Consider the following 57,671-nt stretch of genomic DNA (forward strand, 5'->3'; position numbering starts at 1 on the left):
CTGGTGTTGACAGTTCACTCGATGACCCGGGTTACCAGATGGATGACGCGTGGTATGTGTACGTGCCGGTCGGCGCGGACATCAAGGCCGTGGAGGACATGGGGTATTTCGACGCCGACGCCATGAGCCAGGCCGCCTCGCAGGGCGAGCCGGACTCCGGCACGCCGTATCTGATCGCGCGCGACCCGGGCCTGTACACCGACCAGCAGCGCCGACAGTACAAGCACGACGTGTTCCCGGACCTGGCGTCGGTGGACATGACGACCAGCGTCAATCCGAGCATCGCGTTCCTGGGGAACCATGCCCGCTACGCCGTCAAGCCCGCCCCGTCCGGCCAGAGCGCCTACTATCTTGTCGAGAATCCGCTTGCTCCACAACGGCTCGGTGTTTTTGCGGAAGCGAATATCGACGGTATGGCATCGTCGGATTCCGAATCGTCTCCGGAGCCTTCCGAATCGCCGAGCTCCGCCTCCGGCGATTCGCCGTCACCGCAGGAATCTACTGCGACCCCACAGAAGCGATATACCTCGGAAGAAGCCGTGGCGTCCATCCAACAGGGTGATTTCACGCCCGTCGCCGGCACGTATTGCAGCTATGACAGTCCACAATTCCCGAATCGTTGCGTGACGATTACAGAGACGGGCATGATATCCGGCACGGGTAATGCCATGGAGGAGCAGCGGGGAAGCCAGCAGCTCGGAACGGATGCACAGGGAGCGGAAGGCACCGTTCTTCTGGAAGCTCCGATGTCCTATTGGAAATGCATCGGCGATGATGGCGTTGCCCATCCGGCGGCGTTCGAGGACTGTGATCTCGCGCACGCGGTGCCGTCCTATACAGTGACGATCTATCTCGACCCGGGCAAGGAGGATTGGGTGAACGAAGGATATCCGTCGAATCCGCGGGACGTTCCTTTCCTCACCGAACTGCAAGATGAACCGACTATGCAAAGCGTGCATACATTTGAAGACTGCATGTACAAAATGGAGTGATGCGACGGGCTGACGCGGTAATCGGTGCAGTGTGCCGGATGCGAAGGCACGCCGGATATGCGAAAGACATGTTCCCAGCGTGTCTTCGTCGTATGGTGGGAGTGTCGGGGTTGTTGCCGCACATGGCCGCATCGTCGGCGCGAGAGAGCCAGACATAAGAGAGCCTGAAACGGGGGAGAGATGAACTGTCCGTCATGTGGGGCGCCGGTCGATCCGGGCCAGAAATTCTGCACGAATTGCGGCACGCCAGTGGCTGCCGCAGCCCAGCCGATGGTGCCTGGTGCGCCCTCGGCTGCACCGACCGGCATGCCGACGCCCGTCGCCGGCGCCCAGGCTGCGTCGGCGCCACAGGTGCCAGCGTCACAGATGCCAATATCACAAGCTCCGGCGGCACAGTTCCAGATGACCCAGCCTGCCCAGATGGCTCAGCCGGCACAGACCATGCCAACGGCTCCGATGAACCCGGCGGAGTCCGGCACTACAATGGGCGCTGCCGCGACGGCCGCCGCCTCGGCAGTCGGTGCAGGCGGTCATAAAACGCGGCGCATTGTGGCGGCCATTCTCGTGGTTGTTCTTGTGCTTGTGGCGGGCACGGCAACGTTCCTGGGGATGCGTGGCATGCTGCCGTGGCAGAGCGTTCCCGTGCCGTCTCTCGACCAGCTGGCCGGCAAACAGGGCGCGACCGTCGACTCCCTGACCGCCGACCAGGTGGAACAGGAGCTCAGGTCCGAGGGCTTCCAGACCACGCGCAGCCAGCAGTACTCCGGCAAGAGCGCGGGAGCGTTCCTCGCGTTCTCGAACGTGTCCGAGGGCCAGCAGCTCAGGCACGGCGGCCTCATCGACATCGTGGAGTCCCTCGGCCCCGGCGTGCCCTCCGGCACCGTCGGCACCCAGGCCGCGGACAGCAAGCAGACGCTGGCCGGCATGAACGTGCCCGTCACCTACAGGGCCGTCGTCACCAGCGTGCCCGGCTCGTCCTTCAGCTCCGCCGGCACGGACTCCGGTTCCACCGGCACGGACGCAGGTTCCACGGACCCGTCCGCCGCGACCCCGGGCACCGTCGTCGCCACGTACCCGGCCGACGGGCAGCCCGTCACCGACACCGACAAGGGCATCACGGTGGCGGTCGCCACGCAGAGCGACACCGGCATCCCCGTCGACTACTACGGCCAGGACCCGGACGCGGTTGAGGCCGACCTCGAGTCCCGCGGGTACACGGTGACCCGCAAGGCGAAGTTCGGCACCAAGGCGAACGTGGGCAAGGTCGTCGCCAGCGACCCCGCCCTCGGCACCGCCGCGGCAGCCGGGACCAGCGTCACCCTCTACTACGGCGTCGACTCGCAGACCGTGGCGACGGACCGCGATAAGGCACTCGCGTCGTCGGATCCTGCCCGTGCCATTTACGCGAATACGATGAAGGCGGCGGGACTGTATTGCAAGACGGACGGATCCGGCTGCATCACCCTCACGCAGGCGTGCCCTGACAGCGACTATTGCTTCTTGACGTCGAGCCAGCTCGATCCTGATTCCAACTACGGCTATCCCATCGGGCTCGACCCCTGCTACATTGCCCAAGGCACGTGCATGGGCGACCTGAAGGCCACCGGCGCCGGAACGGACAAAGCGGCGTCTTGGGATGACAGCCCGCTCCTGTTCGGCGACACCGGCACCTTCGAACTGGTCTCCTCGCGGCAGATCGCCTATGGCTATTGCGGGACCGACGGCGACTGGAAGTACTGGAAGCGCGAGACCATGTCCGGCGGAGACAGCTGGCAGGTGTGCGTGAACGGCCAAGTCCAGGACTACCATTCGTTGGCCGACGGCCAGAACGCCGACACGGTCGATGACCCGGGTTACCAGATGGATGACGCGTGGTACGTGTACGTGCCGGTCGGCGCGGACATCAAGGCCGTGGAGGACATGGGGTATTTCGACACCGACGCCATGAGCCAGGCCGCCTCGCAGGGCGAGCCGGACTCCGACACGCCGTATCTGATCGCGCGCGACCCGTCGCTGTACACCGACCAGCAGCGCCGACAGTACAAGCACGACGTATTCCCGGACCTGGCGTCGGTGGACATGACGACCAACGTGAATCCGAGCATCGCGTTCCTGGGGAACCATGCCCGCTACGCCGTCAAGCCCGCACCCTCCGCCCAGAGCGCCTACTACCTCGTCGAAAACCCGACGGACCCGAACAACCTCGCCTCCTTCCCGCAGATCCCCGACGACCAGATCGGCGACCCCAGCGTCCCGGACTCCAAGAGCTCCGACCAGCAACAAGCCGACCAGGCAGCCGCCGAACGCCAGACCGCATTCGAGGCCATCGCGGGTACATACAACTACCAGTTCCCGTACTTCACCTTCACAAGTGAAATCCCCAGTGGCGTTGGCGGCGCGGATTGCGGAACCACAACGCTGACCCTCAATTCCGACGGGTCGTATTCCGAAAGCTTCACCGTCTACAGCCAGCCATGCGACCCGGGAGCGAATTACACGGGCACTATCACGGATATCCAGAAAGTGGATGACCAAACGTACGATGTGACGTTCAGCGGCCCGTCGGATGCATCGGTGAAATCCGCGATCTCGCAGGGGCAGAAGGGGCAGGTCTGGCTGACCGGGCGGAAGGTGACCGAAGCCCCCGTCTGCACCGCCGACCAATGGAACCAGATGGAGGCGGGGCAAGGCAATCTCACGTGCAACCAGGTATCCGACATCACGGATGATTCGGGTCTTCTCGAGAAAACCGTGTTGGTGCCGGATGTCTCGGATCTGAACAAGGATCTGACCGGTCCCAACTATTTCTATGTGTACCTCAGGCAATGAGACCCCCGTGCACGGCCAGCCGTGCCACGCACCAACCGCCACGCAACCCACGGGGCGGGCGAGTTCAGCCAGAATTCGCCCGCCCCATTTGCATTCGGGGCCCGAGGTACTTATTGTGTCTACGTAACTTCAGTCCCGGCCCGCACCTTGTACCGCGGGTCCCGATAGCAAAGGACACACACCAATGGAACAGACCTCCATGATCTCGATCACTGTCGATGGCGAACGCAAGGAGGTGGAATCCACTGTCACGGGCACCGAGCTCTTCTCCGAGAACAAAGACATCATCGCCGTGCGTCTCAACGGCGAGCTGCGCGATCTGTATACCCCGCTCAAGGACGGCGACGTTGTCGAAGGCATCGCGCTGAGCTCCGACGACGGCCTGGCGATCATGCGCCACTCCGCCACCCACGTCATGGCCCAGGCCGTGCAGGAAGTGCGCCCCGACGTCAAGTTCGGCGTCGGCCCCGTGATCGAGAATGGATTCTATTACGATTTCGATGTCAAGGATCCGTTCACGCCGGACGATATCAAAGAGATCGAAAAGCGCATGCAGCGCATCATCAAGTCCGGCCAGAGCTTCCGCCGCCGCATCGTGACCGAATCCGAGGCGCGCGCCGAGGAGGCCGACCAGCCGTACAAGCTCGAGCTCATCGATGCCGCCGAGAAGACGATTGACGACAAGGACGCCACGAAGGTGGCCGAGAACGAGCTGACGTTCTATGACAACGTGGACCGTGACGGCAACGTGGTCTGGAAGGACCTGTGCCGCGGCCCGCACGTGCCGAACACGCGCTTCATCAAGGCCTTCAAGCTGCAGCGCTCCGCCTCCGCCTACTGGCGCGGCGACGAGAAGAACCCCATGCTGCAGCGCATCTACGGCACGGCCTGGGCGTCGAAGGACGACCTCAAGGCCTACACCACCCGCATGGAGGAGGCCGCCAAGCGCGACCACCGCAAGCTCGGCCAGGAAATGGACCTGTTCTCCTTCCCGGATGAGATCGGCCCGGGCCTGGCGGTGTTCCACCCCAAGGGCGCCGCCGTCATCAACGCCATGAAGGAATACTCCCGCAAGCGCCATCTGCGCGGCGGCTACTCCTTCGTGCAGACGCCGCATATCACGAAGGGCCACCTGTACGAGGTGTCCGGCCATCTGTCCTGGTACAAGGACGGCATGTACCCGCCGATGCGCGTGGATGAGGAGCGCGACGCCGAGGGCAATGTGACGAAGGAAGGCTTCGACTACTACCTCAAGCCGATGAACTGCCCGATGCACAACCTCATCTTCGCGTCCCGCCAGCGCTCCTATCGCGAGCTGCCGCTGCGCCTCTTCGAGTTCGGCACCGTGTACCGCTACGAGAAGTCCGGCGTCGTGCACGGCCTGACGCGTGTGCGCGGCCTGACGCAGGACGATTCCCATATCTACTGCACCCGCGAGCAGATGCGCGGCGAGATCCGCAACGTGCTGAACTTCGTGCTCAGCGTGCTCAAGGACTTCGGCCTGAACGACTTCTACCTCGAGCTGTCCACCAAGGACGAGCATAAGTTCGTGGGCTCCGACGAGATCTGGGAGGAGGCCACGCAGACCCTTGCCGACGTGGCGAAGGAATCCGGCCTCGAGCTCGTGGACGATCCGGGCGGCGCCGCGTTCTACGGCCCGAAGATCTCCGTGCAGGCCAGGGACGCCATCGGCCGCACGTGGCAGGTGTCGACCATCCAGCTCGACTTCAACCTGCCGGAGCGCTTCCAGCTCGAATACGTGGCGGCGGACGGCTCGCGCCAGCGCCCCGTCATGATTCACCGCGCGCTGTTCGGCTCGATCGAGCGCTTCTTCGCCATCCTGCTCGAGAACTATGCGGGCGCCTTCCCGGCATGGCTCGCCCCGGTGCAGGTGCTGGGCGTGCCGGTCACCGATAACGCGGCCGAGCACCTCAAGGGCGTTATCGACAAGCTCACGTACAACTTCGTGCGCTGCGAGCTCGACGATTCCGATGATCGCTTCGGCAAGAAAATCCGCAATGCCTCCAAGTCCAAGGCTCCGTTCATCCTCATCGCCGGCGAGGAAGACACCGCGAACAACGCGGTGAGCTTCCGCTTCCGCGACGGCAGCCAGAAGAACGGCGTGCCGGTGGACGAGGCCGTCGAGCAGATCAAGGCCGCCATCGCCTCGCATATGCAGGTGAACACGGCCGATGATTTCGAGGCCGCCATCAAGGCCCCGGCCTACGAGTGAGCCGCCGAGCATGAGCCAGAACCACGATTGCGGCGGGGACGTGCGGGTCGACGACCCCGAGCAGTTCCCGCCCCGTGAGGACGGCTACCAGCGTCTGTGGACCCCGCAGCGCATGTCGTATGTGCTGCGCGGGTCCGCCGATGACGGCGCCGCCAAGAAGCCGAAAAACACGGAATGTCCGTTCTGCGCGGGCCCGAGGAAATCCGACGAGGACGGGCTCATCGCCTGGCGTGGCACGCATGTTTTCGCCATCATGAACCTGTACCCCTACAATTGCGGGCATCTCATGATCTGCCCCTACCGCCATGTGAGCTTCCTGACCGATCTTACCGACGACGAGCTGTTCGAGTTCGAGAAGGCGAGTGCGCTGGCGATGGATGTCATGAAGACGGTGTCGCATCCCGACGGCTGGAACCTGGGCATCAACCAGGGCGAGGTCGCGGGCGCCGGCGTCGCCACCCACCTGCACCAGCACATCGTTCCCCGCTGGAACGGCGATTCGAACTTCATGCCGATCGTCGCCCAGACGCGCACGATGCCGATTCTGCTTCACGAGCAGCGCGAGGCCTACGCCGCCGCTTTCGAGAAGCTCGCGCCGTCCCATGGCCTGCCCCTTGAGGGCGCGCCGACGCAAGACCACGAGGAAGACGAGGACTGACCCCATGTTTGAGAAACTGCGAAAGCCCTGGAAGCACCTCATCGCGCCCATCGCCCGGGGGCTGCACGCCCTCGGCATCACCGCCAACGCCGTGACGATCATCGGCGCCGCGGGAACGGTGCTCGCCGCGATCGTGACCGGTGTGACGGGCAACCTGCTCGTCGGCTCCATCGTCATCGCGGTGCTCGTCATGTTCGACTCCCTCGACGGCTCGGTGGCGCAGCTCGAGGGCGGCGGCACCAAGTTCGGCGCGTTCCTCGACTCGACGCTCGACCGCGTCGCCGACTGGGCGGTTCTCGTCGCGATCATCGTGTACCTGACGCAACGCGACGATTTCATGACCCTGTGGCCGCAGATCACGTTCTACTGCACACTCGTGGGCATCATGACGTCGTTCGTCACGTCCTACGCCAGGGCACGCGGCGAGGCCGTGGGCTACGAGGCCAAGAACGGCATCGCCACGCGCTCGGACCGCCTCGTCATCATCCTCGTGGGCATGTTCCTCGCGGGATGCGGCTTGCCCATCCAGGTGCTCGCCTGCTTCATGGCCGTCCTCGCCCTGCTGGGCGTCGTGACGGTCTGGCAGCGCATGCACACCATCCACAAGCTGGCCATGGCCGATCCCAGCAACCGGATCCCCGCATGACCGACGGCGGGGCGGCGCCTCATACGAAGGCGGCCGCCCCGTCACGTTCCCCACGCCTTCCGATGGCCTTGCCGTCGGGAGGCGTTTTCTCACGATGCCGCCCCATCCGCAGAAAGGTCCAAAGGTCCCATATGGTCGACAAACTCCTTGTCTTCGTCGCGCGACACGCCTCGTCCCTTCCCGAAGGCCTTGTGCGCGCGCTGTTCCTTCTCGCGGCTAACGTCATGTGGCTGTTCGGCATAGGAGGGGAGAGGCAACTCGAGCGCAACATCGCGCATGTGCTCGCGGCCCGCGATGGGCGCCGCCCCGCCAGGCGCGAGGTCAGGCGCGTGGCGAGGCGCGGCATGCGCTCGTATTTCACGTATTTCTCCGAGGCCATGACGCTCGAGGCGCGCGACGACGCCACACTTGCCGCGAGGGTGCGCGGCACGGGGCACTTCCTCGATGCCATCCGCGAGGACGCCGCGAAGGGCTCCGTGCCCGCGGCCCTGGGGCACCAAGGCAACTGGGACTACGCGGGCTTCTGGTCTCGCGACCACCTCATGCCTGTCACCACCGTGGCGGAAAAGCTGTCCAACGAGGACCTGCTGCGCGCCTTCATCGAAATCCGCGAGCGCGCGGGCATCTCGATTCTCACCACGCATACGCCGGGCCTGACCGACAAGCTCAAGGACGTTCTGCGCGGCCAGGAGCATCGTCTGGTGCCGCTTCTGGCGGACAGGGACCTGAGCCATCACGGCGAGTTCGTGCACGCCTTCGATTCGGTGATTCGCGTGGCGCGCGGGCCGGCCACCCTGTGCTTTGACCTCAAGATGCCGCTGTATACGGTGAACGTGTACCGCGAGCGCCTGCACGGCGAGAGGCGCCGGAAGGCGCATACGCGCTGGGGGTATGTGATCGACATCTCCGGACGTGTGGACCCGGCCGATTTCGAGGGCATGGAGCGCGAGGAGGCGCTGCGTGCCATCAGCCAGGCGTGGGTGGACCAGTGGGCGCCGCTGGTCGAGGAGCATCCCGAGGACTGGCATATGCTCCAGCCCGTGTTCCTCGAAGACATGGACCGCTCGAGGCTGGGCGCCGTGCCCGATGACATCCGGCGTCTGTTCGACAATGCCCCGGTCGGGGCGTAATATCCATACGCGTGCATGCGCGCCCCGCCGTCCGGCTCACCGCACCCGGGGCGCGCGCCCGGTCCGGGCCGTAGCGGTTTCCGCAGGAACGGCGGCGGGGAGCGGGAAGGATTAAAGGAGAATCGACGCATGACCCTGCTGGACAATGCTGACGCGCAGTACCCCGACCTCGACTCGCTGTCGAGCGAGGAGCTGATGCGCATCGACCCGTTGGACGGGCGCAAGCTTCGCATAGGCATCGTGTGCCCCTATTCCATGGAATACCCCGGCGGCGTGCAGTTCCACATCCTCGATTTCGCCGAGGAACTCATGGAGCGCGGCCATTACGTGCAGGTGCTGGCGCCGGGGCGACGCACCAAGGACATGCCGCTGTGGGTGCAGACGACGGGCACGAGCTTCTCGATCCGTTATAACGGTTCGGTGGCGCGCCTGAGCTTCTTCGGCACGGTGGGCCTGCGCACACGCCGCTGGATCCGCCAGGGCCAGTTCGACATCGTGCATCTTCACGAGCCGGAGGTGCCGAGCCTTCCGCATACCGCGCTGCGCCCGGGCTTCGAGCACCCGCCCTACGTGGCGACGTTCCACACGTCGTTCGACCATTACCCGAAGTCCCTGGAGTTCTTCAGCAATTACCTGCACAACCGCACGGGCATGATCGACCAGGCCATCTGCGTGTCGAAGTCGTCGTATGAGGTCATGGAGCATTACATCGACCCGGCCGTGCCGGTGCATATCATCCCCAACGGCGTGCAGACCAAGCTGTTCGAATCGGCGCAGCCCAACCCCGAGTGGAAGGGCACCACGTCGGCGCCGACCATCGGCTTCCTGGGCCGCATGGGGGAGGAGCGCAAGGGCTTCCGCGTGTTCGCCGAGGCCATGCGCCATATCCTCAAGTTCTACCCGCACGCGCGCTTCCTGTGCGCGGGCGACGGAGAGGACGCCGCGCGAAAGATTCTCGACGACATCAGCCCCGACCTCGTCAAGCATGTGGAGTTCCTCGGGCGCATCTCCGACGAGGACAAGGCGCGTTTCTACAAGTCGCTGACGCTGTATATCGCGCCGCAGACGGGCGGCGAGAGCTTCGGCATCGTGCTTGTGGAGGCCATGGCGGCCGGCTGTCCCGTGGTGGCGAGCGACCTTGAGGCGTTCCGCGCCGTGTCGGAGAACGGCAAGGGCGCGAATCTGTTCCTGGCGGGGCAGAGCAAGTCGCTGGCGCAGAACGTCATCGGGCTGCTGGCGAACGAGCCGGTGCTCGACGACCTGCGCGAGGCGGGCAAACGATGCGCCCGCAAATACGAGTGGGACCGCGTCGACGTGGAGCTGCTGCGCGTGTACGCCGACGCCCTGAAGGGCCGGGGCGACGACGCGGAGGGCTCCGACAAGCCGAAGCGGCGCAGGCGCGGCCGATTCAGCTCTCGGCTGGAGTAGGCCGGCTGGCGGGCGCCGGATGTGGCGTTTGTCGCTTGAATTACCTATAATCGCACCGTTTGTATGTATTCGTCCGTTCTAGTCAGGAGCAATATGTCCGGACATTCCAAGTGGGCCACTACGAAGAACAAGAAGGCGGCCATCGACGCCAAGCGCGGCAAGCTGTTTGCCAAGCTCATCAAGAACATCGAGATCGCTGCTCGCACCGGCGGCGGCGACCCCAACGGAAACCCGACCCTGTACGATGCCATCGTCAAGGCCAAGAAGAGCTCCGTCCCGGCCGACAACATCACGCGCGCCGTCAAGCGCGGCTCCGGTGAGGAAGCCGGCGGCGCCGACTACGAGGAGATCGTGTACGAGGGCTACGCTCCCGGCGGCGTGGGCCTCATCATCCAGTGCCTGACCGACAACCGCAACCGTGCGGCCGCCGACGTGCGCTCCACCCTCACGAAGAAGGGCGGCTCCCTGGCCGCCAACGGCTCCGTGAGCTTCAACTTCGACCGCAAGGGCCAGATCGTGGTGCCGTCCGAGGGCGTGGACTACGACAAGCTCTTCGAGATCGCCGCGGACGCCGGCGCGGAGGATGTCTCCGACGACGGCGACACCTACACGGTGACCACCGCCCCGTCCGACCTGGTGACGGTGCGCAAGGCCGTGCAGGACGCGGGCATCGACTACGATTCCGCCGAAGTGGAGCTCGTGCCGCAGAACGAGGTGGAGCTCGACCTCGAGGCCGCGCAGAAGGTGAGCAACCTCATCGACGCGCTCGACGACCTCGACGATGTGCAGAACATCTACTCGAACTGGACGGCCTCCGACGAGGTCATGAAGCAGCTCGAGGACGCCGAGTGAGCGGAGTCCCCGCGTGTTGATTCTTGGAGTCGACCCCGGCCTGACACGGTGCGGGGTCGGCGTCATCGAAGCCGGCGCATCGCGCCGGCTTTCTTTCGTTCATGTGGATGTGATCCGCTCAAGCCCCGACACGCCTCAGGACCTGCGCCTCCTGAAGATCTACAACGGCCTTGTGGAGAAAATCGAGCGCTTCGTGCCCGACGTCGTCTCCATCGAGCGCGTCTTCGCGCAGGAGAACCGCAGTACGGTGCTCGGCACCGCCCAGGTGGCCGGGCTCGCCATGCTCGCCGCCGCACAGCGCGGCATCCCGACGGCGCTGCACACGCCGTCGGAGGTCAAGCTCGCCATCACCGGCAGCGGCACCGCGCCGAAAAAGCAGGTGGAGTACATGGTTATGCGCATCCTCAACCTCAATGAGCCGCCGAAACCGGCGGACGCGGCAGATGCTCTCGGCCAGGCCATCTGCCACGCCCTGCGCCCGGCTGGAGCCATCCAGGGCGGCGAACGCGAGGAGCACCTGACCCCGGCTCAACGCCAGTGGGCCCAGGCCGTGCAGGCCAGCAAACACGGGCGCGGGCCGCAGAAGCGCGATATGTAGCATCGATGTGCTGCCGAGGTGCTGCTTGTGTGAGACGCCACGACACGCACTGTCGAACGCGCGTTCGAGTGTGGTATGCTGGGTGGCGATAGGCGCCTCGGCGCTCTGCGACGGTGTGATGGTGTGACGGCACCGTCGTCCATGCACGACGCACCTTCAAGGCATAAAACCATCGAGGAGCAATCATCATCGAGGCACAAAACCATCGAAGAACGGAGGAGACATGATAGCGAGTCTGACGGGAACCGTGGAGTCGGTCGATGCCGACTCCACCATCATCGACGTACACGGCATCGGATTCCTCGTGCGCATGCCCTCGAGCGACCTCGCGAAGATCCACGCGGGGCAGGAGGCGCATGTGCTCACGTCCATGACCGTATCGCAGGATGCCATCAGCCTGTACGGCTTCCTGTCCCGATCCTCCCTCGACCTGTTCCACCAGCTTCTCAAGGTCAGCGGCATCGGGCCCAAGGTGGCGCTCGGCGTGCTGTCGGCGTTCACCCCGACCGATTTCGCGCGCATCGTGCGCGACCATGACACCACGGCCCTGACCAAGGCGCAGGGCCTGGGCAAGAAGGGCGCGCAGAAGATCATCCTCGAACTGGCCAACAAACTCGTTCTCGACGAGGACGACGCCTCCGCGACCTCCGCATCCGCCGCCGAGCAGAACGCCGACCCGGTGGTCGCCCAGCTCGTCGACGCCATGGTCGGCATGGGCAAGGACGCATCCCAGGCCCGCGCCGCCATCGAGAAGGCAATCGAGACCCTGGGCCTGAGCACACCGCTGCCGGCGGACCGCGACACCGAATCCGCGGTCCTGACACTCGCCTTCCGTTCCACCGACAGGAGGGGATAGCATGGCCGACGATATCCGCATCAACGACCACGCCAGCGAAGACTCCCTGCGCATGGTCTCCGCCCAGACGCAGCAGAACGAGTCCCTGTCGGACGAGGAGCTGCGACCTGCATCGCTGGACGATTTCATCGGCCAGCCGCGTCTCAAGGAACAGATGCGTCTGTTCCTCACGGCCGCGCAGAAACGCGGCGTGCCGCCGGACCATATCCTTCTGGCCGGCCCTCCGGGACTGGGCAAGACGACGCTTGCCATGATCGTGGCCAATGAGCTTGGCGTGCCCGTGCGCATCACCTCGGGCCCCGCCATCCAGCACGCCGGTGACCTCGCGTCCATCCTCAGCTCCCTTGACGAAGGGGAGGTGCTTTTCATCGACGAGATCCATCGTCTTCCCCGCGCCGCGGAGGAGATGATGTACATCGCCATGGAGGATTTCCGCGTCGACGTCATGGTGGGCAAGGGGCCGGGCGCATCGTCGATCCCGCTGACGCTGCCACGCTTCACGGTGATCGGCGCCACGACGCGCGAGGGCATGCTGCCTTCGCCGCTGCGCGCCCGCTTCGGCTTCACCGCTCATCTCGACTTCTACCCGGCCGAGGAGTTGCAGAAGCTCATCCACCGTTCGGCGCGCGTACTCGACGTGACGATCACCGACGAGGCCACCGAACAGCTCGCCCTGCGCTCCCGCGGCACGCCGCGTATCGCCAACCGCCTGCTGCGCCGCGTGCGCGACTGGGGCGTGGTGCACGACCTCGACGTCATCGACATCGATGCCGTGCGCTCGGCGCTCGAACTGTACCAGATCGACACCGAGGGCCTCGACAGGCTCGACATCGCCGTGCTCAATGCCGTGTGCCGCCAGTTCAACGGCGGCCCCGTGGGCCTGAGCAACCTCGCCGCCATGGTGGGCGAGGAGGCGGAGACCGTCGAGACCGTGTGCGAACCGTATCTGGTGCGCGAGGGCTTCCTCGTGCGCACGCCGCGCGGTCGCGTCGCCACGCGCAAGGCCTGGGAGCATCTGGGCCTCGTGCCGCCGGCCGAGGGCAACGCCTTGTTCTGACGGCGGGCCCGTCCCGGATGGGGCTGCGCGGGACACATGAAGCCGACGGCCCCGGTGCCGTGAAGAAATCGCACGGTACGGCGCCTCGTGACGGAATTCCCGGTTCCATCCGCTACCATGTGGTGCGGTGCATGAGGCGAGCCTGCTTTCCGGGCGGGTTCGCCTCGCCGTGGAAGATATCGCCCAGAAGCAACATCCCCCAACAACACAACTCGAAATAACAACACTCCCAAGCAAATCACCCCAAGGAGGTTCCATGGATAACAACGCCGTGACCTACATCTTCATGATCGTCCTTCTTGTCCTCATGGTCGTTTTCATGGGCCGTGCGTCCAAGAAGCAGACGGCCCAGTACAAGGAGCGCGAGGATTGGCGCAAGCAGCTCAAGCCCGGCGACAAGGTCGCCACCCAGTCCGGCCTGCTCGGCGAGGTCGTGGAGGTGCTTCCGGACTATGACGAGATCATCATCAAATCCGAGGACTCCCTGAGCCGCTGGCGTCTCGCCGCCGTCATCCAGCCGCCGGTGCGCCCCGCCTACGTGCCCGACGAGGATGAGGATTCCGAAGAGTCCGACGATTCCGCCGACGACACCTCCGCTCCGGCCTCCATCGAGGGCGCGCCGTCCGACGCCGCGCAGGAGAACGCCGCCGACGATTCCGACACTGAGGACGCGCAGGCGAAGGCCTGAGTCCGGAAGACCGCAGCCGCGGCACGACGCCCGCGGCATCGTATGCCGTCTCGCGGCGCCCTATATACGCCGCCATACCCGCACCGCCACGCCATGGGGTGCGGGTTTTGCATTCCGCCGCCATCCGGACGCTGCAGCGCGAACGTGCGTCATCGCGAAGGCCGTACACCATTGCAACCGCCGTGCTATTGCGAACGCCGCGGCGCGGCTGTGGCGGGCGCGGCGTACAGTGTCAGTGTCATACGCCGCAGTCCGCCCTTGCCGAGACGGAACCGAAAGAGAGGAAACATGGCAAGCGATATCGTCCCCGAGAAACTCACGGTGATGGGCAAGGAGAACACCGACTACCTGCTGTCGCTGTTCCGCACGATCCCCGGATTCCCCAAGGCGGGCATCAAGTTCCGCGACTACATGCCGCTGCTTGCCGACGCCAAGGGCCTGGGCATCCTCCTCGAGGCGCTCAACAGGGCGCTTCCCGTGCCGGCCGACCAGATCGACGCCATCGCCGGCCTCGAAGCGCGCGGCTTCCTCATCGGCGTTCCGCTCGCCGCCCGCCTGGGCAAGGGCTTCGTGGCCGTGCGCAAGGCCGGCAAGCTCCCGCCGCCTGTCGAGCACGCCGACTACTCGCTTGAATACGGCACGGCCTCGCTCGAGATCGAGGAGGGCATCATCCGCCCCGGCGCGCGCGTGCTCATCGTGGACGACCTCATCGCCACCGGCGGCACCGCGCACGCCGCGAAAACGCTGATTGAATCCGTGGGCGCCACCGTATGCGGCTACAGCTTCATCATGCGCCTCGACGGGCTCGACGGCTGCGACCAGCTGGGCGACGCCCCTATCTCGTCGCTGGTGTCGATGCCCGCCTGATATGGCGCGGCGCATCACCGACCAAGGCGACGACCGGGCGCATTGCGTGCATAAGCGGCACTCAGGCATTACTCTGGTAGACGGCGTTCCCCGAACCGAGGTGCGGCATGCCCCGCGCCCGACGATACGCCGCAACAGACAACCGCAAAGGGGTTGAAATGGATTTGTACGAGTACCAGGGACGGCAGCTCTTCGAGGAGAAGGGCATTCCGGTTCCCGAGGGCATCTACGCCGAGACGGCCGAGGACGCCCGCAAGGCTGCGGACGAGATCGGCTATCCGTGCGTGATCAAGGGACAGGCGAAGATCGGCCACCGTGGCCAGGCCGGCGCCGTAAAAATCGCAAGGGACGCCGACGAGGCCTACGAGCTCGCCCAGCGCATCCTGCCGATGAGCGTGCGCGGCCACAAGGTGCACGGCGTGCTGGTGTGCGCCGCGGCCAACATCCTGCATGAGTACTATGTGTCGATTTCCGTGGACCGCACCTCGCGCGACTACGACGTCCTCGCCACCGCCGCGGGCGGCACCGAGGTCGAGGAGATCGCACGCCAGCATCCTGAGAACGTGCGCCGCCTGCATATCGACCCGTACGCGGATTTCACGATCGACGATGCACGCGTGATGGCCGAGAAGATCGGCTTCTACCACGCCGACAACGAGCAAGCCGCCCAGATCCTGCTGCGCATGTGGGAGGTGTTCAAGGAGAACGACGCCACGCTTGTCGAGATCAACCCGCTCGCCAAGATCGGCTCGCCCGACGATGAGTCCAGCAAGAGCCTGTGCGCCCTCGACTCCAAGGTGTCTCTCGACGGCAACGCGGCGTACCGCCATGACGGCTGGAAGCGCTTCGCCGACGACACGGGCGTCGATCCGCTCGAGAAGCGCGCCCAGGCCCACGGCCTGCACTACGTGCACCTGAACGGCCAGGTCGGCGTCATCGGCAACGGCGCGGGACTCGTCATGAGCTCCCTCGACGCGGTGGCCGGCGCGGCCGAGGACCAGGGCACCGACATCAAGCCCGCGAACTTCCTGGACATCGGCGGCGGCGCCTCGGCCGAGGTCATGGCCGAATGTCTCTCCATCGTGCTGGCCGACCCGGCCGTGCGCGACGTGTTCGTGAACGTCTACGGCGGCATCACCTCCTGCCAGCTGGTGGCCGAAGGTATCCTCGAGGCGCTCGACACGCTTGGCACCACGGTGCCGATCATCGTGCGCTTCGACGGCAATGCCGCGGCCGAGGGCCTCGAGACGCTCAGGTCTTCCGGACGGGGCAACATCATCGTCGAATCGACGATGGAGAAGGCCGCGGCAGAGGCCGCGCGCATCGCCGCCGACGCCGAGAGGCAGGACGCCGCTAAGCGCGGCGTCGCACAGGCCGACGCAAGCAAGGAAGGGGAGAACCGATGAGTCTTTTCGTCAGGGACGGCGCGCCCGTCATCGTGCAGGGCATGACCGGCCACCAGGGCATGACGCATACCGCGCGCATGCTCAAGGCCGGAACGAATATCCTCGGCGGCGTCAACGCACGCAAGGCCGGGCAGGTGGTGGAGCTTCCCGACGCCACGGGCGTCGTGCGCTCGCTTCCCGTGTACGCCAATTGCGCCGAGGCCCGCGAGGCCACGGGTGCGGAGGCATCCGTCGTCTTCGTGCCGCCGCGCTTCGCCAAGGATGCCATGATCGAGGCCATCGAGGCCGGCATCCCGCTGATTGTGGTCATCACCGAGGGCATCCCGGTGGCCGACACCGCGTACTGTGTGTCGCTTGCGCGCCGCAAGGGCGTGCGCATCGTAGGCCCGAACTGCCCCGGTCTCGCCACGTTCGGCGAGACAGACGGCGCCACCGGCACGAACCTCGGCATCATCCCGGACGGCATCGTCAAGCGCGGCCCGCTGGGCCTCGTGTCGAAATCCGGCACGCTGACCTACCAGCTCATGGGCGAGCTCTCCGATATCGGCTTCACTGCGGCGCTCGGTGCTGGCGGCGACCCGATCGTCGGCACCACGCTTCTTGAGGCCGTGCAGGCGTATGCTCAGGATGCGAACACCAAGGCCGTCGTCATGATCGGCGAGATCGGCGGCGACGCCGAGCAGCAGGTGGCGGACTGGGCCAAAACCCATATGACGAAGCCGCTTGTGGCCTACATCGCGGGCTTCACCGCCCCCGAAGGCAAGCAGATGGGACACGCCGGCGCCATCGTGTCCGGAGGCAAGGGCAGCGCGGCCGACAAGAAGGTCGCGCTCGAGGCAGCCGGCATCCCCGTCGGCCGCACGCCCGGCCAGACCGCCCAGATCATGCGTGAGATCCTGACGACCCGCGGAATCATATGACGAAACGACCCTCCGCCGGGCATGGCTCCGACACCACCGACACCGAGGACAGGGACGGCGTCGCGTCGTCATCCATAGGCGCCGCGACATCCGCCGGACCGGCCACATCAACCGGCGTCACGACATCCTTGGACGACGTGACGCTTCCAGACGCCGACGGCACGCGCCCCTCCGCGGTCTCACGCTTCCTGCGCGGGGCCCTGTGGGGCCTTTTCGGCTGGTTCCTGCCCACGTTCCTGCTGTGGCTCGTCGTGGCCACCTGCATGTTCATGTTCTCGATGGAGAACACCACGTCCCTGACCGCCGCCATCATGCCCGTCAGCGCCGCGACGGTGCTCACGGCGCAGGGCGTGGGCGTGCGCTACCAGTTCCTCGACGTGTCGGTTATCCCGCTTCTGGCCACCATCATCTACCTGGTCTCCGGCTATGCGTTCGCCCGTCGTCTCAAGGACGGGGCGGCTCCGCTCGTCGGCTTCGCGGCCGTCTGGGTGGCGCTCGACATGTTCGTGTACGGGCGCAGTCCGCTCACCGCCTCCGACGCGTGGCCCGTGGCGCTGGGCAAGTTCCTCGTGGTTGCGCTCGTCGTGCTTGTACTGGCGCACGGAGCGCGGGCGTACCGCGCCGCCATCGGGGCCATCAAGACACGTGTGTCCGCGCCGCTGGCGCGCACCGTGGATCTCTCGTTCCGCATTGTGCGCGTCTTCGCCCTCGTCATGGCCACGGTCGGCATCGTCACCTTCGTGGTGTGGCTTGTGGTGGGTTTCGACGCCATGCGCACCGTGGCGTCGTTCATAGGCATGGGCAACGCCTCGTTCTGGGCCGCGTTCGTACTCTCTCTTCTGTGGATGCCCGACATGTGCCTGTGGGCGCTGTCATGGAGCGCCGGGGCGGGCTTCCGTATCGGTTCCTTCGCCACCTTCACCATGTGGCAGGGCGACGCGCGAGAGCTTCCCGCCATCCCCATCTTCGGCATCCTGCCGCAGCCGGTCCCCAATGCCACGGCGACGCTGGCACTGGAATCGATCCCCGCCGTCGCGGCCTTCCTCATCGCCGTGGCGTTCATGCTGTCGAAGAAGCGCATCGACATCTTCCACCGCCGTCTGAAGAAGCGCCCGCGCCTGGCATCGCCCCGCTCCATCGTCGACATCCTTCTGTCTTTCGTCACGATGTGCCTGTCGTGCATCTGGATCGTGGTCGGCTGCTTCATCGCCTTCTCGTTGTCCTGCGGCTCGCTGGGAACGGAGCGTCTGGCACAGCTGGGTGTCACCGACGTGGCGGAGTCCACGCGTGCCCTGGCGCGCCCCGCCGCCATCGGATTCTTCTGCGCCTTCCTGCTCATGGTTATCGTCAGCTGCATCATCGAGCTCGTCACCGTGCTGCGCGCCCGCCGAGAGGCCGCGCAGCGCTTGGAGACGGACACCGATCTCGACGCGATAGCCCGCACCGTGCGCACGTCGCGCAGCGCGGAGCGCGATGCCGAACGACACGCCTCGGATAGCCGGCGTGTCGCGCGCTCGGCGCGCGGCATGCACGATGGCGCCGACAGGAGCGGGGCCTCCTATGGCGCGGACGCGGCCCTCGGCTCCGAGGAGGGCGGCGCGCCTCGTTCCGACGATGACGCCGCTGCGTCCGATGTGGCCGGCGGCTTTACCGAAGGCTACGACGATGCGATGCGCCGCGCAGGGCGCACCGTGCGCAGTATGGGACGCGGCGTCTCGGCTTCCGGCGCATCGCACACCCTCGCGGAGCCCCGTTCCGTGCGCGAGGCGCTCGATTCCGCCGATTTCCCCTCCGAGTCCTCGCTCCACCTGCCCGAGGCTGGCGAAACCGACGGAGCGCATCGGAATGACGGAGCCGGCACCCCGTCCCAGGGCTGAGCGCCGCCCGAAGCGCCCACCCCGCGTGGTTTTTACGCACGTCCTTTTACAATGAAATGGCACTCACTGCCACGCCGCGCCTTCCCGCGAGGCGAGAAAAAGTAAGGAGAACAAGGAATGACCGATTCCACAAGCCGTCCGATCAAGCGCGCGCTGGTTTCCGTCTATCACAAGGATGGCATCGAGGTCCTCGCCGAGGCCTTCAAGAAGGCGGGCACGGCCGTCGTGTCCACCGGTTCCACGGCGAAGAAGCTCCAGGAGCTCGGCGTGGACGTCACCCCCGTGGAGAAGGTCACCGGATTCCCCGAAAGCCTCGATGGCCGCGTCAAGACGCTCGACCCGCATGTTCACGCCGGCATCCTCGCCGACATGACGAACCCGGAGCATGTGGCCCAGCTCAAGGAGCTCGGCATCGAGCCCTTCGACATGGTGGTGGTGAACCTGTACCCGTTCGCCGACACCGTGCGTTCCGGCGCCAACGAGGCCGACACCATCGAGAAGATCGACATCGGCGGCCCCTCCATGGTGCGTGGCGCGGCGAAGAACTCCGCCACCGTCGCCGTCATCACCGATAAGAACGACTACGCCCTCGCCGCCGAGCGCGTGGAAAACGGCGAAGGCTTCACCCTCGCCGAACGCCGTTACCTCGCCGCCAAGGCCTTCGCCCACACCGCCTCCTACGACGCCACCATCATCGAATGGGCCAGGACGGCCTGGCCGAAGCCCGACACTCTCAAGGACCTCCAGACCGAGGAATCCGCCGCCGCCGAGAAGGATGCCGAGCTCTTCCCGCAGACCTACACGCGCACGTGGGACAAGTCCACGGTGCTGCGCTACGGCGAGAACTCGCACCAGGAGGCCGCACTGTACCTCGACCCGCTGTCGTCGGGCGACTTCGCGCATGCCGAGCTCCTGCACGGCAAGCCGATGAGCTACAACAACTACGTGGACGCTGACTCCGCGTGGCGCTCCTGCTGGGACTTCGCGCCGCGCATCGCCGTCGCCGTCGTTAAGCACTCCAACCCGTGCGGCCTGGCCATCGGCGACACCGTGGCCGAGGCGCACCGCAAGGCCCATGCCTGCGATCCGATGAGCGCCTACGGTGGCGTTATCGCCGCCAACGCGACCGTCTCCCTGGAGATGGCGCAGGCCGTCAAGCATATCTTCACCGAGGTCATCGTGGCGCCGGACTACGAGCCCGAGGCCCTCGAGTTGCTCAAGACCAAGAAGAACCTGCGCATCCTGCGCGTGCCGACCAAGCCGGTGCTCGACCAGTCCATCCGCCAGATCGACGGCGGCCTGCTCGTGCAGACCACCGACCGCATCGACGCGCCGGGCGACGACCCGGCCAACTGGCAGCTCGTCTCCGGCGAGGCCGCCGATGCCGCCACGCTCAAGGACCTCGAATTCGCGTGGAAGGCCATCCGCTCCGTCAAGTCCAACGCCATCCTCATCGCACACGACGAGGCGACGGTGGGCGTCGGCATGGGGCAGGTCAACCGCGTCGACTCCGCCAAGCTCGCCGTGGAGCGCGCCAACACGCTCGCCGACGGCGCGAACCGTACGAAGGGCTCCGTCGCCGCATCCGACGCGTTCTTCCCGTTCGCAGACGGCTTCCAGATCCTGGCCGACGCGGGCGTGACCGCCGTGGTGCAACCCGGCGGCTCCATCCGCGACGAAGAAGTTATCGAGGCCGCGAAGAAGGCCGGCGTGACGATGTACCTGACCGGCACGCGTCACTTCTTCCACTGAGTTCCATTCCGCAGGGGCGGCGGGGTTTCCCGCCGCCCCTTTATGCGTTTCGACCGTGCGTTTCGGCACGTCGAACGAGCGATGTCAGGAGGACCATGGCATACGATGATGCGGCGCAGACCGAGAACGGGGCCGCTGGAACCACTGGAACCACCGGGACTGACGGGGCCGCCGATGGCGATGAGGTGCGCGAAGGATTCCACGTCGAGCACGTCGCCGTGTCCGAGGCCTCGGAAGGACAGCCGTGGTTCGAATGGATCATCGCCGGCTGTATCGTGCTCGCCGTCATCGCCGCGCTGACACGGCATATCACGGTGGGTGTCGGCATCCTTGTGCTGACGTCCTGGCTTTCGGCGCTTGTGCGCCTGTTCTTCGGCGACGACAGCCCCTGGAAGGTACGGTCGCGCGCCTTTGACGTCGCGATTGGCCTATGCCTGGGGCTTGGCATCGCCATCGTGTATTACAGCATCATGACGATGTACTGACGGCGCGCGGAATGTCAAGGGTGGCGGCGACGCGGACCACACGCTGAAAACACGAGGGGCTCTGACCGAATCGGCCAGAGCCCCTCGTTATCGTCGGTTCAGATCATCGTGCGTTTCAGATCACTGTGCGTCCGTGGCAGGCGCGGTGTCATCCATCGCGGCCTTCTCGCTCGGCTGCGCGTCCGTTCCGGATTCGTCCTGTCCGTCCTCGTGCCGCACCGCTTCATCCTGCTTGACCTTGAGGGACAGCATGGCGTCGGCGATGACCTGGTCCTCGCTGCGCGGCGCGGAGCCGGGCTCGGATGTCTGCGCCGCGGCGTCATCGCGCAGCACCGTGGCCAGCAGCGCGATGCACAGCACGATGATCACCGAGTAGATCACGATGAACCCCGTCGTGCGCATCAGCAGGTCCGTCGCCGTCAGCACCAGCAGCACCGCCGCGATCGCGACGATGACGAGCACCGCCCAGCGCATCGTGCGCTTCTCGCGCGAGCCAAGCGCACGGTTCTTCTCCAAAGCCATTGTTCCTCCCATTCAGTCGACATCGGCCGATTCACTCCCGCCCAACTCTAGTCGCATCCGTGCATTTCGGCGAACGGGGCGGGATGAGGCGACATGGAGGAGCGGTATGGGGGAGTGGGGCCTACGACGGCAGACAGGTCACGGGGCATGTTCTCGCTGGCATGCCGGCTGTCAGGCATGCAAAAGGCCCGACGCCTCCGGGCGCCGGGCCTTGGTGCATCATCCGCTATCGGATGCATCCGCAACTGATTTACTTCGCGGAATCCTTCGCATCATCGATTTTGGAATCAGCGGAATCCGCGGAATCATCGTCGTCGGTCTCGTCGTCGACGCTGTAGCTCACGCCGGCCTCGGAGAGGGTCTCCGCATGCGCGGCGCCGTCGGTGGCGTCGTCGGACGCGGCGATCGTGGAGGAATTGAGCGGGGCCTGCGCGGCGGCCTTCGTGGAGACCTTCGCGGTGGCCGCCTTCTGGGACTCGTCATCGGCGCGCAGCATCCTGGCCACGAGCATGACAAGCGCCACCACGGCGGCGGCGAGCAGCGGAGCCACCCAGAACACCCACAGCTGCGTCAGCGGCAGCGGGATGGTGACCTGCGAGGCGCTCGACGACGTGGAGCTGGCGGTGGTGGGCAGGGTGTCGTTATAGGCCTGCACGGCGCTTTGGCCTGCGACGGCCATGCCCGTGGCACGCGCCGGGTTGAGGGCGGCGCCGGTGAAGGGGAAGGCCACGGCAGTGCCCGCGGCGTAGGCGATGCCGGTGGCGAGCCAGGCGCTCCTGCGCGGCACGCCATTGTCGTTCTGCGCGCGCAGCGCCACCGCCACGACGACGATGGTCATGGCCACCTCGACGAGGGCGCCGATCTTGATACCGAAGTTGAGACCCGCCGCTCCGATCTGGTTGAGCGAATACGTGGCCGGCGAGGCGGCGTCCGCGCCGTTGATGGCGTTGTGGATCCACTGGAACAGCGTGATCTGGTAGCTGGAGGAGGCGTCGGAGACCGGCAGGAGGTGCGTCAGCAGCTCCGCCGCGCCGATGGCGCCGGCGCACTGCATGATGACGTAGACGAAGAAATCGCCGATGCCGATGCGGCCCAGCAGGGCGGAGGCGAGGGAGACCGCCGGGTTCAGATGCGCGCCCGACACCTTGCCGAAGACGTAGGTGAGAGCGGCGTACAGCAGACCGATCGCCGCACCGAAGGTAAGGATGTTGGCACCGATCATGGTGGAGTTAAAGAAGGTGCCCACCGAGCAGATGGCATAGATGCCGAGGAACAGGATGAACGATCCGATGAGCTCCGTCGCGGCGCGCGCGACGTGCGATTTCGACAGTGTCGCCTCGTCCTCGAGGGCGCGGCAGGAGGTAGCTTGTGTTGTTGCAGCCATGTATTGTCCTTTTGTTGGTCTCTTCTTCCGTTTCTGACCACCGCTCATGATACCAGCGTGTTCCGGCATCCTGCTGAGGTGCTCCACGTAAGAGTGCGGCGGCGACGGGGAAGCGACGGTGGCGGGCGGAAAGCGCGCGACACGACGCGCGGGTGGCGTTCGGCGCGGATTCCGGTATAATCGTTGCGTTCATATATAATTCCGGGATTCCCCATCGCCGACAGATCGCCCTCAGTGCGAAGGCACTGACGAAAGGCACTGATTACCATACGATTCGTATTCGGCAGGGGACCCGCAGGCCACGTTGGGAGAACGATGCCACATCCATACAGCCATGCCAAGAAGGCCCATTCCGATTCCACCGAAGGCATTCGCCTTCAGAAAGTCCTCGCACAGGCCGGGTATGGCTCCCGCCGCAAATGCGAGGAGATGATCACGTCCGGACAGGTCGAGGTCGACGGCGAGCTCGTCACCGAACTCGGCACGCGCGTCGATCCGGCGCACCAGGACATCCGCGTGGACGGTTCCCGCGTCCACATCCAGGACAAATACGTCACCCTCGCGCTGAACAAGCCGCGCCGCGTGCTGTCGACGATGAGCGACCCGAAGGGCCGCTACACTCTCGCCGACATCATCGGCGACGGATATCCGCGCATCTTCCACATGGGACGCCTCGACTACGATTCCGAGGGCCTCATCCTCATGACGAACGACGGCGAGCTCGCCCAGCACGTCATGCACCCCAAGTACGAGGTCGCCAAGACCTACATCGCCACGCTCGAGGGCCATATCGGCGGCAACGTCTGCCGGCGTCTCGTGCGCCAGGGCGTGCTTCTCGACGATGGCTGGATCTCCTTCGACCATTGCGCCATCATGGACCAGAACCGCGACCGCTCCGTGGTCAAGGTCGTCATCCATTCGGGCAGGAACCGCATCGTGCGCCGTGTGTTCGATGCCGTCGGCTACCCGGTCAAGCGCCTGACAAGGGTGCAGATCGGCCCCATCAAGCTCGGTGAGATCAAGCCCGGCTCCTACCGCGTGCTGTCCGAAACCGAAGTCAAGTCGCTCGAGAAGGAGGTCGGACTGTGATCCGCGTCGCCATCGACGGGCCCGCGGGCGTCGGCAAGTCCAGTACGTCCAAGGCCTTGGCCAAGCATTTCGGCTACGCCTACCTCGACACCGGCGCCATGTACCGCGCCGCCGCCTGGTGGTGCCTGCACGAAGGCATCGACCTCGACGCCGCCACGCCCGACGAGGACGCCATCGTGACGGCCGTCGGTGCGCTGTTCGTGGACGGCCACCTCGAGATGGGCCTCGACCCGCAGAACCCCACCGTCAGCTGCGACGGCCTCGACATCTCCGCGGACATCCGCTCGGCCGAGGTGTCGTCGCATGTCTCCGTCGTCTCCGGCATCCCCGCCGTGCGCCACCTGCTCATCGCGGCACAGCGCGCGTACATCGATGGCGAGGCCGACCCCGAATCGTTCTCGCATGGTTCGGGAATCGTGGCGGAAGGGCGCGACATCACCACCGTCGTGGCCCCCGACGCCGAGGTGCGCGTGCTCATGACGGCGCGCCCCGAGGTGCGCCAGGCGCGCCGCAACAGCCAGGCGGCCGCCGGCGCGGACGATGTGGCCAAACGCGACAAGGCCGATTCGAAGGTCACGAGCTTCCTCGAGGCCGCCGACGGCGTGGTGACCGTCGACAACTCCGACATCGACTTCCAGCAGACGCTCGACATCCTCATCAACCTCGTCGACACGGCCATCGACAAGCAGCTGTTCTCCGACTACGCGTCGAACCTCGACGAATACGACCTCGAGGAGGACGACGAGGAGCTCATCGAGGAGGCCGGCGAAGGCGAGGCCGCGTATGACGACGGCCCCAAGCCGGTCGGTGTGCTGGCCGTCGTGGGCCGCCCGAACGTGGGCAAGTCCACGCTTGTCAACCGCATCCTCGGCCGCCGCGCCGCCGTGGTGGAGGACACCCCAGGCGTCACGCGCGACCGCGTGAGCTACGACGCCGAATGGGCCGGCACCGATTTCAAACTCGTCGACACCGGCGGCTGGGAGGCGGACGTCGAGGGCATCGACTCCGCCATCGCGTCGCAGGCCGAGATCGCCGTGCACTTGGCCGACGCCGTGATCCTCGTGGTCGACGGCACCGTGGGCCTGACCGCGTCCGACTCGCGCATCGTGTCGATGTTGCGATCTTCCGGCAAGCCCGTCACCGTCGCCGTCAACAAGATCGATACAGCCGAGCAGGAGTACATCACGGCCGAGTTCTGGAAGCTCGGCCTTGGCGAGCCCATGGGCATCTCCGCCATGCACGGCAGGGGAGTGGGCGACCTTCTTGACGTGGCGCTGGACAAGCTCAGGTCCGCGGAGAAGACGTCCGGTCTGCTCGCTCCGTCATCGCTCAGGCGCGTGGCGCTCATCGGCCGCCCGAACGTGGGTAAGTCGAGCCTGCTCAACCAGCTCGCGCACGAGGAGCGCTCGGTGGTGGACGACTACGCCGGCACCACGCGCGACCCCGTGGACGAGGTGGTGCGCCTGGGCGGGCAGGACTGGCTGTTCATCGACACGGCCGGCATCAAGCGCCGCCTGCACAAGCTGTCGGGCGCCGAGTACTACTCGAGCCTGCGCACGCAGGCCGCCATCGAACGCGCCGAACTGGCGCTTGTGCTGTTCGACGTCTCGCAGCCCATCTCGGACCAGGACCTCAAGGTGATGAGCCAGGCCGTGGACGCCGGGCGCGCCATCGTGCTCGTGTTCAACAAATGGGACCTGCAGGACGAATTCTCGCGCAAGCGCCTCGAACGCCTGTGGGAGACCGAATTCACCCGCGTGCGCTGGGCGCAGCGCGTGAACCTGTCGGCCAAGACCGGCTGGCACACCAACCGCCTGCCCGAGGCGATGGAGACCGCTCTGGCCTCGTGGGACAAGCGCATCTCCACCGGCAAGCTCAACTCCTTCCTCGGCCAGCTGCAGTCCGCGCACCCGCATCCGCTGCGCGGTGGCAAGCAGCCCAGGATCCTCTTCGCCACGCAGGCCGGCACGCGACCGCCGCGCTTCGTGATCTTCGCCACCGGGTTCCTCGATCACGGCTACCGCCGTTTCATCGAGCGATCCCTGCGCGAGGAGTTCGGCTTCGAGGGCTCGCCGATCCAGATCTCGGTGAAGGTGCGCGAGAAGAAGAAGCGCGAGCGCTGAGCGCTCGTAACAATGTGATGGGTTGCGGACACAATTCCCCTGTTTTCATAGGAAAATCGGGGCGGAATGTCCGCAAGCCATCACATTGTTTTTGTTGCGGCGGCGATGCCGGCGTCGGCGCCTTTTGGTCATGATTCGTGTCGAGGGTGCACGACGAGGGTGCACTGCTGTGCGCTTTGAGTGGCGGTTACCCCTGATTCTGACCGCTGCGGGGTCATGACTGCGGTCGAGGGTGCACGATTCTGCGCCCTCGGTGCCGGTTGCACCCCGGAATGCCTCCGATACCGGCCCTATCTGCCATCGAGGGTGCACTGTTGTGCACCCTGGGTGGCGCTTACCCTCTGATTCTGATCGCCGCGGAGCCATAACCGCGGTCGAAGGTGCACGATTCTGCGCCCTCGATGGAGGAAGGCGAACGGCAGCTCGCCCTAGGCAACGAGTGAAAGGGGCGCAGGGGAGAAGGAATGCGGAAGGGTTAGGAAAGACCGCCGTCGCCTGAGCGCCGCCACGCTGACAGGTTAAACGACAAAGGGTTCCGACACCACATGGTGTCGGAACCCTTTGAATCGTCGGGCCGGCGGGACTTGAACCCGCGACCCCTTGACCCCCAGTCAAGTGCGCTACCAAGCTGCGCTACGGCCCGATGGCGCTTCACGCGCCAAGTGGTTAATTTACCACAAGGTTGGCAAAACGCAAACTCGCATCCCGTAAATCGTGGCGTGCGTAGGCGACACGCCGTGTGGCGAGCGCCGTCGCCCCACCATCGAACCACCGATCCATGCCGCTGCATCGTGCCATCAATCCACGCCACTGCACCACTCATCCGTCATCGTCGTGCCGCCACCGCATCACCGATCCGTCGCCTCATCCCCGGCAAATTCGCCTTTTCCGGCCAGGGGGGAGTAGATTATCTAACCGTAACTGAACTCCAGCGGGCGGCGCACCGCGGCACACCAAGCAAGGGGAGTACATGGCCACATCAGGATTCGATGCTTTCGAAGCAAAGATGCGCGATGAGGGAATGACCGACCTGTCCATCAGCCAGTTCCGCAGGCTTTACGATGTCTGGCAGTCCAAGGAGGCACACCAGATTCCCGAGAAGAACGTCACGCCGGTCAGGGAATCCGAGATCAAGAACGTCTCCGACATCCACGATTCCATCGACCACGACTTCGCCATGGAGGCCTTCCGTAAAACCGCCTTCCTCAAGCTCAACGGCGGTCTGGGTACATCGATGGGCCTCGAGGGACCCAAGTCCATGCTCACGGTGCGCCGCCACAAGGCGCGCCCCATGCGCTTCATCGACATCATCCTGGGCCAGGTCATCAGCTCCCGCACGCGCCAGGACGTCCCGCTGCCGCTGACGCTTATGAACTCCTTCCGCACATCGGAGGAATCGTTGCGCGTGTTGAAGCGCAACCGCCGCTTCCACCAGAGCGACGTGCCGGTGGAGATCCTGCAACACAAGGAGCCGAAGATCGACGTGGAGACGGGCGGGCCGGTGTCGTGGCCGGCGGACCCGGCGCTCGAATGGTGCCCGCCGGGGCACGGCGACGTGTTCAGCACCATCTGGGAGTCGGGTCTTCTCGACGCCCTGACGGACGCGGGCATCGAGTACCTGTTCATCTCGAACTCCGACAACCTGGGCGCCCGCCCGTCGAGCACGCTGTCGGGCGCGTTCGCGCAGTCCGGCTCGTCGTTCATGGTGGAGGTCTCGAAGAAGACCCCGGCCGACCGCAAGGGCGGGCAGATCGTGCGCGACAAGGACACCGGCTGCCTCATGCTGCGCGAGATCTCGCAGGTGCCGCCGGAGGACCTCTCCAGCGCCATGAACTACCGCCGCCACCGCTTCTTCAACACGAACAACATCTGGGTGCGCGTCGACGCCCTGCGAGACATACTGGCGTCGAACGACGGCGTGCTGAACCTGCCGGTTATCGTGAACCGCAAGACGGTGGACCCGTCGGATTCGCAGTCGCGCAAGGTAATCCAGCTGGAGACGGCCATGGGCGCCGCCATCTCGCTGTTCCCGGACTCCTCATGCATCGAGGTGGGCCGCGCCCGCTTCCTGCCGGTGAAGACGACGAACGACCTGTTCGTCATGCGGTCGGACCGCTTCCATCTGACGGACGCCTTCGAGATGGAGGACGGCAACTACGTGTTCCCCGACGTGAATCTCGACGAGCGCTACTACAAGAACATCAACGATTTCAACGAGCGCTTCCCCTACGGCGTGCCGTCCATCGCGGCCGCCAATACCGTGACGGTGGAGGGCGACTGGTATTTCGGCCACGACGTGAGCTTCTACGGCGACGCGCGGCTGACGGACAACGGCGCACCCTCGTATGTGCCCAATGGCGCATTCGTGGGGCCGCAGGGCATCGAGCCCGACGAGTGGATCGCCTGAACGCCACGCCCGAACACTGCACGCCACGCCCGACATACTCCGCCGTATGGACTTTTCGGCGCCGCCGCGGTTTCTCCGTGGTAACGTTTATATGGCGACCGAGTGTGACCGCGTAATCCGCGTGGCGTGTCCCGTCGGCGAAATGCGTCGTCGCGCCCGGATTCATCGCTAGAATGTCTATAGGGCGCGGTATGTGCCCAGCCTATTGAATTTAAGATTCGCGAGGTCATATGGCAGAAGGATCCAACGGAAGGCGTCGTTTTTCCGATAAGTGGGGCAAGCACGAACTCGATGTGCTCGCCGTCTTGTCATCGGCGTTTCCCCAGTGGCTCACTTCGCGGCAGATTGCCCAGCGAGTGAAGGCCTACGCCGATTCCTACGGCGAGCTGGCCGACCAGGCCGCCAAGGCGGCGTTCGCCAAGCAGTTCCAGCGCGACCGTGCCAAGCTCGCGGCCATGGGCATCGCCATCGAATCGCGCCAGCCCGAGTACTCCTCCAAGTCCGAGGGTCAGGACTTCGCATCGTATCGTCTCCAGCTCGGCGACGAACCGCGCCTGCGCATCAGCTTCGAGCCCGAGGACCTCCCGGTTCTCGCCGCCGCAAACTACCTGGCGCGCTCCGTGTCCATCACCAGCCAGCAGAACCAGCAGGAGCAGCAGGAACAGCAGGCGCGCAAGCAGTCGCGCAACACGCCGCGCGTCCCGCAGATGCCGGTTCCCGGACTGGGGCTTGACTCCATCGCGCCGGGACTGGGCACGCAGTCCATCCCCGACAAGCTCGTGAAAGTCGTCGAACAGCGCCGCTTCACCGCCACCGTCGAAACGGACGGCGAGGAGATCCACGTGGCGTACACGGATTCCGACGACCTCGCCACCTTCGTGCTCGAACACCCGGGCGCCGTCATCAAAAGCCCGCAGGAGGCCGTCGACTCCTTCAAACGCCGTCTCAACGCGGCGTGCAACTTCAAGCCGTGCGACGATTCGAGCAAGACCACGCCGATTCCGGTGGCCGACTACGTTCCCGCCTCCACGCCCGAAACCGACAATGAGCCGGGCAACGGCCGCAAGACGAGCGTTCCGTACCAGACCGGCAGCGAAGTGGACCGCCGCCTGCGCCTCATGCTGTTCCTCTCCGCGCATCTGGGCGAGGAGTTCAGCCTCGAAAGCCTCGCCGACCGCTTCGTGGGCCATCCGCACGACCAGGCGGAGCGCAAGCGCGGCATCGCCGTCATCAAGAAGGACGTGGAGCGCCTCACCACCGTCTCCGACGACGGTGAGATGGCCGGCAGCCAATTCTTCGACTTCGACTGGACGCTTCTCGAGGAGCAGGGCATCGTGTGCGCCACGAACTCCCTCGGCCTCGAACGCCTCGCCGGCATCTCCCCGCAGTACCTGAGCCTGCTCACCGCCTCGGTGAGCTACCTGGCGCATTCGCCCGTCATGCCCGAGGACTCCCGCAGGCAGGCAGAGAACCTCTACCAGCGCCTCCAGAAGCAGATGAAGCCCGGCGACTCCGCCTGGCTGAGCCTGACCGGCTATGAGCTGGAGCCGCCGTGCTACACGGCCGTCAAGGAGGCCATCACCTCCCGCCAGCTGCTCGACATGGAGTACACCGACGGCGCCGGCCGCACGCGTCGCAAGCTCGTGGCGCCGGCCAAGATCTACGTGGACGAAGGCGTGTACTACGCGGCCGTATGGAACGGCGTCAAACCCTCGGACGTGGAGCCGGGCTACGATTTCCCCGCCCAGCAGCACGAGCCCGTGCACCCCGGCAAGAAGCACCCGGAGTGGCAGACGCTGCGCCTGGCGCGCATCGGGCACCTCAAGGTGGTGGCACCGGTGCATCCGATGGACATCCCGGACGTTCCGCTCTCGGAGCTGCGCGAGTGGAACGTGGACAACGGCACGCCGGCCGATTTCATCACCGACACCGTGGGCCATTCGTTCATCCGCGACCTTCCGTACGCCACGGTGGAGCCGTGGGGCGACGGCGAGAAGGTGCATTTGCTCGTGTGCTCCGACTCTTGGTTCGTGGCCTTCTGCATCGCGCACGCGCGGCATATCCTGGCCGTGGGCCCGGAGACGCTGCGCACGATGATGATCGCGCGCGCCAAGCACGAGATGTCGATTTTCGAAACCGAGTAGCCGCAGACGTCTGCGCGGCGGAACACCGGGCGGCACGCCGGGCAACCGATGAGAACGGATGGGCGCCTCGGCGCGGATGCGCGGCGGCGCCGAAAAGGAGGAAGCATGCCGGGATGGGGATGGGTGATTCTCGCCCTCGTGATGATCGGCGGTGTGGCGTACGGCCTCGTGTATGCCTACCGTCACCTGCGCTCCGCCGTGCATATGGGCGGCATGTTCGCCACCGCGCTCGACAAGCGTCTGGGCCGCATGGCCGATGCCAAGGCCGCGCCGAGGCGCCCCAAGGACCCCGCCTTCACGCAGCCGTTCTCGGCCACGATGGAACGCTACGCCGAGGCGCAGGCGCAGGTCGAGGAGCGTCACGACCGCAAGCGTGACCGCCATGTGAAGACGTGGGCGGACTGGTCTCAATTCAATGCCTGAGACGCGGCCCAAGGCCTGGAACGGGGCGGATGCGGTGCATGCCGCCCCGTGAGGTCTGTGCGCCCCGATAAGCGGCCCCGTCCGGCGAATCGGACGGCGTTTTTGGCGGGCCGAATCACTTTTTGACAAATCACAGGACGACTTCGAAGGAATCGTGTCATGACTCATCATCGGCATCATCGTCGCGACGACGCGGCGCGCGCAGAAGCTTCCGAAAGGGTGACCGGCACCATGTCGGCGAACGGTGCGCGACACGCCGGACACGTCGGGGACGGTGCTGCCGACGGGGCCCTGAGCCCCGCGCAGCGCTACCAGGCGTTCCGCGCGCGCCAGAGCTACGCGCGCAGCGTCGCCGCACAGTTCGCCGACACGCTGGAGTTCCAGCTCGACGATTTCCAGCGCCAGGCCATCGACGAACTCGAGGCGGGGCGCAACGTTCTCGTCGCCGCTCCCACCGGCGCCGGCAAAACCATCGTGGCGGACTTCGCCATCTTCCTGGCGCAGCACCGCAACGTCAAGGCCTTCTACACCACACCCATCAAGGCGTTGAGCAACCAGAAATACCACGATCTGTGCGCCATCTACGGGGCCGACCGCGTAGGCCTGCTGACCGGCGACATGTCGGTTAACTCCGAGGCCGACATCGTGGTCATGACAACCGAGGTGCTGCGCAACATGATCTACGAGAACTCCACCACCCTCGAGGCGCTGGAGTACGTGGTTCTCGACGAGGTGCACTATCTCGCGGACCGCTCGCGCGGCCAGGTGTGGGAAGAGGTCATCGTCCACCTTCCGCGCCGTGTGAAAATCGTGGGCCTGTCGGCCACCGTGTCGAACGTCGAGGATTTCTCACAGTGGATCGAGTCGGTGCGCGGCGAGACGTCCCTCGTCATCTCCGAGCACCGCCCCGTGCCACTCGAACGCCACGTCATCACGCAGGAGGACGAGCGCACGGAGCCGGTTCTGTGGGACCTGTACCGCGCCGACGGCTCCGAGGAGCTCAATCCTGCGCTGGCGCGGGAGCTGAGCCGTCTCGACCGGATTGGGGAGCGTCGCGCCGGCTCGCGCGACGAAGACGGACGCCGCCGCCACGGCGGGCGCGGCTCCAGGGGCGCGCACGGCGCCGGACGGGGCGGACACGACCGGGACGACGCGCGCGCGTCTCAGCGCCATTACCCCAAGCGCTGGGCTGTCATCGACGAACTCGACTTCCTCGACCTGCTGCCCGGCATCTACTTCATCTTCTCCCGCATGGGCTGCGACAAGGCCGTGGAGCAGTGCCTCGACGCGGGGCTGAGGCTGACGACCGACGAGGAGGCGCGTCGCATCAGGCTGATCGTGGACGAGATGATGGAGGGGCAGATCAGCCGCGAGGACGCCAAGGCGCTCGGCTTCTCCCGCTTCCGCTTCGCCCTCGAGATGGGCTTTGCGCCGCACCACGCCGGCATGATCGCGCTGTTCCGGCAAATCGTGGAAACACTGTTCGAGCAGGGCCTCGTCAAGGTGGTGTTCGCCACCGAGACGCTCGCTCTCGGCATCAACATGCCGGCGCGCTCCGTCATCGTCGAGAAACTCGAGAAATTCAACGGAGAGGGCCATGTGCCGCTTACCCCGGGAGAGTTCACGCAGCTGACGGGGCGCGCCGGACGCCGCGGCATCGACGTCATCGGACACGCCGTCATCGTGGACCACCGGGGCTTCCAGCCGCAGATGGCCGCGTCACTGTCCAGTAAGCGCGTGTACCCGCTCCATTCGAGCTTCTCGCCGACCTTCAACATGGCCGTGAACCTGCTCAACTCGTCGGATTACCAGACGGCCAGGGAGACGCTCGACCACTCCTTCGCGCAGTGGGAGGCCAACGAGTCGGCCGAGGAGCTTGTCTCGCGCATCGACTCGATGCAGGGAACCCTCGAGGATTACGAGAGGGCCTTCGCATGCGACAGAGGCGATTTCGCCGAGTTCATGCGCCTGCGCATGGAACTGTCGGACCTCGAGCGGCATGACCGCAAGCGCGTGCAGCATATGCCGTACCCGTCGGAGGGCGAGCGGCGCCATGCGATCAGACAGGTCGACGAGCGCATCGCGGCCGTGCGCAAACGCGAGCAGGCGCATCCGTGCCGCTCGTGCCCCGACCTGCAGGCGCATCTGCGCTGGGGCAACCGCTGGGCCAAGACGAGGCGCGAGCTCGACAGGCTCCAGGATCGCTACGATTCGCGCACGGGCTCCGTGGCACGCCATTTCGAGCGCATCTGCGAGATCCTGCGCATCCTGGGCTATATCGAGGGCGACGACCCGCGCGATTACTCGGTGACGCGCAAAGGGCAGCTGCTGCGTCATCTGTACGGCGAGCAGGACATCGTGCTCGCCGAATGCCTGGCGCGCGGCCTGTTCGACGACCTCGACCCCGAGCAGCTCGTGGCCGTGGTGTCCGGATTCGTTTTCGAATCGCGCCGAGGAGGCACAGGCGAGCCGCGCCATTACCCAGGCGGCATGCGCGGGCGGATCCGCTCCACCGTGGCCGCCGTCTCCACAGTGCATGAAAGCATCAACGCGCTGTGCGAGGACTGGGGCCTCGACGACCTGCAGCCGCTCGACTACGGCGCATGCGACATCATGTTCGACTGGTCGTCGGGCAAAAGCCTCGCCGTGGTGCTGGACGACACCGACATGACCGGCGGCGACTTCGTGCGCAGCTGCAAACGCGTTGCCGACGCCCTGGGGCAGATCGCCTCGATCGGCGTGTATCTGGAGCACCCCGAGGTTGCGGAGCGCGCGCACCAGGCCGCGTTGACGATCGACAGGGGAGTGGTGGCGTACTCCGGCATCGAGGAGTAGGCCCCGCCATGGCGCGCCGTGATGCTTCATGGCGCACGATACGCCCCGTGGGGCGCGCCGCCTTCAGCCTACAGCGCACGCCTCGTCAAGCCCTGTGGAATAATAGGAACGCACGGAAATCCGCGGCCGGAAGCACGCGCGGCGCATCGCCGCCCGCCGGCCCAGTCCACGCCCTTCGAAACCGTGTTTTCGAAGCGGCAGCAAGGAGAATGCAATGGCAGAGCGCAGTCTGAGGGGCATGAGCATCGGCGCCAAGTCGCTGGAATCCGATGAGAACGTCGACCTGGCACCGCGCCAGGACTACACGTATGTCTGCCCCGACGGACACCGCACCATCATCCCGTTCGCGCAGGATGCCGGCATCCCCGACGAGTGGGAATGCCGCTGCGGCAAGACGGCGCGCCTCGAGGGCAAGGATTCCTCGAACGCCGACGACCTGACCAAGCAGGTGCGCAGCCACTGGGACATGCTCATGGAGCGTCGCACCGAGGCCGAACTCAAGGAACTTCTTGAGAAGCGCCTCAAGATGCACCACGATGGCTGGTTCCCGGATTACGAGTGAGCGGCTTCCAAGTGAGCGCCTGACGGCTTCGAGACGGACGTTCCGTCCGGAGCCGTTCTTCATAAGCCGATGGCACGTATCGAGCCGTCGCACCGACGCATCCTTGCATCGTTGCATACCTAAGTTTTCGCCACAGGAGAGAATATGAAGCATCCTTCGCGCGTCGTCCTGCTGGATCTCGACGGCACCCTGACCAAATCCGATTCGGGCATCCTCGCAACCGCCGTCCGCACATACAAACTGCTCGGCCGCCCCGTTCCCACCAACGAGGAGCTATCGACCTTCGTGGGGCCGCCGCTAATCGAATCGTTCACCAACCACGGTCTGGCCGACGAGGCCGACAAGGCCGTGGCGCTGTACCGCGAGGCGTATACGCAGCCGACCTTCGACGACCCGCGCAACCCCGGCCAGAAGGTTCCGGGCATGTTCCTCAATGAGGTGTATCCGGGCATCGTGGAGTCCATGGACGAGCTGCGCCGCCGCGGCTATGTCCTCGCCCTCGCCACATGCAAGCCGGAGCCCCAGGCCCAGCGCATCTGCGACCGCTTCGGGCTCACCGAGCATATGGATTACCTTTTCGGCGCGAGTCTCGACAACACGCGCATCCACAAGGCGCAGGTGATCCGCTACGGGTTCGATGCCATCCACTTCGACGAGGAGGAAGGCGACCGCGCAGTTATGGTGGGCGACCGCTGGACCGACGTGGACGGCGGGCATTTCGCGGGCGTCAAATCCATCGGATGCCGCTGGGGCTTCTCAGCACCAGGCGAGCTCGAGGAGCACGGGGCGGATATGATCATCGACACCACCGATCAGCTTCCGGACGCCGTGGACCGGTTCTTCGCCACGTTGGCATAGGCGCGCGGATTCATCGGCTGACAGCGACGGCCTGCCGCATGGGTGACCATGCAGCAGGCCGTTTTGTATGCGGCGGTTGCGTCTGCGTCGGCGTGGGTCGCGGAGCCTGCGGTGCGCGTTGTGAGACACGCCTGAAGCAGCGGCGTTTGCTACGTCAGTGTACTTCCTTGTAATACGGTTCGAATTCAGAAATATTACTGAGTAATGCATATATGCGTTTTATCACTGGATTCCAGCGCTTGTGAAGATGTACGTCGGTATAACGAATCTGACGTATCCAATTAGGGCGATTCGCGATTGGGCTTGGAGATGCCGGAAAAAGAAATCTGACGGGGAGAGGCGTCGGTTATGCGGCCATATCATCCGCGCCGTTGGCCTCATCACCTGCCTAGACGCCGTCGTTGGTGACGATGTCGGTGGCAGCGTCGGCCGCATCGCCGTCGGTAGCAGCGTCATGCGATCCGGCTGGCAGGCCGGCCTCGGTCATGTCTTCTGAACCATCTGCGTCATCGGGATCCGCCAGGTCATCGGGATCAGCTTGACGCATGAAGTAGACCACGAGAACGGCTGCGATGATCATCGACAGAATGCGCATGATGCCCCCGAATCTCTGTTCCCAGGAATATCTTCTGACATAATATCCGCCATCGAGTCCGAGGGACAATTCGCCGGACGACGCCAAGCGCATATCGGCGGTCTGTACATGTGATCCGCGTTATTGTGGTCGCGCGGCATCAAATCAGCGCTTCATTGACGGACGTATTCCGTCTAAGAAAATACGTGTGGCGACGACCGCATGAAGACGGCGTACCATCAGTCATCGTTGTCAGGAGCGTCACAGCCAATAGCGACGCGGTCGGAAACATCAGCATCATGCCTGGAGAATTGCTAAGTCCGTGGAATCCAGCGAGGTTTCGTTTCTGCCCATGCGTCGAAAGTGGCTAAGCGCCGATAATGTACGTTATGTCAGATTGGATACAGAAACGCCTCACCCGCGGATTCCGTCCGCCATCTGCGCCGCCCCTGTCTCGTTTGCCGGCTGAGATTCCACCGTCCATTCCATCGTCTGCGCTATCGCATCGTCATGCCGCACGCGCCGTCGCATTGTCATGCGCGCCTGGCACGACGCGTCGCATCCGTCATCGTATCCATCATCCCGATGTTTTCGCGGCGTCGTCTTTCACGCATCAACGCGAGCTCGTCCACCATGTCGGATGCGGTCTGCGGATGATGCATGGCGCCGTCCACGGCATCCACGTAATCCTCGGACTCGAGCCTGCCGCGAATCTCGTGCCACAGCGAACCGACCGACACGCCGAAAACCGCCTTTCCGGTGCGCATGAGGCGGCCGACCTGGGCATCGTCCGTGCATTCATACACGGTCTCGCCGTCGCACATAATCGTGATGTCCTCGAGTTGTTCGGCGCTGCGCTGTGAAAGGTACCCGATGGCGGTCGTCACGTTCTGCAGGTTCACGCCGGTGTCCAGGAGGCGCTTGGAGACGGCGAGGATAACGATGTCCTTGAAGGAATACAGACGCCGCGTTCCGGAGCCATGAGACGCCTTGACGGAAGGCTCCACGATTTTCTTGCGCGCCCAGTAATCCAGCTGCCGGTATGTGATTCCGGCGACGCGGGACGCCACGGTGCCGCGGTATCCGCGCGCATCGTCCTGGGATTCGTCATCGAAGGCGAACAGGACGCCCTGCACGGTGTGACGGCCGCTCAGGTCCGTGCAGTCCTCGAGCCGGACATGCACTGTGAGATCGGGTTCCTGCGCCATATCGTCGCCTTTCGCTGATGATGCTCCGCCGCCGTGTGTTGTGGCTCCCAGTCTAGGCCGCCTCTCCCCCGGCGGAGGCCGATTTCACGGGAATCGGGCGGAGGAATCGTGAAAAAGCCCGCCATGCCGTCCCACGGGGCGGCATGGCGGGCCTGTCGTCTGCTCGGCGTTCCTGCATCGTCGTGCGTCTGCCATGCATATCAGGCATGTCGCGCGACGGCGCGGCCGTCAGCGGCTATCAGCGGCCGAAGAACACGAGGCGGAACTTGCCGATCATGAGTTCGTCGCCGCTTTTCAGCTGCGCGGAATCCACGCGCCTGCGGTTCACATACGTGCCGTTGAGGCTGCCGACGTCCTCGATGCTGTAATGGCCGTCCTTGCGCACGAACACGGCGTGCTGACGCGACACGGTGCCGTCGTCGAGCATGATGTCGCTCGAGGCGTCGCGCCCCACCGTCACCCTGTCCTCGTCGAGGAGGTAGCGAGATCCGGAGACGGCGCCGCGCGTCGAGACCAGAAGCGCGGTCCCGGGGCTCAGACGCGCGATGGTGTCCAGATCCTGCTGGCTCAGGGGGCGATCGCCTGTGACGGTCACAGGCACGGCCGAGATAGCCGGGATGCCAATACTTGTCGTTTCACCTGCAGTAGGAATCGGTTCAGTCATACCAGTCATTCTACAATCTTCGCGTATTGATAGGTCTTGGCGTCCGCCAGCTCATCGATGACGACGTCGTCGAGCTGCGTAACCGTCACATTGGCATTGTAGCGGACCCTGAGCTGGGATCCGATACCGCCCGAGATCTGGATGGCGTTAGCCAGCGCGCTGGGGCTGCCGATGGCCTTGATATCATACGGCGTGCCCACGATCGTACCGTCCACCTCGATGCCCTCGTCGGTGTCGACGATATACGATGAGGCGGTGATGCGCACGCCGTCGAAGGCGATGGCCTCCGCCCCGGCGTTGCGCAGTTCCTCGATGACGGTGAACAGACGCGCCGAGTCGATATGCGTGCCGGTTTCCGCGATGGTGATGCGCACGCCGCTTCCATGGCAGGCGATGCGCCCCGCCAGGATGCCGCTGACGGTGGCGTTCTGCTTGGCGACCTCGTTGAGCTGGGCCTGCTTGTCGGTGGAGTTTGTGATCGAATCCACCTGGCTGCGCAGCGTGGTGCGTTGCTCCTCGAGCCTGTCGACCTGCGTCGTGGTCTCGTCGAGGAGCCTGACCAGCTCGTCCTCGCTCAGAGACTGGTAGTTCTCGTTGGTGTTGCGCTGCTGCGTGACGTATCCGAAGCCCAGAAGCATGCACATGAGGATGATGAGCACGCTGGTGACGATTTTCTGCAGCAGGGCGTTGCGCGTGGCGGTGGCGCCGGACTTCTTCGCCGCCTTCACGACGGGGAACGTGCCGGTGTCGGTGGAGTCGTTGTCCTCGTCCTTCTCGTTCTGCGAGCGGAACAGGGAGCCGACGTCCGTCATAAGCCATTCGGCGGCGGAGCGGCCGCCGCCGTGCTGTCGGTCGGCTTTGTCGGCTCGGGACTTGCCTGCGCCATTCCTGCTTGTGTCGTTCCTGGCGGTGGCGCCCATCGCGTGACGCCCCGGGCGCCTCGCGCTGCGCCTGGCTCCGCGGTTTCCGGTCGTGTCGGGCGTGGTGTCATCGTGCCTGGTGTCGTCAGGGCTTGCGTCATCTGGCTTCGCGTCGCGGTATGCCATGTCAGCCTCGGAATATGAATCGGCGGATGGCTGAGACATTCGAGAAGATGCGGATGCCGAGCACGACGATGACGGCGGTTGTCAGCTGGGAGCCGACGCCGAGCTGGTCGCCGAGGAACACGAGAAGCGCCGCGGTGATGACGTTCGACAGGAACGAGATGACGAACACGCGGTCGTTGAAATTGCGTTCGAAATACGATCGCGCCGCGCCGAGAAGGGCGTCCAGGGCCGCCACGACCATGATCGGCAGGTACGGCTGGAGCCAGATCGGAATGTCGGGGCGCACGAAGATGCCGATGACGATTCCGAGAATCAGTCCGATGACGGCAGCCATGCTTCCATCGTCTCCCTTCCGCCGCTGTCGCGGCACAATGCATCGTGTCTCATAGTCCTGTCAGGCTCCCACCGGTTGCTCCGTGCGGCGGGCATGGGGCTCGCCCCGTCACGGACGGCTCCGTATCCCGCACCATACGCGGGATACGCACCATACGCATGCCATCGTAGCGCCGTGCGCGGAACGGGGCGGGGCGCGAGGGTGCCTGGATCAGTCGCTGCCATCGCCGTTCCCCGTTCCCTCCGTCGCGTATTCGAGCGTGGCGACGGCGTTGGCGCTCAGGTCCAGCTTGTCCTTCTGGGACAGGGACACGGCGATGCCGAGCTTGTCGAAGGAATCGTACAACTGGGGGTTGTGGTCGGAGTCCACGCCGACGCGCATGGCGTCCGCGTTGCCGATCGCCTCGATGGTGTACGGGGACTGGATCGCGACGACGCCGATGAGAATCTTGCCGCCCGCGGCGCGGATGGATGTCTCCGGCCCTAGGCGCTGGCCGTTGACCGATATGGCCTCGGCGCCAGTGGCCCAGAGGCGGTCGACGAATAGCTGGATGTCGGTGTCCGCCACGTCGCGCATGCCGGAAAGCGTGGAATCGGTGCCGGAGGCGCCTCCGGAGGATTCCTCGAGCAGGGAGGGGTTGCGTAGCGTGATGACGATGCCGGGCCCCGTCACCTCCACGGTGCCGTTTAGGATGTTCTGCGAGTCGGGGATCTTCACGGTTGTGGAGGACGACTTCGACAGCTCGTCCACCTGCTTGCGCAAGGCCGACACCTCGTTCTGGAGGTCCTCGGAGCGGGCGACGAGCTGGGTGAGCTGGTCAGCCTCCTCCTTGCGCACCTTCTCGCGCGTGTTGCTCTGCAGCAGTTGCACGGCCCCCATGAACACGAAGCCGATGAGGATGCAGATGACGAACGACAGGATGCGCATGCCCCATGTCGTTCTCGGCGACTCCTTGCGACGGTACAGCGCGGCGTCCTCGAACAGCGGGTCGACGGGGCGATTGGTCAGGTCGTCGATGAGGTGGAGCGACTCGTCGTAGACCTCGCGACGGCGCGTGCGGTGGCGCCGCTCCGCGTCGGATTCGAGGGCGTGATGGCGTATAAGGAAGGGATAGGCGTGGGAGAAGGCGGAGCGCGGATGCTGGGGCCTGGCATCGGGCTTGACGGGATACGACGCGGGCGCGTCGGAGCGCTCCAGTCCCCCGGCGAGCTCGAGTGCGACGGCGACGGCGGCCGGGTTCGACGTGTACAGCACGATATCCGTGCCCGGCACCTTCGCGGCGACATGCCCCGTTGTCACGGGATCCGGGGCATGGACGTCGGGGATGGGGCGCGACGGGGCGGCATCGGGGTTGGACGGGACATCATGGCCGGATGCGGCCCCATCGCCGGACGGGGCGGCGCTGTGAGACAAGGCGGCGCGATGAGACGGGATCAGGCCGGCATCGGCACCGTCTGCGACGTAGCCGGATGAGGCGGGGCGGGCAGAAGCTGGCACGACGAACGGCGCCACAGGGGTTCCGGCGTGTCGCGTCGCGGCATCCAATCCCTGGGCACTGTGGCTTTGTGCACTGTGGCTTTGTGCACCGCGACCCTGCGCACCGTGATGAGGCGTTACGGCGGCATCGCCCCACGCCATGTCATCGATTGCCATGTCATCGATTGCCATGTCATCGATCTGGTCCGCGACATGCCTCCGGGGCCTGGCGTGTCGTCCCGCACTGGAGCGTGGAACGGAGGACGGCGGGAGATCGGATTGCGAAACAGCGGATTGCGAAACAACGGATTGAGGGTCTGGCTGTGACGCGTCGGCCCGGGTCTCGAACGATGTAGACCGGGACGCTGGAGAGCGTGTCGTAGATGCAAGGGACGCCGCAGGGCGCGTGGAATCAGTGCCAGATGCGGCGCTCCCTGCTTCCGCTGCCGTGGATGCCGAGGCCGTCACACCAACGGCAGGCGCCCCGTCGTCGCTTGCTTCAGCGCCCTGCCCCCCATCATCGTTATGCGCACCGTCATCGTCCGTCGGCGCGTCATCATCTGATGCCTCGTCATCGTCCGTCCCGGCCTCGGGCCCCTCGGCGGCACGATGGCGCAGATAGGTGCGTATATCCGCCAGATCGAGCGGAGGCTCCTCGGCATCCTCTCCGATGACGAAGGGGCCGTCCGCCCCGTCGTCGCTTCCTTGCCGACCGTCCGCGGCATGGTGGGCGAACTCCACGGAGCTCGAGACATCCTGGGCGAAGGTGGAATGGACCGGACGGGGCGCGGAGGTGCTGATGATTTTCCGACCGTCCCACAAGGCTATGGGCTGTCCTCCGCTCATCGACATGAAGTCGGTGACGGGATCCTGCTCGCTTTGCACGGCGAGTTCCTGAACCTCGTGACGGTGCACATGGCGAGGTTCTCCCCCATCCGCTCCCAGCGGCTTGACGCCGAGATCGGAAGCCGTGGCGGCATGCTTGCCGACACGCCGCTCGTGTCGGCCGACCGGCGTGTCACGGGGCGCGGCATGCTCGGCGCGCCGCCTCGCATCATGCAGGGCGTGGCGCGGCTGCTGCTCGTCCGGGGAGGAGGGGAACCCGTCGTCCGTCATCGGGCGGCTCCGGCGCGCGTCCCGGCGGCCTTCTCGTCGTGTATGACATGGGTTCCCTGCCACAGGTAGATAATGCCCGCCACCCAATACAGAACGCAGCCCCAGATGGCGCCGGCATCGCCGAGGTCATGGAGCACGGTGAACAGCGTGCTCTCCCCCAACGCCGAGACGATGTACACCGGAACGGTGATCATCAGCACCGCCGTACCCGCCTTGCCGACGAAATGCACGGGAAGCGGCCCGTACCCGTAGGAGGCCAGACGAAGCACCTGGATGCCGAGGACGAGCTCGCGCAGAACGACCGCGGCGAGCACCCACCACGGCATGATGCCGATGGAGGCGAGGGCGAGGATAGAGAAGAAGATGAGGAGGCGGTCGGCGATGGGGTCCAGAATTTGCCCCAGCTTGGTGACCTGGTTGTACCGGCGCGCGATGTACCCGTCGACGCCGTCCGACATGGCGGAGACAGCGAGGAGCACAAGACCTGCGAAAAGATGGTTCTGGACCACGAGAACGGCGATGACAGGGATGGACACGAGACGGAACATGCTGATGACGTTGGGAACCGTCAGGATCTTGTCGGTCGGCTCGGGGCTGAAGGATTCGTCCTGGCCGGTGGGTTCCTGCCTCGTGGACCTGCTCATATGACCTCCCTGCTTCCGTTCGGACGACACGCCGGAAAACCGCGGCGCGTCGTTCACCACCATACCGATGATATCCCGCCCTGCGCCATGTCACGGCATTCGCATCGTGGCGCCATGGTGCATGCGGGGCCGTCCGCACGGCAGAAACCGTGTCGGGCTCATCGTGGCTTACCGGCACATTATATGCGACCGCCCCGGCTCCGTGGCGGACACGGGGACGGGGCGGTGCCGGTCGACGGCGCACGGGGCGCCGACGCGGCCGCATAAAGCGAGGCTACATGCGCGAGGCCTGAATCGCGGTCACGATGGTGGCGCGGGCACCGACATCGTACAGACGGTCCATGATGGAGTTGACCTCGGCCCTGGGCACCATGACGCGCACGGCGACCCATTCGGGGTCGTGCAGCTGGGAGACGGTCGGGGATTCGAATCCCGGGGTGATCTTCACGGCGGCAGGCAGGTCCGTCTTGCGGATGTCGTAGTCCATGAGCACATAACGGTGCGCCGTGAGCACGCCGCGCAGACGACGCTCGAACACCTGCAGCTCGGGGTTGTCTTCGGCGATGCGGGGAGAACGCACGAGCACGGCCTCGGAGCGCACGATGGGGTCGGCGAACACGCGCAGGCCCGCGTTGCGCAGCGTCGTGCCGGTCGACACGACGTCAGCGATGAGGTCGGCCACGCCGAGGTGGACGGAGGACTCCACGGCGCCGTCGAGGTGCACGACCTTGGCCTCGACGCCATGCGCCGCCAGATAGTCCGACAGGAGCTTGTCATAGGACGTGGCGACGCGCTTGCCGTTGATGTCCTCGAGCTTGTCGATCGTGGAATCCTTCGGGGCGGCGAAGCGGAACGTCGACGCGCCGTAGCCGAGCTGCATATGCTCGGTGGCCTCCGTCTCGGTGTTCAGGAGCATATCGCGCCCCGTCAGGCCCAGGTCGATGTTGCCGGCGCCCACGTAGACGGCGATATCAAGCGGACGCAGGTAGAACAGCTCGATGCCGTTCTCCTCGTCGTCGACAACAAGCTGGCGCGAATTCGACCTCAGCTTGTACCCGGACTCCGACAGGAGATTCCAGGATGGTTCCGACAGCATTCCCTTGTTGGGCACTGCGACTCTCAGCATATTCGTCCTCCGGCCGTTCGGCCATTTTTCCCGGCGGGATCCGCCCGCCGGCGTCGTGCTGGTTATCTTCTTGCGCGGTTGGGCGCTTTTGCCTTGGTTCCGGTGGTGCGGCACTCACAGGTAGCGGTACACGTCATCGAGCGAGATGCCGTGCTTGATCATCATCACCTGCACGTGGTAGAGCAGCTGGCTCATCTCCTCGGCGGTGCGATCGGCGCCCTCGTACTCGGCGGCGATCCACGTCTCGGAGGCCTCCTCCACGATCTTCTTGCCGATAAAATGCGTGCCCTTGTCGAGCTCGTCGACGGTCAGCGACCCCTCGGGGCGGGTCTTCGCCTTCTCGCTGAGTTCTGCGAACAGTTCTTCGAATGTCTTGCGCGATTCTGCCATTGCTTTCTTTCTGATGACGTATGACTGACGTGACTGACGTTGCGTATGCGCGGGAGCGGCTAGTCCTTGTAGGCGGCCTGCGCGTTGTCGCGAATCTGGTCGATGGCCTTCGCCGGGTCCTCGGCGCCGTAGACGGCGGAACCGGCCACGAGCACGTCGGCTCCGGCCTCGGCCACGATATGCGCCGTGGTCGGGCTCACGCCGCCGTCGACCTGGATCTTGGTGTCAAGGCCGCGACGCGTGATCTCGTCGCGCAAACGGCGCACCTTGGCCATCTGGTTGCCGAGGAACTTCTGGCCGCCGAAGCCGGGCTCGACGGTCATGACGAGGATCATATCGAACTCCTCGAGGATGTCGAAGATCGGCTCGACCGGCTCGGCGGGACGCACGGCGAAGCAGGCGCGCACGCCCATGTCATGCAGCTGGCGGGCCAGACGCACCGGCGCGTGGGTGGCGCCCATGTGGAAGGTGACGGAGTAGGCGCCGGCCTTGGCGAATTCGGGCGCCCATCGGTCCGGGTCCTCGATCATGAGGTGGACGTCCACCGGGAGGTCGGTGACCTCGCAGATGCGTTTGACGATGGGCTCCCCCAGCGTCAGGTTCGGAACGAAGTGGTGGTCCATCACGTCGACATGGACGAGATCCGCGTTGGCGATGGCCTTGAGGTCACGCTCCAGGTTGCAGAAGTCGGCGGACAGGATGCTCGGTGCGATCTGAATGCTTGTCATGTTTTCCATTCTAGGGTTCTCTTGCGACGATGAGGCGACGGGGGCTTATTGTGAGACGCGACTGATCGCGGGGCCATGACGCGGCGGCGCAGCGTCAGTCCTCGGCGGCACGTCCCGCCGTATCGTCGGTCGCGTCGTCGGAGGCATCGGCGTCATCGGCCCCATCGGCCGACGCGCCCTGAGCATCATCCGCCTCTTGGGCGGCGAGGCGGTCGAAGGCGTCTTGGACATCGTGCTCCGTTGCCTCCGGAGCATCCCAGAGGCTGGAGGACGGGGCACCGTCCACGGCATCGTCCGCCGCATCCGCAGCGCCATCGTCCGAGGAAACGCCATCGTCGGAAACGGACGGGGCGGCTCCGTCCGCGTCCTGCGCTCCATCCGCACGGTCCGCCCCGTCATCGCCACGGTTCTCATGCCCCGTATGCTGGTCGCGCTCGCGCTGGCGGCGCGCCGCCTCCTGCTCGGAATCGGAACGCGCCTTCTCCTCGGCGCGCGTGATCTCGAACAGCCGGTCCGACAGCACGGCCGTCGGCTGTCCGTAGCGCTGCACAAGCATGAAGGCCACGACGCCGAGGATGAACACGATAATGGACATCCATACGTTGACGCGGACTCCGAGGAACTCATGCGCGAAGTCGATGCGCAGGTTCTCGATCCAGGCGCGGCCCAGCGTGTACCACATGATGTAGCAGCAGAACAGGCAACCGGCCTTGAAGCGGTTGATCATCTTGCGCCCCAGCCATACGAGGAGCGCGGCGCCGATGAGGTTCCAGATCATCTCGTACAGGAACGTGGGGTGGAACAGCGTGTCGCTCGGACACACCTGCCCGTCGTAGCACATCTCGTTGGAGCCGATGACGCCGGGCACGTTCGGATTGAGCTTGAGACCCCACGGCAGCGTGGTCGGCGAGCCGTACAGCTCCTGGTTGAACCAGTTGCCGAGGCGTCCGATCGCCTGGGCGATGAGCAGGGCCGGGGCGGCGGCGTCGAGAATGAGGGCAAAGGGGTAATGCCTGTGACGGCACCATCCCCATGCACCGAGGGCGCCGAGCAACACGCCGCCCCAGATACCCAGACCACCCTGCCAGATGCGGACGATGTCGGCGGGGTTGCCGTTGGGGCCGAAGAAACGCTCCGGCGTGGTGATGACGTGGTACAGGCGGGCGCCGATGATGCCGCAGGGCACGGCGACGATCGTGATGTCGAGTATCTGGTCGAAGTCGCCGCCGACTTTCTTCCAGCGGATGGTGGACACCCACACGGCGGCGATGATGGCGAGGAGGATCATGATCGCGTACATGCGGATCGTGACCGGTCCGATGGTGATGGTGGAGAATCCCGGTGACGGGATGTAGGCGAGATCCATGCTTCGATCCTTCTTCCTGGTAAGCGGAATGCGGCGCTCTTCGCCGCACGCCCGCGGGCGTCGCCCATCTGCGGGGCGCCTGCGCGGGGAACCGTCTTGAAGTCTACCGACGGAAGCTGACTTAGGGAAACGACGGGGCCGCCGCGGCTTATGCCGCAACGGCCCCGGAATCGTCTCGCAATCGTCCTGGCAATCATCGGAGGGCTTCGTCGGCCTTCCGGAACGTTGTCAGCGACGCGCCCCGTGGATGCCCTCGGCGAGACCCGAGGTGACGGAGGCGAGCTTGGTGTAGGACGGGTCGTCGAGCACTGCGTGCACGAGGGCGGAGCCCACGATGACGCCGTCGGCGTACTTGCCGATCTCGGCGCCCTGCTCCGGCGTCGACACGCCGATGCCCACGCACACGTTCTTGGCACCCGCCTGGCGCGTGCGCTCGACGAGCCTCTCCGGCGTTTGGTCGAGCTCGGAGCGCTCGCCGGTCACGCCCATGCGGGCCGACGCGTACACGAAGCCGCGCGTATTGCGAGCCACGATACGCAGGCGCTCGTCGGTGCTCTCCGGAGAGGCGAGGAAGATGCGGTCGAGGCCGTAGCGGTCCGACGCCTCGATCCACTCCCCCGCCTCGTCCGGGATGAGGTCGGCGGTCACGAGGCCGGCGCCGCCGGCGTTCGCGAAGTCGCGTGCGAACTTCAGCACGCCGTAGTGGAAGATGAGGTTCCAGTAGCCCATGATGAGCGGCACGCCGCCGGCCTTGGCGACGGTCTCCACGGCGTCGAACACGCCGGCGAGATGCTCTCCGGAGCGGATGGCCATGGAGCAGGCCTGCTGGATGACGGGGCCGTCCATGACGGGGTCGGAGTACGGCAGACCGATCTCGACCATGTCCACGCCGTTGTCGACAAGCGTTCTGAACGCGTCGAGCGTCGTGTCGGGGGTCGGGAAGCCATAGGGCATGTAGCCCACGAAGGCTGGCTTGTTCTCCGCCTTGAGCTCGGCCAGGCGCGTTTCGGTCTGGCTGGGCTTGGACGCGAAGCCCTTCGGCTGCGGCGGGGTGGTTCCCAGGGTCTCGTTCGTTGCTGTCTGTTCGGTCATCGTCGCTCAGTCCTTCTCGCTCGTCGTGGTGCCGTGCGCACCGTTCGCTTCCAGTGCCTTGCTCTGCTCGTCGGTGAGGTATCCGAACCACTTGCCGGCGGTCGCCACGTCCTTGTCGCCGCGGCCGGAGACGTTGACCACGATGACGGGGTTCTCGTAGCCGCGCTTGATGAGGTCGGCGGCGGCCTTGTAGCAGCCGGCCAGCGCGTGGCTGGACTCGATGGCGGGAATGATGCCCTCCGTCTCGCACAGGTCCTTGAACGCGCTCATGGCCTCGTCGTCGGTGGCGTAGCTGTAGTTGACGCGGCCGATGTCCTTGAGCCACGCGTGCTCGGGGCCCACGGAGGCGTAGTCGAGGCCGGCGGAAATGGAGTACGTGCTCAGCGTCTGGCCTTCGGAGTTCTCGAGAAGGTACGACATGGCGCCCTGGAACATGCCGAGCTGGCCGGTGCCGTCGGTCAGGCGGATGGCGTGCTCGCCCGACTGGGGGCCGTGTCCGCCCGCCTCGTAGCCGTACAGGTTGACGCGCGGGTCGTCTAGGAAGGCGTTCATGACGCCGATGGCGTTGGAGCCGCCGCCGACGCAGGCGCAGATGGCATCCGGGTACTCGATGCCGAAGTCCTTGATCTGGTCTCGCACCTCCTCGCCGATCACCTTCTGGAAGTCGCGCACGATTTCCGGGAACGGATGCGGGCCTGCCACGGTGCCCAGCAGGTAGTGCGTGTCGTCGACATTGGTGACCCAATCGCGCAGCGCCTCGTTGATGGCGTCCTTGAGGATGCGGTCTCCGAGGGTGACCTCCACGACCTCGGCGCCCAGCAGGCGCATGCGGGCCACGTTGAGGGCCTGTCGACGCGCATCGATCTGCCCCATGTAGATGCGGCACTTAAGGCCGAGCATCGCGCACACGGTGGCGGTGGCCACGCCGTGCTGGCCGGCGCCGGTTTCCGCGATGACGCGGTGCTTGCCCATGCGCTTGACGAGAAGCGCCTGACCCAGGGCGTTGTTGATCTTATGTGCGCCGGTGTGGTTGAGGTCCTCGCGCTTGAGGAACACGCGCACGGGGGCGCCGACGGCCTTGCCGACGCGCTCGGAGAAGCGCGGTGCCGCGGTCAGCGGCGAGGGGCGGCCGACGTATTCCTTGCTCAGACGGCGGAATTCCTTGATGAACTCCGGATCATGCTTGGCATCGTCGTAGACCTTCTGCAGCTCGTCGAGGGCACCGATAAGGGCCTCGGGCACGTATCGTCCGCCGAAGCGGCCATAGTACGGGCCATGGTGCTGAGACAACGGCTCTGCGTTGGATTCCTTCACTGTCTTACCTGCTTCCACTAGTCTGCGCACGGCCAGCTCGTGGTCGTCCGCGGTGGCGACTCCTTCGCCCACCAGAACGGCATCCGCTCCGGCGCGGGCATAATCCTTCATCTCGATGGCTCCGAACACGCCGGATTCCGCCACGCAGATGGCGTCGTCCGGAAGATTCGAAGCAAGTTCGCGGTATTTGTCCGTGTCGACGGACAGGTCCTTGAGGTTGCGCGCGTTGATGCCGATGATGCGCGCACCTGCGGCGATGGCGCGCTCGATTTCCTCGCGCGTATGCGTCTCGACAAGAGCCGCAAGGCCCAGCTCGTGCGTCAGGTCGAGAAGATGGCGCAGCGTGTCATCGTCGAGGGCCGCCACGATGAGGAGCAGGAGATCCGCGTGATGCAGCCTCGCCTCGTACACCTGGTAGTCCGTGGTGATGAAATCCTTGTTGAGCACGGGGATGCTCACGCTGGCGCGCACGGCGTCGAGGTCGTCGAAGGAGCCGAGGAACACACGCCCCTCCGTGAGCACGGAGATGGCGCCGGCCCCTCCCTTCTCATATTCGGCAGCCAGTGCGCCGGGGTCGGGAATCTCGCCGAGGAAGCCCTTGGACGGCGAGGCGCGCTTGACCTCGGCGATGACGGGAACGGCGTCGGTGCGGCGCAGGTAGGCGCGCGCGTCGAGCGGCGTGTAGGTGTCGGAGGCGACGCGGCGACGCAGCTCGTCGAGGGGCAGGGCCTTCTGCCTCTTGTCGGCGTCCTCGCGGGCTCCCGCGACCAATGAATCAAGAACGGTTGACATATGACCTTCTTCTGGAAGCCACCGGCCCCATGCCGGCGGCGACGTATGGTACGGGGCGGCGGGGCGCGCCGTGAGGCGCGCATCCGCCGCATGCGGAAGATGAGGTTATTTGACTGTCATGCCTGCCGTATCCCGGGACAGGTCGGCTTTATTCCTCCGCCCCGTGGGGCCATGCGAAACCGTTGACGTCGTCGACGTTCCTGAGCTGCGCCCCGATCTGGATCGCCTTGACCGACGCCGCGCCCTTGTTGCGCGTCTCGGTCCATTCCCTCTCGGGCACCGAGTCGAGGACGATGCCCGCGCCGGCCTGCACGCTGGCCTGGTGGTCGCGCACGTAGGCCGTGCGGATCGTGATGGCCATGTCCATGTTGCCGGAGAAGTCGAAGTAGCCCGCCGTGCCGCCGTAGATACCGCGGTCGGCCGGCTCGAGCTTGTCGATGATGGTGATGGCGCTGGGCTTCGGCGCGCCCGACAGGGTGCCAGCGGGGAACGCTGAGGTGAACACGTCGAAGGTGCTCATGTCCTTGCGCACGCGCCCCGTCACCTCGGAGGCGATATGCATGATATGGCTGAACTTCTTGATCTCCATAAGACGCGTGACGGTGACGGTCTCGGGATCGCACACGCGGCTGAGGTCGTTGCGGCTCAGGTCGACGAGCATGATGTGCTCGCTGCGCTCCTTGGGGTCCGCCAGGAGCTGCTGCACGAGGCGCTCGTCCTCCTCGTCGGTTTTGCCGCGTGGGCGGCTTCCGGCGATCGGGTAGGTCATGGCCTGCCCGTCCTCGACGCGGATCAGCGTCTCCGGGCTGGAGCCGATGACGCTGAAATCGTTGCCGTTCGCGTCTGTCAGCGACAGATAGAACATATACGGGCTGGGATTGAGGGTGCGCAGCACGCGGTACACGTCGAAGGGGTTGCCCGGCGAGTCGATGTCAAGGCGCTGCGACAGCACGATCTGGAAGGCGTCTCCGTCCACGATATGCTGCTTGACGCGCTCGACGGCCTTCTCGTACTGGTCGCAAGGCGTGCGGAAGCGCAGCTCGGGCTGCTCCACGGAGGTGTCGATGACGGACGCGCGTCGTTCCGCCGATGACGGGGTGACGAGCGCCGCCGCCATCTTGCGCAGACGGGCGATCGAATTGTCATAGGCCTTGTCAATGCGCGCGGACGTGTTGTCGAAGTTCACGGCGTTGGCGATAAGCCACACAGAGCCCGTGTAATGGTCGACGACGGCCATGTCGGTGGCGAGCGTCAGCACGAGTTCGGGCTGCCCCGTCTCATCGGGCGCCGTGGCCGAAAGGGTCGGTTCCCAGTGACGGATGGCATCCCAGCCGATGGAGCCGACGAGACCGCTCGTCAGGTTCGGCAGGCCTTCGACGCGGGGCGAGCGGAGGGCCTGAAGGGTGGCGCGCACGACGTCGATGACGTCGCCGCTCGTGGGGATGCCGGCGGGCACGGAGCCCTTCCAGTTGGCCTTTCCGTGGTCCGAGCGCAGCTGCGCCATGGAGTCCACGCCGATGAAGGAGTAGCGGTCCCATGTGCCGGATTCCGCCGATTCGAGGATGAAGGTGCCCGACCGGCCGCCGGCGAGACGCTCATAGTAGCCGACGGGGGTCAGCGTGTCGGCGAGGACGCGCATGACGACGGGCACGATGCGGTAGCCCGCGTTCCCGATGGCGTGGAATTCCTCACGGGAGGGCCAGATGCCGCCCCACGCGAGATCCTTTACGGAACAGTTGAGTTCGTCCATCAGCCCTCCTTAAGATTGTGCGGGTACCGGCTGCTCGGTTTCAGGCCGTTGCGCCGCTGCGGAATCGTCAGACAGGACATGCCCGGGGCAGGCCGGGGCGCCGGGTCCGTCGGGGATGGTCCGCTGCCCCTCGGTGCGCTCCCCCGCCACGGCGGGCAGTTCGCCGCCCGCATCGAAGCAGGAATAGTCCCCCGTGTGGCAGGCCGAGCCCACTTGGTCGACCTCGACGAGCAGAGCGTCGCCGTCGCAATCGATCGACACGCTCTTGACGTACTGGACATGGCCGGAGGTGTCGCCCTTGCGCCAGTACTCCTGGCGGGACCTGCTCCAGAACGTCACGCGCCCCGTCGTCAGCGTACGGCGCAGCGCCTCGTCATTCATGTAGCCGACCATGAGTACGCGTTTGGAATCGTATTGCTGCACGACGGCCGCCACAAGCCCCTGGGAGTCACGCTTGAGCCTTGTCGCGATGCCCGGATCGAGCATGTCCGCGTTCGTCACTGTCCACTCCTGTCCAATCCGCGGCCGCCTCGTGGTCGGCGGCCTGCGTTCTGCCCCTTAACATACTCATATCGCCGCGGGATGTCACGCGATGTCCACGAAGCGGCGTGCGCGTTGCGATACGATGCCCCGTCGCCCTTAGGCGCGCGGCGTGGCCTCGTCGGCCTCGAGACCGCGCACGGGATAGCCGTGCCTGGCAAGCTCGCGCTTGACGTCCATGATGGTGAGTGTGCCGAAGTGGAAGACGCTGGCGGCGAGAACGGCGTCGGCGCCGGCCTCGATGGCCGGCGGGAAGTCCTCGACCTTGCCCGCGCCGCCCGATGCGATAAGCGGCAGGGAGACCTCGCGGCGCACCTCGCGGATCATCTCGAGGTCGAAGCCGTCCTTCGTACCGTCGGCGTCCATCGAGTTGAGAAGCACTTCGCCGGCGCCGAGGTCCTCGGCTTTCTTGACCCATTCGATGGCGTCGATTCCGGTGGAATGGTGCCCGCCCATCGTCGTGACCTCGAAGCCGGACGGGGTGTGCACGTCGCCCTGGACGCGGCGCGCGTCGACCGACAGGACGAGCACCTGGGAGCCGAAGCGCTGCGCGACCTCGGAGATGAGCTGCGGGTTGTTGATGGCCGCCGTGTTGACGCTCACCTTGTCGGCGCCGCAGCGCAGCAGCGTGTCGACGTCGTCGGTGGAGCGCACGCCCCCGCCCACGGTCAGCGGGATGAACAGCTGCTCGGCCGTGCGGCGCACCATGTCGTAGGTGGTCTGGCGGTGGGAGCTAGAGGCCGTCACGTCGAGGAACGTGAGCTCGTCGGCGCCCTGGCGGTAGTACTCGGCCGCCAGCTCGACGGGGTCGCCCGCGTCGCGCAGATTCTTGAAGTTCACACCTTTGACGACGCGTCCGTCATTGACGTCAAGGCAGGGAATCACGCGAATGGCCAGAGACATGCTTTCACCTCGTTCTGGAACCGCCCCGTGGGCGGGTGGATGGGTCGTACCGCTACCGAGTGTACGCACCGGATGCGATTGGCCGCGTTACGCGTCCGTTCCGGCGCGGCGCGCCGCCGTGCCCATGACCTGGTCGGCCACGTGGCGGGCGGCGAGCTGGCCGCAGGCGCCGTCGATGTCGGAGCCGCGGGTGTCGCGCAGCGTGGCGGTGATGCCGGCGCGGTGCAGGATGTCGAGGAACTCCGCCTCGTCCTCAGGCTTGGAGGCCGTCCACGGAGAGCCCTCGATGGGGTTGAGTGGGATGGGGTTGACGTGGGCCCAGTCGTCGCCGTAGTGGTTGATGCGGCGCGCCAGGAGGCGGGCATGCTCGGGCTGGTCGTTGATTCCGCGCATGAGGGCGTACTCGATGCTCACACGGCGGTGGCTGGCGAGGAAGTAATCATGCGCCGCATCGAGCACCTGCGTCGTGTTGAAGCGCTTGTTCATGGGCACGAGGCGGTCACGCAGCTCGTCGCTGGGGGCATGGAGCGACACGGCGAGACGCACGGGGATGTGCTCGTCGATGAGTTTGCGGATGCCGGGCACGATGCCGACGGTGCTCACGGTGATGTTGCGCGCCGAGATGCCGAAGCCATGGGGCGGCTGCGCGCTGATCTGACGGATGGCGGAGATGACGGAGCGGTAATTGCCCATCGGCTCCCCCATGCCCATGAACACGACGTTGCTCAGACGCCCCGGTTCTCCGAACACGCCGTCCTCGCTCTGCTTCGAGGCGATGCGCACCTGTTCAAGGATTTCGCCGCACGACAGGTTGCGCGTCAGGCCCAGCTGGCCGGTGGCGCAGAAGGGGCAGCCCATGCCGCAGCCGACCTGGCTGGAGATGCACAGCGTGATGCGCGAGGGGTATTTCATGAGAACCGATTCGATGCGGGCGTCGTCGAAGAGGCGCCACAACGTCTTGCGCGTCGTGCCGCCGTCAGCGGTCTGCACGAGCTCCTCGTCGATGAGGTCGGGGAAGAACGCCTGGTGCGCCTCGGCGCGGGCCGCGGCAGGGAAATCGGTGAAATTCTCGACGTCGGTTTCGAAATGCGCGTAATAGTGCTGCGCAAGCTGGCTTACGCGGAACTTGGGCAGGCCGATACTCTTGGCCAGGGCGATGCGACCGTCCTCGTCGAGGTCGGTGACATGCACGGGCGGCTTGCCGCGGCGGGCATGGTCCTTGCTCAGGATGTCGCGGAACGCTCCGCGGGTGCCGCCAGGCGTGATGCCGGTCTCCGGCTCCTGGTCGCGCTGCCCTTGAGCACGCGACGCGGCGGTGTCCGCGCCGTTCGTGGCGTCAGCGGCGTCCGTCGCGCCTGCGATACCTGCGGTGCCTGGAGTGTCCGTCGCGCGGAACGGGGCGTCGTGGAGCCCTGCGGGAGAGGACGGGGCGCCGGCGTTCCCGGCCCCGTCATGGGAAGAATGGGAGTGTGAAGAGGACTGGGATGCATCAATATCAGCCATGTAATCCGCCTTGTCATAGGTCTTGCGATTCGTGCCGCCGTCGCGGCCATGGAGCAATGATAGCCGCCCCGTGGCGCATGCGAAAGGCCCCGCGGTATGCGACACGCCGATGTGCTCCGGCGTGTCGCGCCCTACGGGGCCCTGAATGTCTCGAAACTGCGGGGCGGCGGGGCCATCGTGTTTCCGGTGCCCGTCACGGCTACGGTCAACGCTCCGTTACAGCCCGTGAGTCACAGCCCCATGCATCGCTGCCCTCGCGTCTCATAGCTCCCGCGTCACAGCCCCGCGACGGCGAGGAGACCGGTGATGAAGGGCGCCGACATGAGGATGGAATCGGCGCGGTCGATGATGCCGCCGTGGCCCTTGAGAAGATGTCCCATGTCCTTGATTCCGAGGTCGCGCTTGATCATGGATGCGGACAGGTCGCCGAACAACCCCGTGAGCCCCACCATGACGCCCATCATGACGAGGATCGACCACACGCGGGCGAATTCGTCGAGCGGATACGTGCCGAGGCCAATGCACAACGCGCCGACGATGCCCAGCAGGATGGAGCCGAACATGCCCTCCCAGCTCTTCTTTGGCGAGATGCGGGGCGACAGCTTGTGCCGTCCGAAGGCGGCGCCGAAGAACAGGCCGCCGATATCCCCCAAGGCCGGGATGAAGCAGATCATGAACGCATGCGCCACGGGGTGCCCCATCGTGAGGGGAAGCACGAGGAAGCCAGGCAGCAGTCCCAGATACATGAGCGAGAAGAGAGAAACTGCCACATGCGTCATGCGGTCGTGCACCACCTGGCCCCCGAGGATGTCGGAGGGCGTGTCGAGCCCGGCATCGGAGAGTTTCTCAAGCACCGCGCTGCTGACCTTGGCGCGGGGCCGGAACTGGAACGAGGCGCAGAGCGTGACGAGCACTACGGAGCACAGGAAGCCGATGGACAGCGCCTCCACATGGTGGGAATAGAAATACGTGGGAAGAATCGCCATGGCCTCGCACAGCCACAGCACCACCACGGGGATGCGGATACCTGCGGTGGCGAAGTCCACGCGCAGCTCCCATGTGGCCAGGATCATGAACGCGAGGACGAGAAAGACGAAAATCTCGCGCACGAAGACGACGCACGCGACGACGAGCACAACGAGGATGGTTCCTGTGAGGACGGCCTGGGCCATGTTGCGTCCGGCGCGCTCGTTGATCCTCTCCATCGTCTCGTCATGGGTCTCGTCGCGGCGATGCCGGTTGCTCGAATGATTGCCTGTCATGCTTGGTGCCCCACCCTGTCGAATGCTGTCGAACTCTGCGGCCGCGCCACGGTGCGCCGCCCGCCGTCTCGTATCGTGTCTCGCGCCGTCGTGCCGTCGATCCGCCACGTCGAACAGACGCCCGGAGGCCGGCGGCCCCCAGGCGTCATGTGGTGGGTCTGTCCATCGGACGGCCCGGATCGGCCGCGGATCAGACCTCGAGAATCTCCTTCTCCTTCTTCTCGAGGAGCTGGTCGATCTGGTCGCTGGTCTTCTTGGTCAGCGCGTCGAGGTCCTTATGAAGGCGGTTGCCCTCGTCCTCGCCCATCTCGCCGTCCTTGACCGCGGCATCGATGGACTCCTTGGTCTTACGGCGGATGTTGCGCACGGCCACCTTGCCTTCCTCGGCCTTGGTGCGGGCGAGCTTCACATAGTCCTTGCGACGTTCCTCGGTCAGCTCGGGGAGGGTGACGCGGATGACGTTGCCGTCGCGGTTCGGGTTCACGCCGAGGTCCGAGTCACGGATGGCCTTCTCTACGGCCGGGGCCTGGGTCTGGTCGAACGGGGTGACGGCGAGCGTGCGGGGCTCGGGCACGGCGATGGAGGCAAGGGCCTTGAGCGGCGTCATCGCGCCGTAGTAGTCCACCATGATGCCGTTGAGAAGCGACGGGTTGGCACGTCCGGTGCGGATGCCGACGAAGTTCTCCTCCGTGGCCTGCACGGTTTTCTCCATCTGGTCCTTTGCCTGATCGACAACTGTTGCCATAATCCTCTCCTTTGGGGTTCTTGTGTTGGATGGGGTCTTGTGTTGGAGGTCTTGTTCCGGCGCGTCAGGCCGCGAACTGGGACTCCTCGTCGGAGACCAGCGTTCCGATGCGCTCGCCTTCCAGGACCTTGGTGACGTTGCCGGCCGTCTCGAGTCCGAAGACACGGATCGGCAGGTGGTTGTCGCGGGCCATGGAAAGGGCCGAGGCATCCATGACGGCGAGATTGTCGACCAAGGCGGTCGTGTAGCTCAGTTTATCGTACATGCGCGCCGACGGGTCCTTGCGCGGATCGGCGGAGTACACCCCGTCGACGCCGTTCTTGCCCATGAGCACCTCGGAGCAGTGGATCTCGAGGGCGCGCTGGATGGAGACGGTGTCGGTGGAGAAATACGGCATGCCGGCGCCGGCGCCGAAGATGACGACGCGGCCTTTCTCGAGGTGGCGGATGGCTTTGAGCGGGATATACGGCTCGGCCACCTGGCCCATCGTGATGGCGGTCTGCACACGCGTGGCCTGGCCTTCCTGCTCGAGGAAGTCCTGCAGGGCGAGGCAGTTCATGACGGTGCCCAGCATGCCCATGTAGTCGGCGCGGCTGCGCGCCAGGCCCGCCTGGCTGAGCTCGACGCCGCGGAAGAAATTGCCGCCGCCGACCACGATCGCAACCTGCACGCCGGCCTGCACGGCCTTCGTGATCTCCCCCGCGATGCGGCGGACGACCACCGTGTCGATGCCCACCGAACCGCCGCCGAACGCCTCCCCGGAAAGCTTGAGAAGAACCCTGCGAGGAGAACCGTTGGTCTCGAGTGCCATGACGCATACCTTTCGACGTATCGATAACTTTCCTTATGGTACCCGCAATGCACGGAACACACAAAGGCGGCGAGGCACGGGGCGGCGGCATCGTATGCCTTCCGGCCTCCCCGCCCCGTATCATCAGCCCCGCATCATCAGCTCCGTGTCATCGGCGTCGCCGTCAACGGCGCCATGCCACCCGCACCACCGTCATCAGCCCCGCGCCGCCCTGACATGCCCCGCGCCGCCCCGGTGGTGCGGGGCATGCGAAGGGCCCCGCCGCCACCGTGCGCCGAAGCGCAGCGGGACAACGGGGCCCTGAACCGGGAACCGGCGGCGGGGAGCTTACTCCTCCTTGCCCTTGCCGACCTCGATGCGGGCGAAGGCGAGGGCCTTGCCGTCGACTTCCTTGAAGAGATCCTTGATCTTCTTGGACGGATCCTTCACGTAGGTCTGCTCAAGCAGGACGCTCTCCTCGTAGAAGGCGTTCAGACGGCCCTGCACGATCTTCGGGAGGATCTTCTCGATAACGTTCTCCGGCTTGCCCTTGGAGGCGAGCTCTTCCTTCGTCTTCTCGGTGGCGATGCGCGTCTCGGACTCGAGCACATCGGCGTCGACGTCCTCGATGGACAGCCAGCGCGGGGACATGGCGCAGATCTGGAGCGCGACCTCGTGCGCGACCTT

General features: G+C 65.6%; 46 protein-coding genes, 1 tRNA gene and 4 pseudogenes (1 of these 51 running past the window's edge). 27 read left to right on the plus strand and 24 right to left on the minus strand.

The features are described 5' to 3' along the window. The 19 genes and pseudogenes from PSRA_RS09275 to PSRA_RS00205 form a co-directional block, all read left to right on the plus strand. Window positions 1–992, plus strand: a pseudogene (locus PSRA_RS09275) (hypothetical protein); the annotation flags it as partial. A 180-nt stretch (window positions 993–1,172) separates the two neighbouring features. Next, window positions 1,173–1,238 (plus strand): annotated as a pseudogene (locus tag PSRA_RS09745) (zinc ribbon domain-containing protein); the annotation flags it as partial. Between the two features lie 120 nt (window positions 1,239–1,358). Then, complete coding sequence (locus tag PSRA_RS00125; protein WP_245834804.1) at window positions 1,359–3,821, plus strand: PASTA domain-containing protein; 2,463 nt, start codon at window positions 1,359–1,361, stop codon at window positions 3,819–3,821. Window positions 3,822–4,005: 184 nt separating this feature from the next. Then, complete coding sequence (gene thrS, locus PSRA_RS00130; protein WP_094659846.1) at window positions 4,006–6,054, plus strand: threonine--tRNA ligase; 2,049 nt, start codon at window positions 4,006–4,008, stop codon at window positions 6,052–6,054. A 10-nt stretch (window positions 6,055–6,064) separates the two neighbouring features. Continuing rightward, window positions 6,065–6,712, plus strand: a complete 648-nt coding sequence (locus tag PSRA_RS00135) for an HIT family protein (RefSeq protein WP_094659847.1) — start codon at window positions 6,065–6,067, stop codon at window positions 6,710–6,712. Window positions 6,713–6,716: 4 nt separating this feature from the next. Continuing rightward, entirely contained in the window at window positions 6,717–7,358 is a 642-nt protein-coding gene (pgsA, locus tag PSRA_RS00140) for a phosphatidylinositol phosphate synthase (RefSeq protein ID WP_094659848.1), read from the plus strand. 131 nt (window positions 7,359–7,489) lie between these two features. Beyond that, window positions 7,490–8,488: a phosphatidylinositol mannoside acyltransferase gene (locus PSRA_RS00145; protein WP_094659849.1), complete on the plus strand. Its 999-nt coding sequence runs from the start codon at window positions 7,490–7,492 to the stop codon at window positions 8,486–8,488. A 129-nt stretch (window positions 8,489–8,617) separates the two neighbouring features. Continuing rightward, entirely contained in the window at window positions 8,618–9,916 is a 1,299-nt protein-coding gene (locus tag PSRA_RS00150) for a glycosyltransferase family 4 protein (RefSeq protein ID WP_420820527.1), read from the plus strand. A 93-nt stretch (window positions 9,917–10,009) separates the two neighbouring features. After that, window positions 10,010–10,768: a YebC/PmpR family DNA-binding transcriptional regulator gene (locus PSRA_RS00155; RefSeq protein ID WP_094659850.1), complete on the plus strand. Its 759-nt coding sequence runs from the start codon at window positions 10,010–10,012 to the stop codon at window positions 10,766–10,768. 13 nt (window positions 10,769–10,781) lie between these two features. After that, complete coding sequence (gene ruvC / locus PSRA_RS00160) at window positions 10,782–11,366, plus strand: crossover junction endodeoxyribonuclease RuvC (protein ID WP_094659851.1); 585 nt, start codon at window positions 10,782–10,784, stop codon at window positions 11,364–11,366. A 223-nt stretch (window positions 11,367–11,589) separates the two neighbouring features. Beyond that, a complete protein-coding gene (gene ruvA / locus PSRA_RS00165; protein WP_094659852.1) occupies window positions 11,590–12,222 on the plus strand; it encodes a Holliday junction branch migration protein RuvA in 633 nt (210 codons plus the stop codon). A 1-nt stretch (window position 12,223) separates the two neighbouring features. Further along, the gene (gene ruvB / locus PSRA_RS00170) at window positions 12,224–13,279 is read left to right on the plus strand and encodes a Holliday junction branch migration DNA helicase RuvB (RefSeq protein ID WP_094659853.1); all 1,056 of its coding nucleotides are present in this window, start codon (window positions 12,224–12,226) and stop codon (window positions 13,277–13,279) included. Between the two features lie 256 nt (window positions 13,280–13,535). Beyond that, on the plus strand, window positions 13,536–13,967 hold the full coding sequence (locus PSRA_RS00175) for a preprotein translocase subunit YajC (protein ID WP_094659854.1): 432 nt from the start codon (window positions 13,536–13,538) through the stop codon (window positions 13,965–13,967). A 288-nt stretch (window positions 13,968–14,255) separates the two neighbouring features. Continuing rightward, the gene (locus tag PSRA_RS00180) at window positions 14,256–14,834 is read left to right on the plus strand and encodes an adenine phosphoribosyltransferase (protein ID WP_094659855.1); all 579 of its coding nucleotides are present in this window, start codon (window positions 14,256–14,258) and stop codon (window positions 14,832–14,834) included. Between the two features lie 158 nt (window positions 14,835–14,992). Next, window positions 14,993–16,240: an ADP-forming succinate--CoA ligase subunit beta gene (gene sucC / locus PSRA_RS00185; RefSeq protein WP_094659856.1), complete on the plus strand. Its 1,248-nt coding sequence runs from the start codon at window positions 14,993–14,995 to the stop codon at window positions 16,238–16,240. Beyond that, window positions 16,237–17,160, plus strand: coding sequence for a succinate--CoA ligase subunit alpha (gene sucD / locus PSRA_RS00190; RefSeq protein WP_094659857.1), 924 nt, complete (start codon window positions 16,237–16,239; stop codon window positions 17,158–17,160). Before sucC ends, sucD begins: the two co-directional genes overlap by 4 nt. Next, window positions 17,157–19,037 carry a cell division protein PerM gene (locus PSRA_RS00195; protein WP_094659858.1) on the plus strand — a complete coding sequence of 627 codons (1,881 nt, stop codon included), beginning with the start codon at window positions 17,157–17,159 and terminating at the stop codon, window positions 19,035–19,037. The genes sucD and PSRA_RS00195 overlap by 4 nt, the downstream gene beginning before the upstream one ends. 117 nt (window positions 19,038–19,154) lie before the next feature. After that, the gene (gene purH / locus PSRA_RS00200) at window positions 19,155–20,789 is read left to right on the plus strand and encodes a bifunctional phosphoribosylaminoimidazolecarboxamide formyltransferase/IMP cyclohydrolase (RefSeq protein ID WP_094659859.1); all 1,635 of its coding nucleotides are present in this window, start codon (window positions 19,155–19,157) and stop codon (window positions 20,787–20,789) included. 95 nt (window positions 20,790–20,884) lie between these two features. Beyond that, complete coding sequence (locus PSRA_RS00205; protein WP_245834805.1) at window positions 20,885–21,274, plus strand: DUF3017 domain-containing protein; 390 nt, start codon at window positions 20,885–20,887, stop codon at window positions 21,272–21,274. Between the two features lie 120 nt (window positions 21,275–21,394). On the opposite strand, the gene PSRA_RS00210 is transcribed toward PSRA_RS00205, so the two are convergent. After that, a complete protein-coding gene (locus tag PSRA_RS00210; RefSeq protein ID WP_143516276.1) occupies window positions 21,395–21,796 on the minus strand; it encodes a hypothetical protein in 402 nt (133 codons plus the stop codon). 250 nt (window positions 21,797–22,046) lie between these two features. Beyond that, window positions 22,047–23,180 (minus strand): MIP/aquaporin family protein, encoded by a 1,134-nt coding sequence (locus PSRA_RS00215; protein ID WP_158216267.1) that lies wholly within the window; start codon window positions 23,178–23,180, stop codon window positions 22,047–22,049. Between the two features lie 315 nt (window positions 23,181–23,495). On the opposite strand from PSRA_RS00215, the gene PSRA_RS00220 reads away from it, so the two are divergent. Both PSRA_RS00220 and der read left to right on the plus strand, forming a co-directional pair. After that, window positions 23,496–24,269, plus strand: a complete 774-nt coding sequence (locus tag PSRA_RS00220) for a pseudouridine synthase (protein ID WP_094659862.1) — start codon at window positions 23,496–23,498, stop codon at window positions 24,267–24,269. Next, window positions 24,266–26,392: a bifunctional cytidylate kinase/GTPase Der gene (der, locus tag PSRA_RS00225; RefSeq protein WP_094659863.1), complete on the plus strand. Its 2,127-nt coding sequence runs from the start codon at window positions 24,266–24,268 to the stop codon at window positions 26,390–26,392. The genes PSRA_RS00220 and der overlap by 4 nt, the downstream gene beginning before the upstream one ends. Before the next feature lie 569 nt (window positions 26,393–26,961). On the opposite strand, the gene PSRA_RS00230 is transcribed toward der, so the two are convergent. Beyond that, window positions 26,962–27,035: transfer RNA gene (locus PSRA_RS00230), tRNA-Pro, on the minus strand. A 327-nt stretch (window positions 27,036–27,362) separates the two neighbouring features. Between PSRA_RS00230 and PSRA_RS00235 the strand changes: the two genes are divergently transcribed. The 6 genes from PSRA_RS00235 (at window position 27,363) to PSRA_RS00260 (ending at window position 35,621) form a co-directional block, all read left to right on the plus strand. Beyond that, a complete protein-coding gene (locus PSRA_RS00235) occupies window positions 27,363–28,799 on the plus strand; it encodes a UTP--glucose-1-phosphate uridylyltransferase (RefSeq protein ID WP_094659864.1) in 1,437 nt (478 codons plus the stop codon). Between the two features lie 230 nt (window positions 28,800–29,029). After that, entirely contained in the window at window positions 29,030–30,943 is a 1,914-nt protein-coding gene (locus PSRA_RS00240) for a helix-turn-helix transcriptional regulator (RefSeq protein WP_094659865.1), read from the plus strand. Window positions 30,944–31,048: 105 nt separating this feature from the next. After that, the gene (locus PSRA_RS09280; protein ID WP_094659866.1) at window positions 31,049–31,366 is read left to right on the plus strand and encodes a hypothetical protein; all 318 of its coding nucleotides are present in this window, start codon (window positions 31,049–31,051) and stop codon (window positions 31,364–31,366) included. 231 nt (window positions 31,367–31,597) lie between these two features. Beyond that, complete coding sequence (locus PSRA_RS00250; protein ID WP_245834812.1) at window positions 31,598–34,201, plus strand: DEAD/DEAH box helicase; 2,604 nt, start codon at window positions 31,598–31,600, stop codon at window positions 34,199–34,201. Between the two features lie 214 nt (window positions 34,202–34,415). Next, complete coding sequence (locus PSRA_RS00255) at window positions 34,416–34,763, plus strand: RNA polymerase-binding protein RbpA (protein WP_094659868.1); 348 nt, start codon at window positions 34,416–34,418, stop codon at window positions 34,761–34,763. 144 nt (window positions 34,764–34,907) lie between these two features. After that, complete coding sequence (locus tag PSRA_RS00260) at window positions 34,908–35,621, plus strand: HAD hydrolase-like protein (protein ID WP_094659869.1); 714 nt, start codon at window positions 34,908–34,910, stop codon at window positions 35,619–35,621. Between the two features lie 388 nt (window positions 35,622–36,009). On the opposite strand, the gene PSRA_RS00265 is transcribed toward PSRA_RS00260, so the two are convergent. The 21 genes and pseudogenes from PSRA_RS00265 to tsf form a co-directional block, all read right to left on the minus strand. After that, window positions 36,010–36,216 carry a hypothetical protein gene (locus PSRA_RS00265; protein ID WP_094659870.1) on the minus strand — a complete coding sequence of 69 codons (207 nt, stop codon included), beginning with the start codon at window positions 36,214–36,216 and terminating at the stop codon, window positions 36,010–36,012. A 512-nt stretch (window positions 36,217–36,728) separates the two neighbouring features. Continuing rightward, a complete protein-coding gene (locus tag PSRA_RS00270; RefSeq protein WP_094659871.1) occupies window positions 36,729–37,403 on the minus strand; it encodes a MerR family transcriptional regulator in 675 nt (224 codons plus the stop codon). A 238-nt stretch (window positions 37,404–37,641) separates the two neighbouring features. Beyond that, the gene (locus PSRA_RS00275) at window positions 37,642–38,067 is read right to left on the minus strand and encodes an FHA domain-containing protein (protein ID WP_094659872.1); all 426 of its coding nucleotides are present in this window, start codon (window positions 38,065–38,067) and stop codon (window positions 37,642–37,644) included. A 5-nt stretch (window positions 38,068–38,072) separates the two neighbouring features. Next, the gene (locus PSRA_RS00280; RefSeq protein WP_158216268.1) at window positions 38,073–39,113 is read right to left on the minus strand and encodes a DUF881 domain-containing protein; all 1,041 of its coding nucleotides are present in this window, start codon (window positions 39,111–39,113) and stop codon (window positions 38,073–38,075) included. A gap of 1 nt (window position 39,114) precedes the next feature. Continuing rightward, entirely contained in the window at window positions 39,115–39,447 is a 333-nt protein-coding gene (locus PSRA_RS00285) for a small basic family protein (RefSeq protein ID WP_094659874.1), read from the minus strand. A gap of 210 nt (window positions 39,448–39,657) precedes the next feature. Further along, the gene (locus tag PSRA_RS00290) at window positions 39,658–42,039 is read right to left on the minus strand and encodes a DUF881 domain-containing protein (RefSeq protein ID WP_094659875.1); all 2,382 of its coding nucleotides are present in this window, start codon (window positions 42,037–42,039) and stop codon (window positions 39,658–39,660) included. Then, on the minus strand, window positions 42,036–42,683 hold the full coding sequence (locus PSRA_RS00295) for a CDP-alcohol phosphatidyltransferase family protein (RefSeq protein WP_094660015.1): 648 nt from the start codon (window positions 42,681–42,683) through the stop codon (window positions 42,036–42,038). Before PSRA_RS00295 ends, PSRA_RS00290 begins: the two co-directional genes overlap by 4 nt. A gap of 274 nt (window positions 42,684–42,957) precedes the next feature. Next, window positions 42,958–43,809 (minus strand): ATP phosphoribosyltransferase, encoded by an 852-nt coding sequence (gene hisG, locus PSRA_RS00300; RefSeq protein ID WP_094659876.1) that lies wholly within the window; start codon window positions 43,807–43,809, stop codon window positions 42,958–42,960. 114 nt (window positions 43,810–43,923) lie between these two features. Beyond that, window positions 43,924–44,199: a phosphoribosyl-ATP diphosphatase gene (locus PSRA_RS00305; protein ID WP_094659877.1), complete on the minus strand. Its 276-nt coding sequence runs from the start codon at window positions 44,197–44,199 to the stop codon at window positions 43,924–43,926. 59 nt (window positions 44,200–44,258) lie between these two features. Beyond that, window positions 44,259–44,927 carry a ribulose-phosphate 3-epimerase gene (rpe, locus tag PSRA_RS00310; protein ID WP_094659878.1) on the minus strand — a complete coding sequence of 223 codons (669 nt, stop codon included), beginning with the start codon at window positions 44,925–44,927 and terminating at the stop codon, window positions 44,259–44,261. 549 nt (window positions 44,928–45,476) lie between these two features. Next, a pseudogene (lgt, locus tag PSRA_RS00315) lies at window positions 45,477–46,293 on the minus strand (prolipoprotein diacylglyceryl transferase); the annotation flags it as partial. A gap of 228 nt (window positions 46,294–46,521) precedes the next feature. Continuing rightward, window positions 46,522–47,385 carry a tryptophan synthase subunit alpha gene (trpA, locus tag PSRA_RS00320; RefSeq protein ID WP_094659879.1) on the minus strand — a complete coding sequence of 288 codons (864 nt, stop codon included), beginning with the start codon at window positions 47,383–47,385 and terminating at the stop codon, window positions 46,522–46,524. Window positions 47,386–47,391: 6 nt separating this feature from the next. Next, complete coding sequence (gene trpB / locus PSRA_RS00325) at window positions 47,392–49,491, minus strand: tryptophan synthase subunit beta (RefSeq protein WP_094659880.1); 2,100 nt, start codon at window positions 49,489–49,491, stop codon at window positions 47,392–47,394. Between the two features lie 148 nt (window positions 49,492–49,639). Next, window positions 49,640–51,241 carry a chorismate-binding protein gene (locus tag PSRA_RS00330; RefSeq protein WP_094659881.1) on the minus strand — a complete coding sequence of 534 codons (1,602 nt, stop codon included), beginning with the start codon at window positions 51,239–51,241 and terminating at the stop codon, window positions 49,640–49,642. Between the two features lie 123 nt (window positions 51,242–51,364). Beyond that, window positions 51,365–51,727: pseudogene (gene hisI, locus PSRA_RS00335) on the minus strand (phosphoribosyl-AMP cyclohydrolase); the annotation flags it as partial. A 153-nt stretch (window positions 51,728–51,880) separates the two neighbouring features. Further along, the gene (hisF, locus tag PSRA_RS00340) at window positions 51,881–52,684 is read right to left on the minus strand and encodes an imidazole glycerol phosphate synthase subunit HisF (RefSeq protein ID WP_094659882.1); all 804 of its coding nucleotides are present in this window, start codon (window positions 52,682–52,684) and stop codon (window positions 51,881–51,883) included. 87 nt (window positions 52,685–52,771) lie between these two features. Next, window positions 52,772–54,187, minus strand: a complete 1,416-nt coding sequence (gene rlmN, locus PSRA_RS00345; protein ID WP_245834806.1) for a dual-specificity RNA methyltransferase RlmN — start codon at window positions 54,185–54,187, stop codon at window positions 52,772–52,774. Between the two features lie 275 nt (window positions 54,188–54,462). Continuing rightward, on the minus strand, window positions 54,463–55,449 hold the full coding sequence (locus PSRA_RS00350; RefSeq protein ID WP_094659883.1) for a phosphatidate cytidylyltransferase: 987 nt from the start codon (window positions 55,447–55,449) through the stop codon (window positions 54,463–54,465). Between the two features lie 190 nt (window positions 55,450–55,639). Beyond that, on the minus strand, window positions 55,640–56,194 hold the full coding sequence (gene frr, locus PSRA_RS00355; RefSeq protein ID WP_094659884.1) for a ribosome recycling factor: 555 nt from the start codon (window positions 56,192–56,194) through the stop codon (window positions 55,640–55,642). 64 nt (window positions 56,195–56,258) lie between these two features. Further along, window positions 56,259–57,005, minus strand: coding sequence for a UMP kinase (pyrH, locus tag PSRA_RS00360; protein WP_094659885.1), 747 nt, complete (start codon window positions 57,003–57,005; stop codon window positions 56,259–56,261). Between the two features lie 327 nt (window positions 57,006–57,332). Beyond that, window positions 57,333–57,671: the 3' end of a translation elongation factor Ts gene (tsf, locus tag PSRA_RS00365; protein WP_094659886.1), read on the minus strand. Its footprint extends 537 nt past the window's final position; the window shows 339 of its 876 coding nt (coding positions 538–876); its start codon lies off the right edge, out of view — the gene reads right to left on this strand; the stop codon is at window positions 57,333–57,335.

The organism is Pseudoscardovia radai (assembly GCF_002259605.1).
GTDB classification, from domain to species: Bacteria; Actinomycetota; Actinomycetes; order Actinomycetales; family Bifidobacteriaceae; genus Pseudoscardovia; species Pseudoscardovia radai.

What these genes read in the sequence shown, in the direction of transcription:
- PSRA_RS00220 (WP_094659862.1), top strand. Translation starts at nt 23,496, where the DNA reads ATGCCACATCCATACAGCCATGCCAAGAAGGCCCATTCCGATTCCACC.
- PSRA_RS09280 (WP_094659866.1), top strand. Translation starts at nt 31,049, where the DNA reads ATGCCGGGATGGGGATGGGTGATTCTCGCCCTCGTGATGATCGGCGGT.
- frr (WP_094659884.1), bottom strand. Translation starts at nt 56,194, where the DNA reads ATGGCAACAGTTGTCGATCAGGCAAAGGACCAGATGGAGAAAACCGTG.
- PSRA_RS00330 (WP_094659881.1), bottom strand. Translation starts at nt 51,241, where the DNA reads ATGGACGAACTCAACTGTTCCGTAAAGGATCTCGCGTGGGGCGGCATC.
- PSRA_RS00150 (WP_420820527.1), top strand. Translation starts at nt 8,618, where the DNA reads ATGACCCTGCTGGACAATGCTGACGCGCAGTACCCCGACCTCGACTCG.
- PSRA_RS00295 (WP_094660015.1), bottom strand. Translation starts at nt 42,683, where the DNA reads ATGAGCAGGTCCACGAGGCAGGAACCCACCGGCCAGGACGAATCCTTC.
- hisF (WP_094659882.1), bottom strand. Translation starts at nt 52,684, where the DNA reads ATGTCTCTGGCCATTCGCGTGATTCCCTGCCTTGACGTCAATGACGGA.
- hisG (WP_094659876.1), bottom strand. Translation starts at nt 43,809, where the DNA reads ATGCTGAGAGTCGCAGTGCCCAACAAGGGAATGCTGTCGGAACCATCC.
- rlmN (WP_245834806.1), bottom strand. Translation starts at nt 54,187, where the DNA reads ATGGCTGATATTGATGCATCCCAGTCCTCTTCACACTCCCATTCTTCC.
- rpe (WP_094659878.1), bottom strand. Translation starts at nt 44,927, where the DNA reads ATGACAAGCATTCAGATCGCACCGAGCATCCTGTCCGCCGACTTCTGC.
- pyrH (WP_094659885.1), bottom strand. Translation starts at nt 57,005, where the DNA reads ATGGCACTCGAGACCAACGGTTCTCCTCGCAGGGTTCTTCTCAAGCTT.
- PSRA_RS00275 (WP_094659872.1), bottom strand. Translation starts at nt 38,067, where the DNA reads ATGACTGAACCGATTCCTACTGCAGGTGAAACGACAAGTATTGGCATC.
- PSRA_RS00280 (WP_158216268.1), bottom strand. Translation starts at nt 39,113, where the DNA reads ATGGCATACCGCGACGCGAAGCCAGATGACGCAAGCCCTGACGACACC.
- PSRA_RS00255 (WP_094659868.1), top strand. Translation starts at nt 34,416, where the DNA reads ATGGCAGAGCGCAGTCTGAGGGGCATGAGCATCGGCGCCAAGTCGCTG.
- PSRA_RS00240 (WP_094659865.1), top strand. Translation starts at nt 29,030, where the DNA reads ATGGCAGAAGGATCCAACGGAAGGCGTCGTTTTTCCGATAAGTGGGGC.
- sucD (WP_094659857.1), top strand. Translation starts at nt 16,237, where the DNA reads ATGAGTCTTTTCGTCAGGGACGGCGCGCCCGTCATCGTGCAGGGCATG.
- PSRA_RS00195 (WP_094659858.1), top strand. Translation starts at nt 17,157, where the DNA reads ATGACGAAACGACCCTCCGCCGGGCATGGCTCCGACACCACCGACACC.
- PSRA_RS00125 (WP_245834804.1), top strand. Translation starts at nt 1,359, where the DNA reads ATGCCAATATCACAAGCTCCGGCGGCACAGTTCCAGATGACCCAGCCT.
- PSRA_RS00250 (WP_245834812.1), top strand. Translation starts at nt 31,598, where the DNA reads ATGTCGGCGAACGGTGCGCGACACGCCGGACACGTCGGGGACGGTGCT.
- trpA (WP_094659879.1), bottom strand. Translation starts at nt 47,385, where the DNA reads ATGACCGAACAGACAGCAACGAACGAGACCCTGGGAACCACCCCGCCG.
- PSRA_RS00350 (WP_094659883.1), bottom strand. Translation starts at nt 55,449, where the DNA reads ATGACAGGCAATCATTCGAGCAACCGGCATCGCCGCGACGAGACCCAT.
- PSRA_RS00265 (WP_094659870.1), bottom strand. Translation starts at nt 36,216, where the DNA reads ATGCGCATTCTGTCGATGATCATCGCAGCCGTTCTCGTGGTCTACTTC.
- pgsA (WP_094659848.1), top strand. Translation starts at nt 6,717, where the DNA reads ATGTTTGAGAAACTGCGAAAGCCCTGGAAGCACCTCATCGCGCCCATC.
- PSRA_RS00175 (WP_094659854.1), top strand. Translation starts at nt 13,536, where the DNA reads ATGGATAACAACGCCGTGACCTACATCTTCATGATCGTCCTTCTTGTC.
- PSRA_RS00210 (WP_143516276.1), bottom strand. Translation starts at nt 21,796, where the DNA reads ATGGCTTTGGAGAAGAACCGTGCGCTTGGCTCGCGCGAGAAGCGCACG.
- ruvA (WP_094659852.1), top strand. Translation starts at nt 11,590, where the DNA reads ATGATAGCGAGTCTGACGGGAACCGTGGAGTCGGTCGATGCCGACTCC.
- ruvB (WP_094659853.1), top strand. Translation starts at nt 12,224, where the DNA reads ATGGCCGACGATATCCGCATCAACGACCACGCCAGCGAAGACTCCCTG.
- PSRA_RS00235 (WP_094659864.1), top strand. Translation starts at nt 27,363, where the DNA reads ATGGCCACATCAGGATTCGATGCTTTCGAAGCAAAGATGCGCGATGAG.
- PSRA_RS00135 (WP_094659847.1), top strand. Translation starts at nt 6,065, where the DNA reads ATGAGCCAGAACCACGATTGCGGCGGGGACGTGCGGGTCGACGACCCC.
- PSRA_RS00205 (WP_245834805.1), top strand. Translation starts at nt 20,885, where the DNA reads ATGGCATACGATGATGCGGCGCAGACCGAGAACGGGGCCGCTGGAACC.
- PSRA_RS00285 (WP_094659874.1), bottom strand. Translation starts at nt 39,447, where the DNA reads ATGGCTGCCGTCATCGGACTGATTCTCGGAATCGTCATCGGCATCTTC.
- PSRA_RS00180 (WP_094659855.1), top strand. Translation starts at nt 14,256, where the DNA reads ATGGCAAGCGATATCGTCCCCGAGAAACTCACGGTGATGGGCAAGGAG.
- sucC (WP_094659856.1), top strand. Translation starts at nt 14,993, where the DNA reads ATGGATTTGTACGAGTACCAGGGACGGCAGCTCTTCGAGGAGAAGGGC.
- PSRA_RS00215 (WP_158216267.1), bottom strand. Translation starts at nt 23,180, where the DNA reads ATGGCTGCAACAACACAAGCTACCTCCTGCCGCGCCCTCGAGGACGAG.
- PSRA_RS00270 (WP_094659871.1), bottom strand. Translation starts at nt 37,403, where the DNA reads ATGGCGCAGGAACCCGATCTCACAGTGCATGTCCGGCTCGAGGACTGC.
- trpB (WP_094659880.1), bottom strand. Translation starts at nt 49,491, where the DNA reads ATGTCAACCGTTCTTGATTCATTGGTCGCGGGAGCCCGCGAGGACGCC.
- PSRA_RS00260 (WP_094659869.1), top strand. Translation starts at nt 34,908, where the DNA reads ATGAAGCATCCTTCGCGCGTCGTCCTGCTGGATCTCGACGGCACCCTG.
- PSRA_RS00290 (WP_094659875.1), bottom strand. Translation starts at nt 42,039, where the DNA reads ATGACGGACGACGGGTTCCCCTCCTCCCCGGACGAGCAGCAGCCGCGC.
- purH (WP_094659859.1), top strand. Translation starts at nt 19,155, where the DNA reads ATGACCGATTCCACAAGCCGTCCGATCAAGCGCGCGCTGGTTTCCGTC.
- PSRA_RS00155 (WP_094659850.1), top strand. Translation starts at nt 10,010, where the DNA reads ATGTCCGGACATTCCAAGTGGGCCACTACGAAGAACAAGAAGGCGGCC.
- PSRA_RS00305 (WP_094659877.1), bottom strand. Translation starts at nt 44,199, where the DNA reads ATGGCAGAATCGCGCAAGACATTCGAAGAACTGTTCGCAGAACTCAGC.
- PSRA_RS00145 (WP_094659849.1), top strand. Translation starts at nt 7,490, where the DNA reads ATGGTCGACAAACTCCTTGTCTTCGTCGCGCGACACGCCTCGTCCCTT.
- thrS (WP_094659846.1), top strand. Translation starts at nt 4,006, where the DNA reads ATGGAACAGACCTCCATGATCTCGATCACTGTCGATGGCGAACGCAAG.